At 60.9% G+C, this 56,380-nt stretch carries 52 protein-coding genes, 1 tRNA gene and 1 pseudogene (2 of these 54 cut by a window edge); 28 read left to right on the forward strand and 26 right to left on the reverse strand.

Going from position 1 to position 56,380, the window contains the following annotated elements:
- From betI to NKJ55_RS18840, 5 genes and pseudogenes are all read left to right on the forward strand, one after another.
- Positions 1-415, forward strand: the 3' portion of a protein-coding gene (betI, locus tag NKJ55_RS18820) for a transcriptional regulator BetI (RefSeq protein ID WP_502895733.1). It extends 302 nt beyond the left edge of the window; the window shows 415 of its 717 coding nt (coding positions 303-717); the start codon falls outside the window, past its left edge; the stop codon is at positions 413-415.
- A 76-nt stretch (positions 416-491) separates the two neighbouring features.
- Positions 492-1,790, forward strand: coding sequence for a flavin monoamine oxidase family protein (locus NKJ55_RS18825; RefSeq protein ID WP_352451164.1), 1,299 nt, complete (start codon positions 492-494; stop codon positions 1,788-1,790).
- Positions 1,791-1,802: 12 nt separating this feature from the next.
- Positions 1,803-1,994: pseudogene (locus NKJ55_RS18830) on the forward strand (aspartate aminotransferase family protein); the annotation flags it as partial.
- A gap of 50 nt (positions 1,995-2,044) precedes the next feature.
- Entirely contained in the window at positions 2,045-2,158 is a 114-nt protein-coding gene (locus NKJ55_RS18835; protein WP_502901445.1) for an SDR family oxidoreductase, read from the forward strand.
- 155 nt (positions 2,159-2,313) lie between these two features.
- On the forward strand, positions 2,314-3,108 hold the full coding sequence (locus tag NKJ55_RS18840) for an inositol monophosphatase family protein (protein ID WP_352451165.1): 795 nt from the start codon (positions 2,314-2,316) through the stop codon (positions 3,106-3,108).
- 512 nt (positions 3,109-3,620) lie between these two features.
- Here the strand turns inward: NKJ55_RS18840 and NKJ55_RS18845 are convergent.
- The 5 genes from NKJ55_RS18845 to NKJ55_RS18865 all read right to left on the reverse strand — a co-directional run bounded on the left by NKJ55_RS18845 (position 3,621) and on the right by NKJ55_RS18865 (position 9,629).
- Positions 3,621-6,152, reverse strand: coding sequence for an NAD-dependent epimerase/dehydratase family protein (locus NKJ55_RS18845; RefSeq protein WP_352451166.1), 2,532 nt, complete (start codon positions 6,150-6,152; stop codon positions 3,621-3,623).
- Positions 6,153-6,342: 190 nt separating this feature from the next.
- Positions 6,343-7,230 (reverse strand): arginase family protein, encoded by an 888-nt coding sequence (locus NKJ55_RS18850; protein ID WP_352451167.1) that lies wholly within the window; start codon positions 7,228-7,230, stop codon positions 6,343-6,345.
- A gap of 370 nt (positions 7,231-7,600) precedes the next feature.
- Positions 7,601-8,101, reverse strand: a complete 501-nt coding sequence (locus tag NKJ55_RS18855; protein ID WP_352451168.1) for a DUF6496 domain-containing protein — start codon at positions 8,099-8,101, stop codon at positions 7,601-7,603.
- Positions 8,102-8,223: 122 nt separating this feature from the next.
- Positions 8,224-8,901, reverse strand: a complete 678-nt coding sequence (locus tag NKJ55_RS18860; RefSeq protein ID WP_352451169.1) for a dienelactone hydrolase family protein — start codon at positions 8,899-8,901, stop codon at positions 8,224-8,226.
- 11 nt (positions 8,902-8,912) lie between these two features.
- Entirely contained in the window at positions 8,913-9,629 is a 717-nt protein-coding gene (locus tag NKJ55_RS18865) for a phosphoribosyltransferase (RefSeq protein WP_352451170.1), read from the reverse strand.
- A 296-nt stretch (positions 9,630-9,925) separates the two neighbouring features.
- On the opposite strand from NKJ55_RS18865, the gene NKJ55_RS18870 reads away from it, so the two are divergent.
- On the forward strand, positions 9,926-10,354 hold the full coding sequence (locus tag NKJ55_RS18870) for a CBS domain-containing protein (protein ID WP_023677862.1): 429 nt from the start codon (positions 9,926-9,928) through the stop codon (positions 10,352-10,354).
- Positions 10,355-10,441: 87 nt separating this feature from the next.
- Here NKJ55_RS18870 and NKJ55_RS18875 read toward each other — a convergent pair whose 3' ends face one another.
- On the reverse strand, positions 10,442-10,984 hold the full coding sequence (locus tag NKJ55_RS18875; RefSeq protein ID WP_352451171.1) for an Hsp20/alpha crystallin family protein: 543 nt from the start codon (positions 10,982-10,984) through the stop codon (positions 10,442-10,444).
- Between the two features lie 216 nt (positions 10,985-11,200).
- Between NKJ55_RS18875 and NKJ55_RS18880 the strand changes: the two genes are divergently transcribed.
- On the forward strand, positions 11,201-11,638 hold the full coding sequence (locus NKJ55_RS18880) for a DUF2267 domain-containing protein (RefSeq protein WP_023677864.1): 438 nt from the start codon (positions 11,201-11,203) through the stop codon (positions 11,636-11,638).
- Between the two features lie 49 nt (positions 11,639-11,687).
- A complete protein-coding gene (locus NKJ55_RS18885; protein WP_352451172.1) occupies positions 11,688-12,158 on the forward strand; it encodes a YbhB/YbcL family Raf kinase inhibitor-like protein in 471 nt (156 codons plus the stop codon).
- A 24-nt stretch (positions 12,159-12,182) separates the two neighbouring features.
- Here NKJ55_RS18885 and NKJ55_RS18890 read toward each other — a convergent pair whose 3' ends face one another.
- From NKJ55_RS18890 to NKJ55_RS18920, 7 genes are all read right to left on the reverse strand, one after another.
- Positions 12,183-13,658, reverse strand: a complete 1,476-nt coding sequence (locus tag NKJ55_RS18890) for an FAD-dependent oxidoreductase (RefSeq protein ID WP_352451173.1) — start codon at positions 13,656-13,658, stop codon at positions 12,183-12,185.
- Position 13,659: 1 nt separating this feature from the next.
- Positions 13,660-14,655, reverse strand: a complete 996-nt coding sequence (locus NKJ55_RS18895; protein WP_352451216.1) for a hypothetical protein — start codon at positions 14,653-14,655, stop codon at positions 13,660-13,662.
- Between the two features lie 362 nt (positions 14,656-15,017).
- A complete protein-coding gene (locus NKJ55_RS18900; protein WP_502904492.1) occupies positions 15,018-16,307 on the reverse strand; it encodes a TRAP transporter large permease in 1,290 nt (429 codons plus the stop codon).
- 84 nt (positions 16,308-16,391) lie between these two features.
- Positions 16,392-17,474: a TRAP transporter small permease subunit gene (locus tag NKJ55_RS18905; RefSeq protein ID WP_352451175.1), complete on the reverse strand. Its 1,083-nt coding sequence runs from the start codon at positions 17,472-17,474 to the stop codon at positions 16,392-16,394.
- A gap of 76 nt (positions 17,475-17,550) precedes the next feature.
- Positions 17,551-18,669 carry a TRAP transporter substrate-binding protein DctP gene (gene dctP, locus NKJ55_RS18910; protein ID WP_352451176.1) on the reverse strand — a complete coding sequence of 373 codons (1,119 nt, stop codon included), beginning with the start codon at positions 18,667-18,669 and terminating at the stop codon, positions 17,551-17,553.
- Positions 18,670-19,220: 551 nt separating this feature from the next.
- Positions 19,221-20,060: a D-alanyl-D-alanine carboxypeptidase family protein gene (locus NKJ55_RS18915; protein ID WP_352451177.1), complete on the reverse strand. Its 840-nt coding sequence runs from the start codon at positions 20,058-20,060 to the stop codon at positions 19,221-19,223.
- 534 nt (positions 20,061-20,594) lie between these two features.
- Positions 20,595-21,692, reverse strand: coding sequence for a cupin-like domain-containing protein (locus tag NKJ55_RS18920; protein ID WP_352451178.1), 1,098 nt, complete (start codon positions 21,690-21,692; stop codon positions 20,595-20,597).
- A gap of 144 nt (positions 21,693-21,836) precedes the next feature.
- Here NKJ55_RS18920 and NKJ55_RS18925 point away from each other — a divergent pair, with 144 nt between their 5' ends.
- Positions 21,837-22,004, forward strand: a complete 168-nt coding sequence (locus NKJ55_RS18925) for a hypothetical protein (protein ID WP_352451179.1) — start codon at positions 21,837-21,839, stop codon at positions 22,002-22,004.
- Between the two features lie 38 nt (positions 22,005-22,042).
- On the opposite strand, the gene NKJ55_RS18930 is transcribed toward NKJ55_RS18925, so the two are convergent.
- The 3 genes from NKJ55_RS18930 to NKJ55_RS18940 all read right to left on the reverse strand — a co-directional run bounded on the left by NKJ55_RS18930 (position 22,043) and on the right by NKJ55_RS18940 (position 26,712).
- On the reverse strand, positions 22,043-23,368 hold the full coding sequence (locus NKJ55_RS18930; RefSeq protein ID WP_352451180.1) for an HlyD family type I secretion periplasmic adaptor subunit: 1,326 nt from the start codon (positions 23,366-23,368) through the stop codon (positions 22,043-22,045).
- Entirely contained in the window at positions 23,365-24,972 is a 1,608-nt protein-coding gene (locus tag NKJ55_RS18935) for an ATP-binding cassette domain-containing protein (RefSeq protein ID WP_352451181.1), read from the reverse strand. Before NKJ55_RS18935 ends, NKJ55_RS18930 begins: the two co-directional genes overlap by 4 nt.
- A gap of 96 nt (positions 24,973-25,068) precedes the next feature.
- Entirely contained in the window at positions 25,069-26,712 is a 1,644-nt protein-coding gene (locus NKJ55_RS18940; RefSeq protein ID WP_352451182.1) for a hypothetical protein, read from the reverse strand.
- 564 nt (positions 26,713-27,276) lie between these two features.
- Here NKJ55_RS18940 and NKJ55_RS18945 point away from each other — a divergent pair.
- From NKJ55_RS18945 to NKJ55_RS18965, 5 genes are all read left to right on the forward strand, one after another.
- Positions 27,277-29,427, forward strand: coding sequence for an ATP-grasp domain-containing protein (locus tag NKJ55_RS18945; RefSeq protein ID WP_352451183.1), 2,151 nt, complete (start codon positions 27,277-27,279; stop codon positions 29,425-29,427).
- 46 nt (positions 29,428-29,473) lie between these two features.
- Complete coding sequence (locus tag NKJ55_RS18950) at positions 29,474-29,938, forward strand: hypothetical protein (protein WP_352451184.1); 465 nt, start codon at positions 29,474-29,476, stop codon at positions 29,936-29,938.
- Between the two features lie 311 nt (positions 29,939-30,249).
- Entirely contained in the window at positions 30,250-32,556 is a 2,307-nt protein-coding gene (locus NKJ55_RS18955) for a CapA family protein (protein WP_352451185.1), read from the forward strand.
- A 720-nt stretch (positions 32,557-33,276) separates the two neighbouring features.
- On the forward strand, positions 33,277-33,702 hold the full coding sequence (locus tag NKJ55_RS18960) for a hypothetical protein (RefSeq protein WP_352451186.1): 426 nt from the start codon (positions 33,277-33,279) through the stop codon (positions 33,700-33,702).
- 175 nt (positions 33,703-33,877) lie between these two features.
- Complete coding sequence (locus NKJ55_RS18965; protein ID WP_352451187.1) at positions 33,878-35,083, forward strand: TadE/TadG family type IV pilus assembly protein; 1,206 nt, start codon at positions 33,878-33,880, stop codon at positions 35,081-35,083.
- Positions 35,084-35,457: 374 nt separating this feature from the next.
- On the opposite strand, the gene NKJ55_RS18970 is transcribed toward NKJ55_RS18965, so the two are convergent.
- The 3 genes from NKJ55_RS18970 to NKJ55_RS18980 all read right to left on the reverse strand — a co-directional run bounded on the left by NKJ55_RS18970 (position 35,458) and on the right by NKJ55_RS18980 (position 38,545).
- Complete coding sequence (locus tag NKJ55_RS18970; RefSeq protein WP_352451188.1) at positions 35,458-36,846, reverse strand: UDP-N-acetylmuramoyl-tripeptide--D-alanyl-D-alanine ligase; 1,389 nt, start codon at positions 36,844-36,846, stop codon at positions 35,458-35,460.
- 882 nt (positions 36,847-37,728) lie between these two features.
- Positions 37,729-37,805 (reverse strand) — tRNA-Arg (locus NKJ55_RS18975).
- 47 nt (positions 37,806-37,852) lie between these two features.
- A complete protein-coding gene (locus NKJ55_RS18980) occupies positions 37,853-38,545 on the reverse strand; it encodes a winged helix-turn-helix transcriptional regulator (protein WP_352451189.1) in 693 nt (230 codons plus the stop codon).
- Between the two features lie 339 nt (positions 38,546-38,884).
- Here NKJ55_RS18980 and NKJ55_RS18985 point away from each other — a divergent pair, with 339 nt between their 5' ends.
- The 4 genes from NKJ55_RS18985 (at position 38,885) to NKJ55_RS19000 (ending at position 40,468) form a co-directional block, all read left to right on the forward strand.
- Positions 38,885-39,211, forward strand: coding sequence for a DUF1330 domain-containing protein (locus NKJ55_RS18985; RefSeq protein WP_023677873.1), 327 nt, complete (start codon positions 38,885-38,887; stop codon positions 39,209-39,211).
- Between the two features lie 115 nt (positions 39,212-39,326).
- Positions 39,327-39,857, forward strand: coding sequence for a hypothetical protein (locus tag NKJ55_RS18990; RefSeq protein WP_352451190.1), 531 nt, complete (start codon positions 39,327-39,329; stop codon positions 39,855-39,857).
- A gap of 135 nt (positions 39,858-39,992) precedes the next feature.
- Positions 39,993-40,283 (forward strand): hypothetical protein, encoded by a 291-nt coding sequence (locus NKJ55_RS18995; protein ID WP_352451191.1) that lies wholly within the window; start codon positions 39,993-39,995, stop codon positions 40,281-40,283.
- A gap of 41 nt (positions 40,284-40,324) precedes the next feature.
- Entirely contained in the window at positions 40,325-40,468 is a 144-nt protein-coding gene (locus NKJ55_RS19000; protein WP_198023575.1) for a glycine zipper domain-containing protein, read from the forward strand.
- A gap of 72 nt (positions 40,469-40,540) precedes the next feature.
- On the opposite strand, the gene NKJ55_RS19005 is transcribed toward NKJ55_RS19000, so the two are convergent.
- Complete coding sequence (locus NKJ55_RS19005) at positions 40,541-41,704, reverse strand: M20 aminoacylase family protein (RefSeq protein WP_352451192.1); 1,164 nt, start codon at positions 41,702-41,704, stop codon at positions 40,541-40,543.
- Between the two features lie 270 nt (positions 41,705-41,974).
- On the opposite strand from NKJ55_RS19005, the gene NKJ55_RS19010 reads away from it, so the two are divergent.
- Complete coding sequence (locus NKJ55_RS19010; RefSeq protein ID WP_352451217.1) at positions 41,975-43,153, forward strand: D-alanyl-D-alanine carboxypeptidase family protein; 1,179 nt, start codon at positions 41,975-41,977, stop codon at positions 43,151-43,153.
- Between the two features lie 4 nt (positions 43,154-43,157).
- Entirely contained in the window at positions 43,158-44,285 is a 1,128-nt protein-coding gene (locus NKJ55_RS19015; protein WP_352451193.1) for a CobW family GTP-binding protein, read from the forward strand.
- A gap of 244 nt (positions 44,286-44,529) precedes the next feature.
- On the opposite strand, the gene NKJ55_RS19020 is transcribed toward NKJ55_RS19015, so the two are convergent.
- The 5 genes from NKJ55_RS19020 to NKJ55_RS19040 all read right to left on the reverse strand — a co-directional run bounded on the left by NKJ55_RS19020 (position 44,530) and on the right by NKJ55_RS19040 (position 48,459).
- Entirely contained in the window at positions 44,530-44,802 is a 273-nt protein-coding gene (locus NKJ55_RS19020; protein WP_352451194.1) for a sulfurtransferase TusA family protein, read from the reverse strand.
- Positions 44,803-44,807: 5 nt separating this feature from the next.
- Positions 44,808-46,133 carry a L,D-transpeptidase family protein gene (locus NKJ55_RS19025; protein WP_352451218.1) on the reverse strand — a complete coding sequence of 442 codons (1,326 nt, stop codon included), beginning with the start codon at positions 46,131-46,133 and terminating at the stop codon, positions 44,808-44,810.
- A 212-nt stretch (positions 46,134-46,345) separates the two neighbouring features.
- Positions 46,346-47,296: an acetyl-CoA carboxylase carboxyltransferase subunit alpha gene (locus tag NKJ55_RS19030; RefSeq protein ID WP_352451195.1), complete on the reverse strand. Its 951-nt coding sequence runs from the start codon at positions 47,294-47,296 to the stop codon at positions 46,346-46,348.
- 99 nt (positions 47,297-47,395) lie between these two features.
- Positions 47,396-48,313, reverse strand: a complete 918-nt coding sequence (locus NKJ55_RS19035) for a site-specific tyrosine recombinase XerD (protein WP_352451196.1) — start codon at positions 48,311-48,313, stop codon at positions 47,396-47,398.
- Positions 48,310-48,459, reverse strand: a complete 150-nt coding sequence (locus NKJ55_RS19040) for a hypothetical protein (RefSeq protein WP_023677884.1) — start codon at positions 48,457-48,459, stop codon at positions 48,310-48,312. Before NKJ55_RS19040 ends, NKJ55_RS19035 begins: the two co-directional genes overlap by 4 nt.
- 158 nt (positions 48,460-48,617) lie before the next feature.
- Between NKJ55_RS19040 and NKJ55_RS19045 the strand changes: the two genes are divergently transcribed.
- The 4 genes from NKJ55_RS19045 to NKJ55_RS19060 are packed head-to-tail and all read left to right on the forward strand — an operon-like array spanning position 48,618 to position 52,099.
- Entirely contained in the window at positions 48,618-49,220 is a 603-nt protein-coding gene (locus tag NKJ55_RS19045) for a shikimate kinase (RefSeq protein WP_352451197.1), read from the forward strand.
- A complete protein-coding gene (aroB, locus tag NKJ55_RS19050) occupies positions 49,217-50,359 on the forward strand; it encodes a 3-dehydroquinate synthase (protein ID WP_352451198.1) in 1,143 nt (380 codons plus the stop codon). Before NKJ55_RS19045 ends, aroB begins: the two co-directional genes overlap by 4 nt.
- Positions 50,356-51,252 (forward strand): HlyC/CorC family transporter, encoded by an 897-nt coding sequence (locus tag NKJ55_RS19055; protein ID WP_023677887.1) that lies wholly within the window; start codon positions 50,356-50,358, stop codon positions 51,250-51,252. The genes aroB and NKJ55_RS19055 overlap by 4 nt, the downstream gene beginning before the upstream one ends.
- Positions 51,253-51,292: 40 nt before the next feature.
- Positions 51,293-52,099, forward strand: a complete 807-nt coding sequence (locus NKJ55_RS19060; RefSeq protein ID WP_352451199.1) for an alpha/beta hydrolase — start codon at positions 51,293-51,295, stop codon at positions 52,097-52,099.
- Between the two features lies 1 nt (position 52,100).
- Here NKJ55_RS19060 and NKJ55_RS19065 read toward each other — a convergent pair whose 3' ends face one another.
- Positions 52,101-52,403 carry a BolA family protein gene (locus NKJ55_RS19065; RefSeq protein WP_352451200.1) on the reverse strand — a complete coding sequence of 101 codons (303 nt, stop codon included), beginning with the start codon at positions 52,401-52,403 and terminating at the stop codon, positions 52,101-52,103.
- A 133-nt stretch (positions 52,404-52,536) separates the two neighbouring features.
- Here NKJ55_RS19065 and NKJ55_RS19070 point away from each other — a divergent pair, with 133 nt between their 5' ends.
- The 4 genes from NKJ55_RS19070 to NKJ55_RS19085 form a co-directional block, all read left to right on the forward strand.
- Positions 52,537-53,166 carry a J domain-containing protein gene (locus tag NKJ55_RS19070; RefSeq protein ID WP_036238769.1) on the forward strand — a complete coding sequence of 210 codons (630 nt, stop codon included), beginning with the start codon at positions 52,537-52,539 and terminating at the stop codon, positions 53,164-53,166.
- Positions 53,167-53,289: 123 nt separating this feature from the next.
- The gene (gene cobS, locus NKJ55_RS19075) at positions 53,290-54,276 is read left to right on the forward strand and encodes a cobaltochelatase subunit CobS (protein ID WP_352451201.1); all 987 of its coding nucleotides are present in this window, start codon (positions 53,290-53,292) and stop codon (positions 54,274-54,276) included.
- Between the two features lie 11 nt (positions 54,277-54,287).
- Positions 54,288-56,186, forward strand: a complete 1,899-nt coding sequence (gene cobT, locus NKJ55_RS19080) for a cobaltochelatase subunit CobT (protein WP_352451202.1) — start codon at positions 54,288-54,290, stop codon at positions 56,184-56,186.
- A protein-coding gene (locus NKJ55_RS19085; RefSeq protein WP_352451203.1) for an esterase-like activity of phytase family protein crosses the window boundary here: on the forward strand, positions 56,183-56,380 show its 5' portion. 828 nt of this gene lie beyond the right edge of the window; only the first 198 of its 1,026 coding nucleotides appear in the window; it begins with the start codon at positions 56,183-56,185; the stop codon falls past the right edge of the window. The genes cobT and NKJ55_RS19085 overlap by 4 nt, the downstream gene beginning before the upstream one ends.

Below are 56,380 nucleotides of genomic sequence, written 5' to 3' on the forward strand. Positions count from 1 at the left end.
CAGCGCCTTGCAAAGGGCCGGCGATGATCCCGCCCGCCAGCTGCAGGCATTGGTGGCAGCCGATTTCAACCGCTCGATCTGCAACAAGCGCAAGCTGGCTGCTTGGTGTGCCTTCTGGGGCGAGGCCAAATCGCGACCGAAATATCAGGCGCTGAGCAGCGCACGTGATGCCGTCTACCAGAACATATTCATCGATCTTTGCGCGGCGCTCAAGCAGAGCGGCTTCTATGCCTATGAGCCCCAAGTCATGGCGCTGGCGCTCAGCGCCATGCTGGATGGTCTGTGGCTGCATTTGATGATGGGCACCGAGGACGCCACACGCGAGACGGCGCTGCAGGCCGCGAACGAGTTCCTGTCTGCGGCATTCCCCAAGCACTATCCGAACTCAGCAGCCCGCGGTGCCAGGCCGGCATGAACCATCAAAAAGAGGGTGGACCAGCAATGAAGACAATGATCCGGCCCCTGACATTCGAGAAGATCAAGGCCGGCCAATGAAGTTCAAGATCGAACGAGCCGATGTGGCCATCGTCGGCGCCGGCTTCACCGGCCTGTCGGCCGCGCGTGAATTGAACCACGCCGGCATCGATGTCGTGCTGCTCGAAGCCCGCGACCGTGTCGGCGGCCGCGTCGAAGCCGTGCAGAACGGGCTCGGCGAGCGGATCGACAGCGGCGGCCAGTTCTTGTGCGAAGACATGCCGGAATTAATGGCGCTGGTGCGAGCGCGCGGCAAGACATTGGTCGAGACCCATGTCGCAGGCGAATTCGTCACGCAGCCGCGAATGAGCGAGGCGCAAGCCGGGCGCACTTACGGCACCGCGATGCGAATGCGCGAGCGGATGAACGCGATCGCACCGACCGACCCGGCCATCGCCGGCTTGACAGTCGCGGCATGGCTCGATCGCCAGAACGATCCCGACGATGCCAAGGCCGCCTTTCGGTCGATGATCGAGGGCCTGTGGTGCCTGGCAATGGAAAGGCTGCCGCTGTGGTACTTGATCGACAATGATCGCCGCATCACCAACGAGGTGTCGGAGCTGCAGTATTTCGTGGGCGAAACCATGCATTCGCTGGCAGATGATCTTGCGCGGGATCTCGGCGATCGACTGCGGCTGAATACAGCCGTCGAGGCTATTGAGCACGGCCCGGGAGGGGTTCGCGTCGTTTCGCCTGCCGGCGTGACCGAGGCACGAGCGGTACTGGTCGCGCTACCGCCGATGATGGCCTCGAGAGTCGATTTCGTGCCACCGCTGCCGGCTGCGCTGGAGAGAGCCCTCGGCGTCTGGGAAAGCGGCGCAGTTATCAAAATGCTTGTGCGCTATCCCAAGGCTTTCTGGCGCGACAGGGGCTTGAGCGGCATGCTGATGTGGCGGGAGCCGCACGGACTTTTTGCCTGCGATGCCAGCAAGGACGAGGATCATGCAGCACTTGTCGTCTTCATCGGCGGGCCGCTGGCGCAGCGCTGGCGGGATATGGACAGCGCGGCGCTACGCGCTACGGTGACATCAAAGCTGCAAGATGCGCTCGGTATCGAGGCGGCCGGCGTCACCGCTCTCAGCTATCGCGACTGGACCGAGGATCACTGGAGCGGCGGCGGTTACAGCGATTCGATCGTCGATGCGGCGGCAACGGATGCCGAATGCATTATCCGGGCGGGCGCCCCGCCGGTGCATTTTGCCTCGTCGGAGCTGTCGCCGTCATTTCCGGGCTATGTCGAGGGCGCGATCGTCGCCGGTCGCACTGCTGCGCAAAAAATTATTCAGGTTATCGCCAGCAGAGCCTCAGGGTCATAAGCGAGGCGGATCGAGGTGCCGACTGGCATCGACGCGCATTGCCACGAGCTCGGCCTGTTGGTCCGGCTACTGATCAACATGTGCGTGATGTCGCCGCCATTAATCATCAAGCGCCAGTAGATCGACGATATGGTGTCGATCCTGCGCAAAGGCATTTCGCGCGCGATGGACGATCTGCGCCGCGAAGATGTCTGGCGGGGATAGGCGTTTATCGCCGGCAATCTCAGCCGTGGCATTGGTCGGCCGCTGGCAAGGTGGGCGAGGTCGATGAACTGGGCGGTGCCGCGATCTTCCTGGTTTCCGACGCGTCGAGCTTCATGACCGGCCAGATCATCTATATCGAAGGCGACATGACCGGACCCGTATGAGTGCGACTGTCGCTGTCGGGCGCATGGAAGACCGGTCGGCCTCGGGGCCGCCCCGCAAAAGGCAGGGCTCGTCATTTGCACGCTCTTAGCTTCACCGCTAAGCTTCTTTGGCTGGGGTATTTTCCTCAGATCACATTCGCCATCCCAAGGATCTCATGACACCCGACACAGCAACGCGCGAACAGTTCGCCATCGATCTCGCGCGGCGCGCCGGCGCGCTCGGCCTGAAGTATTTTCGCGACCTCGACAGCCTCGCCATCGAGAGCAAAGGTCATCAGGACATGGTCTCGCAGGCTGACCGCGAGGTCGAGCTGTTCATCCGTGCGGCAATGAAAGCCGCTTACCCGACCGATGGAATTGTCGGCGAGGAGCATGCCTCGGTCACCGGATCGAGCGGGCATGTCTGGGTGATAGATCCGATCGACGGCACCGCGAATTTCGTGCGGGGCATTCCGGCCTGGTGTGTGGTCATCGCCTGCGCCAAGGACGGCGACACTGTCGTGGGTGTCATCCACGAGCCCTCTACCGGCGAAACGTTCCATTGCCGCAAGGGCGGCGGCGCTTTTCTCAACGGCAAGCCGATCAGGGCAAGCGCGGCCACCAGCCTGACCGACGGCTCGTTGGGCACCGGCTTTTCCAACCGCGTCGAAATTCAGAACGTCGCAACGCTCATCGGCTTGCTGTTTTCAAAGGGCGGCGTGTTTTTCCGTAACGCATCCGGCGCGTTGATGCTCGCCTATGCGGCCGCCGGCAGGCTGCTCGGCTATGTCGAAGAGCATATGAACGCCTGGGACTGCCTGGCAGGCATGCTGCTGGTGGAAGAAGCCGGCGGCACTATAGTCAAGCCCGACCCAAAGACGGTGCTGGAAAACGGCGCGCTGGTGATTTGCGCCGGCAACGGCGTGTTCGCCCAGGTCCGCCAGCTCTGCGTGCAATCCTTCAAGCTTTGATCAGAACCGGTCCGCATGAGCAGCGGCGATTTGTATTCCACTGTCAGGCCCTCCTCGGCTGCCCGCAGATGCGGATCGCCGGCTCCGCCCCACCAGATGTCTCCCTTTGGGTTGGCGGCCTCGGCGCGCAATTGCGCACAGATTTCGCCAGCGCTCTTGCGGGTCATATTGACGGTGATGCCGGTCTTCTCCTCGAACGCCCGCGCCGTCTGCTGGCACCAGACCTCGTCAACGCCGCAAGACATGGTCAGGCTTTCGGCGGACGCCGATGACGACGCGGCCCACATACCGGCGGCGAGGATGCCGGCGCAGAGAATTGCCCTTTTATCATGCTGAAATTCCTCCCTAATTTATATGCCGACTTGTGAAATGCAGATACGCGGAAAATTCAAGTTGGAAGGGTACGGCCGCCTTTGCGCCTTTCGCCGACTTCCCGCTCGATGTGTTCGACAGGTTGATGCGGATCAATCTTTGCAGCCACCTGGCCGACCGTCCTGCGCCGCCGAACATTCTCAGACGATGGCCCGGTCCCAGCCGCCATAATGCGCAGCGCTGCGCGTGCCGCGCGGCAGGCTGAGCCCGACCAGCAGCGCTCCGATCGCCAGATTGGCGAGGCTCGCCGCCGCGCCGCCGGCGAGCATGAACGGAGAGAGGGCGATCCAGGCTCCAAGCGCTATGTTCACAAAGCGGACGGCGCGCGCCACCTCGGCCATCGCCGTAACGGCGATCATGATGACCAGGCAGCCGGTGACATGGTCACTGAAGTAGAGCGGCGGGCTGGTGCCGAAGACAAGCGGCGTGATCATCAGCAGGGTGCCGGCGAGTGTGCTGGCGACAAGGGTCCGGGGGAAATTCACACCGCCAGTGACGAAGTCCCGCGCCACTGCCGATAGCGGCCGGTCGAGATCCGGCGTTGGCGTCTGGTCCTCCGAAAGTGCCGGACCTCCGCACCAGAATGTGCGCCAGAACGGCTCTCCCGCTTGTTTCGCATGCCAAAGATACTGGCAGCTCGCCAGCACCTCGTCGACCGAATAAGGGATGAGGACGACGGTGACGGCAGCCTGGACGATGCAGAGCGTGCACAGCGCTCCGATGAGCGGTGGCTGGATGATGATGAAGCCGACGCTGACCACGCCGAGCGGAACGACCAGCAAGCCGAACAAAAGCACCATCCACGGCATGGTGCGCCAGCGGCGGCGATCGCCGATCGCGCCCGCGAGGATATCCAGCGCATAGGCGAAGGCGCCCAGCCCGGCATCGGCGATCGGAAAACCCTTGGAGACCCAGGAGGTGACCACCGCCTCGCTGCCATTGCCGGCCGGCGTTTCGCCCGGGCCGAAGAACGGATCCCAAAGACTGTCGATGTGCCCTAGCTGATAGGCAGCGAGATAGCGCGAGACGAACAGGCCGACAAAGGCGAGGCCGATTATGGGAATGCGCTGGGTGAAGAGGGAGGGCGAATAGCTCCAGCCGAGCGGGCGGTCGTCATCGGCGGCAAGGGCACGCCGGCTGATACCCGGCGTCGGCGGGATCATCACCGCGAACGCGACGATCAGCATGCCGGCCAACGTGTCGGTCGCGTAGGCTCCGGCGCTGGTGGTCCAGAACAGCAGCGGCGCGAACATCACCCAAACCCCGATCGAGGCGGTGATCCATTGCAGCCCGTGCCAGCGCCGGCGCATGCCGACGAGCGCCAGCGACAGGATGGCGAGGCCGGATACAATCTCACTGATGCCGAGCCTGCCGTCGCGCGTCTCCGGCGAGGAGATCTCATGTCCGAGCGCCGGCGGAATCGGTGCTGAAGCGGGATCGAACAGGCCGAGCGTGAAGGGCGACGCCACGAGCAACAGCCCGATCGCAACGTTGGTCAGCGGCGCCCAGAGCGTTGCGGCCCGGTGGCGTTCGGTTTCCGCCTCGACCTCGTCGTCCGAGCGCTCGAGCGGGCGCTGCAGCCGTTCGGCGGCCTGGTCGAGCTCGGGCGCGGAAGCGGCGGCCGCCGACGGTTCAAGCTTGTTCTTCTTGTACCAGTCGGTAGGATCCGCCTTCAGCCGCCGGATCATTTCCGGCAAGGTAGCGGTCAGGCGGTGCCGCGGGTTCCAGCCAAGCAGGCGCCTGGCGCGGGAGATGTCGATCTCGTAGTGATCGTCGGCGTTCTCGATCATCCATGGTTTGATGTCGGTCTCCTGGTCGAGAACCTTCTCCTGCATCCAGGCGCCGAGCTTCGTCACCTCTTTCGGCAGGGACAGGGTCCGCCAGGTCTCGCCGTGCAGGAGCTGCCCGATCTGCTTCTGCATCTCGTCGTAGGACGGCGTCTCTTCTTCGCCGATCAGCAGTACGGTCTCGTCGGGAAGCGGGCTGCGCCGGTCGACGGTGCGCACCACGGCGTCGACGAGATCGTCCAGATGCAGGTAGGGCTGGCCGGTGGTGATGTCGCCGGTGAAAAGATAGGCGGTCGGCATGCGCTCGAAAATGCGGGCGATCTGCTGGGCGATGAAGGCCGCGTGACAATCCTCGTCATAGACACCCGCCAGTCGCAGGATCGCAACCTTGATGTCGCCGTGCTCCTTCTGGATCAGCGTCTCGGTCTCGGCCTTCGATCTCGGATAGGCCCAGGCCGGATCGATCGGCGATCGCTCGTCGATCCTGGCGCCCTTTGCCGGGCTCGGCGCATGCACCAGCAGCGTGCTCGAAAACACGAACTGCTCCGTCTCGAACCCCCTCAGCGCGTTCAGCAGCCGGCGCGTTCCCTCGACGGTCACCGCGCCGTATTTCGGATTATCCTCGCCGGTCGTGTCGTAATAAGCCGCGAGATGGATCACCGAGGCAACGCGGCCGCCGCTCCGCTCGCGCACCTCGGCCAGTGCCTTCGCCACGCTCGCGTCCGAGGTAAGGTCGATCTCGATCGTCTCGACGCTGGGCAAGGATCGTCTGGCAACATCAAGGCCGATGATGTCGTAGCGCTCCATCAAGCCGCGAGCGATGGCCTGGCCCAGAAACCCGCTGCTGCCTGTGATCAGGACGGTGGGACGGGTTTTGCCGGTCATGGCGAATCTCCTTGGCGATAGCCGGGTAGAAGAAGCCGAATGCTTCGGTCGCACACTCCGAACCATGTTCGTTGAGAACGGTTCCCGATGAGGTAGCACCACAGAATGGGTGCGCGCGGCGATCCGTCAGACCGACGGCCATTCGTGCCGGCGGATTGCATTTGTGCACAAGTGCAGGACTCCCATTGGTCTACCGGCCGCGAAGGGAAGCGACCAGAATGTCGATCAGCAGCTCGCCGCAGCGACGATCCGGATCGCGGTCGGGATCATAGATCGTCACCTCCATCCCAATCACGCGTGGATCGTTGCACCATGTGCGAAGGGCTTCGACAGCTTCGTCGGGCAAGACACCGCCGGCCTCCGGCGTATCGACAGCCGACATGATCTCGCTGTCCAGCACGTCGACATCGAAGTGAACGAATACACCCTCGATGTCCTGCCCTGCGACCGCGTCAAGCGCTATGCGTGCCGCATCGGCGAAGCCGCGCCGCCGCACTTCAGCCAAATCCATCCGGTGAACATCGGTGTCGAAGACGGCCTTGCACGTGTAAGTCGCGGGGTCCTGCACATCGCGATAGCCAAACGCGACTACGTCGGCCTCACGGACCAAAGGAGTGTGCTCGCCGAAATCGGTCAGGAGCGTCGGGCCATGGCCGGTCACGAAGGCCAAATCCATGCCCGCGGCTCCCTTTGACGGCGAGGTATCCGGCAATTTGAAATCGGTGTGCCCATCGAAGAAGATAAGGCCGTAGCGGCCACGACGCCGTAGCGCGAGCGCAGGGCCAAGCAACACACGGCAATCGCCGCCGAGCATGAGCAGGAACCCTCCCGAGTTCAGCTCCTCGTCGACCGCTTCGGCAAGCGTCTTGGAATACTGGCGCAGGGCCTGGGCATTGCGCACGCCCGTCGCAGGATCCACCTCAGGCCGATAAGACGGAGCCCGAACCGAGCGCAACGGACCGGCGCCTAAACGGTCGGCGAGACCAAGCGATTGAAGTGTCTCCGGCGCCTTCCACACGCCGGGCTCCGGCTCACCCTCCTGCGGCATCAGCCCAAGATTAGAGGGCGCGCCGAGCAAAGCGATATGTCTCGTCTGAGTGGTGTCTCGCGGCATTGTCGTGCTGGCAGCTGAGGTCATGATCAGAGTTCTCCGCGTTATGGGCGATACGCATCATGCTCAAGAAACAGGCTGCGCTTTCCTGATCGGTCTCCCGCTGCCCTTGCCGCCGTGTACCTCCGGTTGGTGTCACGCGTCGGGCAGCGTCGCGAGTGACGCGTATTGCTCGTTCAGCGCCACCGTTTCGTCAGCGGTGATTTCGAAGTCGATGTTGTCCCGCGGATGCAGGTTCGCCTTGGGCAGCGGCGTTGTCCCGCGCTGCCGGGGCAGATCTCGATACCGGTCGCTTGGGCCATATCGGATTTCCAGGAGGCGAACTGCCGTCTTTGAACTATGCGTGGTGCGCGCGCGTTCTGGCGGCCTTCTGCGCCGCCGCCTTCCTTCCGCTGGCGCCTTTCGTCTCGGCGGCCTTCTTGGCGGCGGCCGAGCGCTCCTCAGCCGTCCGGCGCGAGGCCGCACGCTTGGCTTGCTGCGCCAGCGCCTCGTGCGACGCCGTACTCCTCGGCTCGTGCTCGAGCACCTTGGAGACGGCTTTCGAGACCCGCGGGCGGCGTTTCGGCGTGCGTTCACCCTGGCCGGCCTCATAGGCGTATTCGGCGCTTTTGCGCGTGCTCTCCTTCACCTTGCCCTTTTTGGGCGGGGGCAGGTCTACGCCTGCGCGTCTTGCCTCGGAAAGCCCGATGGCGATGGCCTGCTGGGTCGAGCGCGCGCCGTGCTCGCCGCGGCGGATTTTATCGATCTCCTCGTGCACGAACTCGCCGGCCTGTGTGCTCGGCGATTTGCCCTCGCGCTTGTCCTTTCGGGCCTTCTCGATGGTTTTCTTGTCCGGCATTGTCTTTCTCCCTCATACGGGTTGCGACAGCCATTCGGGTTGCAGCTGCGCGCGGTCTTATGAGGATCATAACGCGTTGAGGACGCAAATGATCCCGGGACTGGTGATCCAAGCCCCAGCTGTCAGGACGTCGACGCCGATCTGTCCGAAATCAGATGGCGCAAGAACCATCGGCTCGCCAGGCCCGCGACTTCGTCCAGGGCGCCGGGCTCCTCGAACAGGTGCGTCGCGCCAGGGACGATGGCGAGCTCCTTCTCGCAGTGGAGCGCCGCCAGCGCCGAGCGGTTGAGCGCGATCACCTGCTTGTCCGCGCCTCCGACGACGAGCAAGGTCGGCGCCCGGACGCGCGGCAGGGCGTGCGCTGCAAGATCGGGCCGGCCACCACGCGAAACCACGGCCGCGGCCTGGTCGGGCCGCTCGGCCGCCGCCACCAGGGCGGCACCGGCGCCCGTGCTCGCGCCGAAATAGCCAAGACGCAACCCAGATGTTTCCGGCGAGGCGCCGAGCCAATCCGTGACGCCGACCAGCCGCTCGGCGAGCAGTCCGATATTGAAGCGCAACTCGGCCGTGACCTGGTCGATCCGCTCCTCTTCGGCCGTTAACAGGTCGATGAGGAAGGCGGCGAGGTTCGCCTCGTTCAGCCTTCCTGCCACGTAGCGGTTGCGCGGGCTGTGGCGGCTGCTTCCGCTGCCGTGGGCAAAGAGCACAAGGCCGCGAGCATCCGAGGGCAACGAAAGATTGCCCTCAAGCGTGACAGGTCCCGCGGGAACATGCACGACGTGCTCGCTATCCCGGTCCATATCCATCTCCGCTATGTCGATCTGGTGCCAGGCGCCGGACCCGCGCTCGCGCGCCCAGCCAATTCCTCTTCGGAAGCGGCGGGCTTGGGCCCGGACCTGGCGAGGAGCGCGCGCACCTCTTCATCGCTCGTCTGCGAGAAATCCACGTACCAGCGCCCGACACCCAGCAACGGCTCTGGTGTCGTCGCGCAAACGACCTCGTCGGCGTCCGCCCGCATCGCGTCGCAAGTGTCGGGGCTACCGACGGGAACGGCCGCGACAATATGGGCGGCGTGGTTTTTTCGCAGCGCCTTGATCCCGGCCCGCATGGTCGATCCGGTCGCAAGCCCGTCATCCACGAGGATAATGGTTCGTCCATTCAACTGCGGTGGGGGTCGCCCGTCCCTATAGAGGTGCTCGCGGCGCAGAAGCTCTTTTTCCTCCCTTGCAGCGACCGCGTCGATGACATGTGGCGGGATCGCGAGACCGTTGACGATTTCGTCGTTCAGGACACGTACGCCTGAGGGCGCGATCGCCCCCATGGCCAGTTCCTCGTGGCCGGGGACGCCGAGCTTGCGCACGACGAAGACGTCGAGCGGTGCCTTGAGTGCCTGCGCGACCTCGTAGCCGACCGGCACGCCGCCTCGGGGCAGCGCCAATACGATCACATCGTCGCGGCCGGCAAAGCGAACGAGTTCCCCGGCGAGTTGCCGCCCGGCCTCGCGGCGATCTGAAAAGATGATAGCCATGACCTTCAATCCGCGTGCATCTGTTTTCCCGGCGGATGTTTTTTCACCAGCCTGCGTCCACATTCCGTGGGATGGCTGCGGCACCGGTACCATTTTGGAACTCGCTCGCTGCCTGGACGTTCCAAGAATAGTTTCGATCGCGAGGTGCCGGCACCGGCACGCGCCTCAGCGCGGATCGGGAAGATCGAAGTAGTGATCCGTACATGCCTCGTCCGGCCAGCTGGCAATCTAGCGATGCGTCGCAACACGTCCGTCTGGCGACTTGTTGCCTCAGCAATCAGGGAAAGGAAGATCCCATGCAAGTTCAGGAGATCATGAGCCGTCGGACCGAACTGGTCGGCCCGAACACGACAATCAGGGATGCCGCCCGGAAAATGCGGGCCGACAATCTCGGCGCCCTTCCGGTCGGCGAGAATGACAGGCTGGTCGGTATGGTGACAGACCGCGACATCGTGATGCGCGGCGTCGCCGAGGAGCGCTCAGCCGGCAACACGACCGTTCGCGAGGTCATGTCCGAGCATGTCTATTGGTGCTTCGATGACGCCGATATCACCGATGCGGCGAAGATCATGGCCAAGCATCAGGTGCGTCGTCTTCCGGTGATCAATCACGACAAGCGCCTCGTCGGCGTCATCGCCCTGGCCGACCTCGGGCGGACCGATGAGGAAGCCGCCAAAATCGCTCTCGAAGGCGTTTCCGAGGCAACGGACGATCCCCGGCGCTAGACGCTCGCTGGGCGGTTGCCGCCGTGCTCGCCGTTCTTCTCCATCTGGGCTGAACGCCGCCTGCTCAGGCAGCCTTCAGTTTGGCAACTATCGCGCTTTCACTTCTATGCGGCGTGTCTTGTCCTTTGCAGCGGGGTTCTTCGGAAGCTCGACAGCCAAAATGCCGTTTCTGAAAGTGGCCTGCACCTTGTCGGCATCGATCTCCGCTTCCAGCGGGATGGTCCGCTGAAACCGGCCATAACTGCGTTCGCTGTAGGTGCGGCCGCCTTCGCCTTCCTTGTGCTCCGAACGCTTCTCGCCCGTTATAAAGAGGGTGTTTTCGCGCAGCTTGAGCTCAACGTCCTTCTGCTCGAGCCCCGGCAATTCGGCGGTGACCTTATAGGCTTGGTCTGTTTCATGTACGTCGACGCTCGGCCAAAGATCGCCGGCCGTAGTCGCTTCGGCCATCGGCGCGAAGAAGTCGTCGAACAGGCGGTCGATCTGCCGGTGGAATGACGTGAGCGGGTCGCGCGCGGATGGGTAGAGGCTGCGCGATGGCGTCCGGGGCGCCAAATCGTGATGTGCCATGGTTCTTCTCCTGTTTTTTGTGTCTGCATCACTCGTCGCCATGTGATCGGCGACGGCAAACAAAACTCGTCCACCCATGAGGATGTTCCGGTGCCGGCCAAGAAAGGTGGTCGAAAAACAGCGGCAAAAAAGCCGGCCCGAATCCCCTCATGACGGGCCGACAACAGACGGGACCTCCGACAATAAATGCGCATCAGGACATGCGCATGGGGGAACAACGGGCAGGTACGGCTGTTTGGTCACATCACCTAGTCGGATTTGAACGGAAGGAGGATCTCGATGAACGCCACCGGACTCGACGTATTCGACAAGACACTGCAGACCACGAACATCTGGCTCGACGAGATCATGGACGAGATTGGACCGGATCGGCAGGTCGCCTGGCACGTTCTCGGAGCGGTGCTGCACGCCCTGCGCGACCGTATGCAGCCGGATCTTGCAGCCCACCTCGGCTCGCAGCTGCCGATCCTGGTGCGCGGCGCCTTCTATGACCAATATCAGCCTTCCAAAGCTCCCGAGAAGATGCGGTCGCTCGACGAGTTTCTGGCCAAGATCAAGGCGGAGCTGGAATTTACCCGCCCGGTCGATTCCAAGGATGCATTCAGGGTCGTGTCCAAGGTACTCGCCCATCACGTCGGAGAAGGACAGATGCACAAGGTCTGGGAATCCCTGCCGGGCGAGATAAGACGCGTCGCCGAAGCTCAGCAAGCGGCGTGAACGGCGCAGGCGCGGGCTTCTCGGTCGCAACCTCCTTGGGGAAATAGCAATGCCACTCACCCTTATCAGCCCGGCGTTCCGGGCAGGCGGAAGAATTCCCGAAAAATATGCGCGTGACGGCCAGAACGTCTCGCCGCCGCTGAAGTGGTCCGGTGTCCCGGATGGTACCAAGAGCCTTGTTCTTGTCGTGCGGGATCCCGATGCACCAAGCGGGATTTTCGGGCACTGGGCGGTGTTCAACATCCCGCCGGATACCGGGGGACTAGCCGAGGCCGAAGACGGCAAGCCCGGCCCGTCGGCACTCAGGCAAGGCACCAACGATTTCGGCAATGCGTATTACGATGGTCCGCAGCCGCCTGCAGGGCACGGCGTCCACCATTACCACTTCCTGCTGGCCGCGCTCGATGTGCCGAGCCTCAGCGTACCAGGACAGGCGGGCGTGCATCAGGTCTGGAAGCAAGCCCAGAAACACGCATTGGAGGAGACGGAGCTGGTCGGAACCTACGAACGGCCGGCGTGACGCGGGCCGTGTCGGTCGCCGCCTTCACAATGTAATCTGGGCAAGCGGTTTTCGGGCAGGGCCGTGGATGACCGAACCGTCGGCGGCGAAGATCGAGCCGTGGCAGGGACAATCCCAGGTGTGGTCCGCATTGTTCCAGGTTACGGTGCAGCCCTTGTGGGTGCAAATCGCCGAAACCGCCTGGAGTGCGCCTTCGGTGTCTCTCCACGCCGCAATCTTTTCGTCTCCCCTGACGATCACGCCACCCGTGCCAGGCGCAATGTCGTGGGTGCTCGAGACGATCGATTGACTGCGGCCGTTCTTGTGGAAGGCCTCGGGATAGGGCCGGGCCGGATCGTAGAGTTGTTGCCATGGGCTCGGGCGGCCGCAGATCAGGTCGGCGATCATCGCGCCCACGGCCGTCCCGTTGGTGATGCCCCAGGCGTTGAAGCCCGTGGCAATGTGGAAGCCGGCGGCCTTGGCGGGATCGGGTTCGCCGGCATATGGGATCCTGTCGGCCGTATCATAGTCCTCATTGCACCAGCGCCACGCGACGTCGCCGACCGGAAGGTTCTTTCTTGCCCAGTTTTCCAGTTCGACAAACCGCTTGGCCACGTCGCCGTCCCAGCCGGTGTTGAACTTGGGGCCGAGCGTGACCAGCAGTGGCCCTTCGGCATCACGGCCCGTGCGGATGGAATGCGTCGGGTCGTCGATGCCGATGAACATGCCGTCGACAGGGAGGGGATCGTCGATCCGAAAGGCCATGGCGGTGTGGCAGCGCGGTTGCGTCCGGTTCGCCATGCCGACGGGGCTCTTCACCGTCATGTTGGTGGCGACGACGACGTGCCCGGCATCAACGGCGCCGCCATCGGTGACGACGCGCCAGCGGCTTGCCTCGTCGATCGAGGTGGCGCGGCTGTTTTCGAAGATCCGACCGCCACGGGCCGTCACCGCTTCCGCCAGGCCAACCAGATACATCGCCGGATTGAACTGCGCCTGGTCGGGGAACCGTAGCGCGGCGGCCGTTACGAAAGGCAGCGGCGCGCGGTCGAGGATCTCGGCCTCCAGCCCGACCTGGCGCGCGGCCTCCGCCTCGGCCGCAATCTCCGCGCGCCGGCTTTCACTGCAGGTGTAGCTATAGGCGTCCTTGCTCTCGAGATCGCAGGCGATGGCGTACTCGCGAACCCAATCGCGGATCTGTTTGGCGCCGGCGGAATTCGCATCGGCATAGGTCCGCGCCAGGTCCCGGCCTACGCTGTCAATGAGATGACGATAGATCAGCGCATGCTGCGTGGTGATCTTGGCCGTCGAGCGGCCGGTCACCTGGCCACCTGTCCGCAAGCCTTCCAAGACGATCACCGACCGGCCCGTCTCGCAAAGCCGAAGCGCCGTCGTCAGCCCGACGATTCCAGCCCCCACGACAACGGCGTCCGCACGGACCAAACCTTCGAGCTGGGGATAGTTCGTGGAGGTGGCCGTCGCCACCCAACAGCTCCCCGGTTTTCCCAAGAGAGTGGCCATTTCAACCGCGTTCCTTGCTCTTGCTTTTCGATGCACTTTCATCGACAACCGCGCCGGCAGAGGAACGTTCCCGAGGTTCGTCGCTTTCAATCGTTCTCTCGCCACCCCGGGTCAGAAAAGCACCGGGAAGATGCGAGGTGCAGGCCATCACCCAGGTGATCGCCTCGCGGTCGTATTCGTCGCCGGAGCGCCAGTCCTCGAAGAAGGCGTTCAGCCTATCGACACGCCCCGGCCAGATACCGGCGGCCTGCAGGCCGAGCGAAACGCCGTAATTGGTGAAGGCGAACTTGGTATCGCGCAGCCATGGCGCGCGGCTGAAATAACCGGGCGGGTCGACCCACATCGTTTCCAGGGTTCGCAGCGAACGCCTCGTCTGGGCCTCGGCCCACGGCTCGTCGGGAAAGAAATGGGCGAGCCACAGCATCATGCCGAGGCCGAGGTCCTGGTCGATGTCGAGGCTGCGCCAATCGCGCACCATCAGGTCACGCATCTGCGCGATCTCGGGCGCCAGTTCCTCGTCGTCGAGCATTCGGTAAGAGACGTAGCCGTCATAGGCATCCATGCTGCCGAGGCCGTAGCCGGGGTAAGGACCGCTCAAATCCTCCTGCATCTTCCAGATCACGCCGCGGCCGGGGACCACAAACGCCGGGTGAATGTCCCGCGCCAGCGTAATGCCGCGCTTGCGGTATTCCGGCTTCAGATCGCCGAGACGCGCCAGGGCAAACAGCCACATCGCCAGATAGTGGAAATACTGGCCGTCGCGATCGGCCGCTTCGCCGATCCTCAGTCCGCGCCGGCGGCCGAGCACACGCTCGACATCGGCCACCAGCCGCTCGGCTTCGCCCAGCCAGCGCTCTTCGCCAGTTTCCGCATAAAGCGAGACGTAGAGCACGACCCCGAATGCATCGGTCCACAGATATCGCAAGCCGTTGGGCCAGATGCCTTCGGCGCGCATCCAGTCGAGTTTTTGCAGGACATAATCGACGTCACGCAGCATCGTCACGCAGCATCGCGCCAAGCCCCGAACTGGCAGAGCCGGCCCGTGTTCGGTGTCCCGCGATTGTGAGCATGCAGAATTTCGAGCATGTCTCTCCTCGTCCGATTGATCTATCGCGAAACGATCTGATCGGCGGCGGGTTCCTTGGCCATCTCGGCAAGGACAGATGGGGCGGCATTCCCGGGGCGGCGTAGGCGAGATAACCAAGACTGGTCGAGTGCGATAAACCCGCACTCGCAGCCAGGATTGTTTCAAGAAGCGATCTCATGACGACGCGCAAAGGAAGGCAAAAAGGTGACGCCGTTCAAGCGAAAAGCTATCAAATTCGACTGATCCTCGGTGTCGGCAAGCCGCAAATGTGGTCAATTGGCTCCGTACATGACCTTCGGGAGCCAGACGACGATTGAGGGGAACACGATGCATAGTCCCACTCCGATCGCCTGCAGGCACAAGAAGGGGACTGCGGATCGAAAGATCGTCGCCATCGAGATCTCCGGCGGCGCAACGCTCTTCAGATAGAACAGCGAATAGCCGAAAGGCGGGCTAAGGAACGCCATCTGCATGTTGACCATGAAAATGACACCATACCACAGTGGCACGTCTTCAGGAGCCACACCGGCTAGCCCAAACGTGCCGCCGAATTCGAGTGGCTTTAGGATGGGCAGAAATATCGGTACGGTGAGAAGGAGAATGCCCACCCAGTCCAGAAACATGCCCAGGACGAACAGAATGATCATCATCAGAACAAGAACGCCGTAAGGCGCCAAGCCTGTTCCGAGTATCGATTCGGCTACGAAGTTCTGCCCACCTTTCAGGATGAAGAAACCGACGAACATGGTGGCGCCGAAGAATATCCACATGACCATCGCCGTGGCCTTGAGCGTCGCGACACAGGCCTCCCGGATCGTGTCCCAGGTCAGGCGCCGATGTGCGGCGCAGACGATGAAAGCCCCGAACGTACCGATGCCGGCGGCTTCGACCGGCGTGGCAATGCCCATGAAGATGACCCCGAGCACAAGCAGGATCAGCAGTATCGGCATGAACGTCCGGCGCAAAAGCTTGAGTTTTTGGGCGAAGTCAATGCGCTCGTTCGGCGGCAACGCCGGGCCGAGTTTGGGGTCGATGTAACAGCGCGCCGTCACGTAGGCGACGTACATCCCGGACAGCAGCAGCCCGGGAAATACCGACCCGATCAAAAGCTCGCCCAGCGACTGCTGCGCCACGACGGCATAGACGATCGCCATGACGGAAGGGGGTATGAGAATGCCTAGGGTCCCGCCAGCAAGAAGCGAGCCGCAGGCGAGCTTGGCGTCGTAGTTGCGGCGCAGCATGGCCGGGAGCGCGATCATGCCCATCGTCACTTCCGTCGCCCCGACGACACCGACCATCGCGGCCAGCAGCGTGCAGGAGATCACCGTGGCCGATGCGAGCCCGCCTTTGAGTCCGCCCAGCCATTTGTAGACGACATCGAACAGCTCCTCGATGATGCCCGCCTTCTCGAGAATCGCGGCCATGAAGATGAAAAGCGGCACCGCCGAGAGCTGATAATCCGTCATGAACGGGAAGACCCGAGACGGCAGCATGTTCAGCATGGCCGAATTGCCGAATAGAAAGAGGAAAAGCACGGCAAGGCTGCCGGTGCAAAAGGCCATCGGTAATCCGAGCAGCAAAAGTACGCCCAGACCCCCGAACATCAATATGCTGAGCCACAGGATCGGAAGCTCGAGGCCCATCGCTCAGCCGACCCTTCCAAATGCAGTGGCGATGTCTCGCATCAGCCGGGATAGACCCTGAAGCAACAGGAGCGCTGCCCCGACGGGGATCGCGAGCTTTACCGGCCAGTATTGGATGCCCCATTCGGTGAATGAGCGTTCGCCAACCGCCGTGGCATCGCTCGCAAATCGCCATCCTGTGACCAGCATGGTGCCGGTGAACAAGAAGAAGAAGGCCGAGGTGATGATGTCGCAGACAGCACGACCGCGTTCGGAGAGATGGCTGTAGACGATGTCTACCCTGACATGCGTTTCGTCACGGTAGGCATAGGCGCCTGCCAGCATGTACTGGATGCCGAACATAAGAAACATGCTTTCATGTACCCAGTTGGTCGGTGAGTTGAAAACAAAACGGGCCACCACTTCGTAGTAGTACGCCACCACTGCGAGAACCGACCAATACGCGACGAACTCGCCCGTCACGCGTACCAGCCAGTCGACCGGCTGGAACAACGCGAGCGGTTGCTTGACGGGCGTGGCTGGCACATCGACTACGAGCGGATGGTCGGCCGCGGCGCGCTCGATCTCACGGGTGCGGGCGCGCCGCACAAGACCGGGTATTAGAAGGGCGTCGCCTGCGAGAGCGAGACCAAGCAGAAGTCCGGCAATTCGGCCGATGCTGTTGGCGCGCTCGAGCCCATGGGCGGCGGCGCTCAGATTATCGCGCGCCACCGTGGCGTCTGCCTCAGCTTTCGCCAGGCGATCGGCAGCGCCTTCTTTGCTGGCTGCGACATCTGCCTTGGCACGCGGCAACAGCCTTTCGGCGTGTTCGCTCTGGGATCGCGCGAGCGACACTGCCTCACGTCCGTCGCGTACCTGGGCGCTCGTCCAAAGCACTGCAATGAACAGCGGGATAAAAATGAATCCCCACCTGCTCTTCAGATAAAACCGGTGCATGCCGAGGAAGCCTGCAGTGACCAGGAACAGGTAAGCAAGAAAGAGATTTGGACGGCCGGCATCGCGCTGTGCCCGCTCGCGATGGACAAGGAAGACCGCAACGAGCGGGAAAAGCACGAGGCTTGACCAGTATAGCCAGTGCGGCAGCACAAATGTGAGTGAGGGCATCGGCGACTGCCTCTTGCAGGAGAGTGCGCCCGCCCGGACAGGACGGGCGCGGAGAGCCTCAGAGGTTGATCGACAATCCCTGATACATGTCCGGCGTCACGTAACCGACGGTCGGGTTCTCCATCACCTCAAGCTGCAGTTTGAAGATGCGCGCCGCGTCCTTATCCTTGTTGGCCCACTCGAACCAGATTGGCACCGCGATTTCCTGGAACTTCTGGAGGTCCTCCGGTCCAAGCCGATTGATTTCAATGCCGGCATCCAGGAATTTCTGCCAGGCCTCCATGTCGGCCTTCTGGATGGCCCCGAAATGGACATTGGAATAGACTTGGATTTCGTCTTCCACGAACTTCTTGAGGTTGTCCGGGAGTTGGTTCCAGACATTCATGTTGACGGCAAAGTCCATCAGATCGACGGGCTGGTATACGGACATCAGACCGGCTGGGCCCATGGAAATGTACTTGGTCACCTGCTGGAACCCGAGCGCCCAGTTGACCGCCGGCCCAGTGTAGTCGGCCGCATCGATCGTGCCTTTCTCCAGTGCGGAGAATACCTCGCCCCCCGGCAGCAGCGTCGTCTTGGCGCCCGCTTTCGCGAATGTCTCGGCGATCATGCCGCCCGGTACGCGCAGCTTCAGATCCCTGAAATCCTCGATCGAGCGGATCGGTGTCTTTGAGTGGATGATGTTCGGGCCGTGGTGAATGCGGTTGACGTAGTAAAGACCTTGTTTCGCATAAAGGTCGCGCGCGGCCTGCAGACCACCTTTCGAATAGAAAAAGATGTCCCATTCGTGCGGATAGCGTAGCCCCATCGTGTAAGAGGAGAGGAACGCCGCAGCGGGAAGCTTACCGGCCCAGTAAAGTGAAAACGAGTTCATCGCTTCCAGAACGCCGTTCTTCACCCCGTCGAGGAGTTCGAAGTCACCGACGATGTCCTTTGCCTTGAACGGCTGAAATTCGAGTTGGCCTCCGGTCTTTTCCTTGATGGTCCCACACCAGCTCTGGAAAGTTTCAAGTCCGACACCCGCCGGCCACGAGGTTTGAATCTTCCAGATGATCGTGTCAGCGGCTCCGGCCTTTCGAACCCAGGGAGCGGTAAGCGCCGTCGCCGTTAGCCCAGTGACAAGTCCACTCGTCTTCAGAAATCTTCGCCTTGATTGGGAATGCGATTCTCCGTCCATTGTCTTCCTCCCTGTTCGGCAAGCGGACCTGGGCCCGCCGCCGGTCTCAAAACGTAAAATTCAATGACACAACGGATGCCCCTTTCTTGCGGGACCAGAGCTGCCCCTTTCCGCATCGGTTGTGGCTGAATTGCCAAGGCCGCTAACGAGAGCGAAAGGAACTGGCGCGCAGCTTGCAAATAACATAGCGCGGCGCGATGATTTTCAATCACTGCGCGCCCGACCCGCAATATGCTCGTGCGGTTTCAATAAATCCACGGTTTTAGTGGGTTATCGGCTAGTCAACGCGGCGTTCCTTCGGCTTATACGAAGCTCGGTGCGGCTTCCGTCCCTGCTTCTCAAGCCGAAACATTGGCCAGGTTGACCTTGCCCCTCTGATCTAATGCGGTTTGAAGTTCGTTCTGGCCCATCGAGAGGACCAGGACATGAATGCGAGACGTTCAGGGAACGAAACAGATTTTCAACAACCTGCTAGTAGTTTCGTCATGACGGTCACTCGCCGCAGCTCGGGTGGGCTGAGCATCCCCTATCATGCTCGATTTCTCGTCACATCACACCTCATCCAAAGCGCTCAAGAGAAGCCGCATATCCGCATAGCGGGCATCATCCGAAGGAGAGCAGAGTATGACCGAGGCTAATTTCGCCCCCGAGGTCGTCTGCGAATAGATGGTAAGGTTATAGGTCTTGGGCCGGAGCGTTCCAGTCTTGCCACCCAGAACATCGTCGCCTTCAATCATTTTTACAGACGACGTGATTTGTTGGGTTCTAGCATTCGGCCCTATGATCGTCATGTTGTAGGTGGCGCGGCCCCACACACTCGAAATCGCTGGGCGCTCGATCGCATCCACCAGGAGCTTCGCTATGTCCGCACAGGTTGTGATCTGTGCCGGGGCATAGAGCCCATGCGGATTAACGAAAGTCGAATTGGTCATTCCGAGACTGGCGGCCGTCGCGTTCATCTCCTGAACGAAACGAGGAACAGAGCTTGCCTCGTTTTCCTCGATATCAATCAGAAGCTGGCCGAAAGTCCGTGCCACTACGTTGGCCGTGACGTTGGAGGACGGCAGCATCATGTTTGCGATCGCATCCTGAAAGGAAAAGCGATCACCCACGTTAATGTTTTTGCCCGACCCCTTTGCTTTGTCCTCTACGATCATCTCCATCATGGTGTTCAAGGAACGTTCGCACCGAGATGCCACATTGAGCGCTGTGATGGTGGTCACTAGCTTTGTGAGGGAGGCAGGGGGGAAAGAGCCCTGCGGGTTCTTTTCAAACACCGCTTGAGGAGCTCCTGCGGATGGGATCTTCAGGACCATCGCAGCTTGAGCTGAGAGCGCGATGGAGTTCAGCACTTCGTGGCGGGTCCGGTCAACATGGTAGCACTTGAGCATGGTAGCATGCCTCCCGCAGCTGCAATGACCCGAGCTCAGTCGACGCAAACAGGACGTTGGTGATGTCTACGCGTCTCCAGAGGCTAGTCTTGATTTGCCCATCCGGTGGTGTTTCGTGTGGTGCCGCGTCCTCCGCCGCGTCCTCTGGTCATTCACGAAGAGCACGCCCCATGGCGGCAGAGACCGGCGCGCTGAGATACTCCCATGCTGACCTCGCTCCAGTTTCGATCATGACCTGTGTGCTCATCCAGCTTGCAATGCTACAGGCGCTGCTTTCAAAGACTCCGGTCTCAGAACAATTCGAACTGAATAGAAGCTTGACCGGCCCGAGGGTCATTAGTCGGTCAGCTGAAAGAGTGCGAATGTCACCGCTCATCGGTTGCTGGTAACGTTTGCTCACAGCGCTCAGCCAAACCATCGCGTAACCGCCGTCCCCTCCTCAGCTTGTCGCAGGATGAAGGCGATCTGCACCTCCGAAAACTTCAACTCAGTGGAAAATTCCAGCTCAGAACGGTCAGAAATCCGGGATGCAGGTCAATGCCGAACAGGTAGTCCAGCCGCGGGATGCGAGAGCGCCTCAAACTCTGCCTTCGTTAGGTCTTGCTCGGTCTGAAAACACCGCGCCATGAGGACTCCGAGATCTTCGGGGATCCGCAACGCCTTTGCTTGGTCCCGCCCCAACTGCGCCAGGAATGCGCACCATTGATCGTATTCCGTTTTGCCGGTGTCGCTCTTCCACTCAACATAGGCATGCTTGGCCAGAGTCTTAATTTCGTGGCTGGGAATCGGTTCGATGCCGTAACGGTATGCGCCTTGCAGGACCTGATAGCCGAATACAAGCAGAGCGCCGGCCCAGTCCAGCGCACTCCGTCTCAAACGCCGGTTGATGCTGACGGAGAATCCCTCGGTTTCAACCTCATGCCACCAATCGACCGGCATATACAAAACGTCACCTGCATTCAGTACGGCAATCTCTCCATGCAGTTGATTCAACAACGGGAACTGGTCAAAATCGGGATTATTCAAATCCACAAGCGCCCGCCTGGGCTTGTCGGCCGTCTTTTCATGCTGCGGATAGATGAAACTATAATCCCAAGGGGGGAACATTTTTACGGCTTTTGTCCCGTGTAGCTGCACCAGGAATGCGTACCAATGATCATAATGCGCCTTGGCGGCAACCCCTTCGGAAGCAACATAGGGAGACGAGCCAACGAACTCCAGGTCGCTTGGCCAAGGCAATGCCTCCAGAAGACTGCTCGGGACTTTCCCGCCAAACATGTAGTAGCGCTCGTTTGCATCGATCAGTGGTTGCCATTCCCCCTGGCCTAGGATCCGCTCGAACAACTCACGGAAGGTCATTTCGTGTGTCATCCCGCTCTTGCGTAAGACATAGGATGCAGTGGAAACCGTGGTCTCGTCCCCTGGAACCACCGTAACCTGCCCGGTATGCCGCGCCCATTTGGGGTCATCCAATCCCCAACCGTCGGAGGCTGCAACCCAGCCTCGAACAACAAACGGCCGATTTTGTCGGATTGCCGTGGAGATTTGCTTGCTGTCAATCTCCTCGATCGGTTTCATGTTAAGCTTCGGCGTTTCGCCAGCTGATTCAGCGAGTTTGGCGTTGCTGGCCATGGTTTCCACTCTTATTTCAGTTGGATGATATGTGGCTGTCGGGGGCGATGTCGTCGTGCATTCGAACGGCAGCGATCCAGACACTATGGTGTTCAATGGCCGTGCTGATCGACGAAAGCCGTCACCTGGCAGCGGGACACGCCGATGGCCTGGCAGAGCTTGGCGCTGTTTCCATTCCTCACCGTGCGCGAGAATGTCGAGTTCGGCCTGCGCATGCGCGGCGTCGACAGGGCCGAGCGGCGGCGACGCGTCGACTGGTGGCCGCGACTGGAAGAAGACATAATACTCGATACTCGCCCAAATTATACTTGAACGGGAGCGTAAAAGTCTTTGTCTATTGCTCGTTCTCTTTATTCACGAAGAGCACGTCCCATAGCGGCATAGACCGGCGCGCTGAGATACTCCCATGCTGACCTCGCTCCAGTTTCGATCATGACCTGTGTGCCCATTCCAGCTTGCAATGCTCCAGGCTTCAAAGACTCCGGCCTCAGAACAATTCGGACTGAATAAAAAGCCTGACCGGTCCGAGGGTCAATTAGCCGGTCAGCTGAAAGAGTGCGAACGTCACCGGTCATCGGTTGCTGGTAACGTCTGTTCACAGCGCTAAGCCACACCGTCGCGTGCAGCCCCACTTTCACCTGATCGACGTCGAGGGGGTCAACGTTTGCCACAACAACGAAGCTATCCTCCTGAGGGACGATGTCCATCAGCGGCTCTCCCGCCGTTACGACCCCTCCATTCGTGTGGACCTTAAGTCCCACTATGGTGCCTCCGATAGGAGCACGTATCTCGGTACGCGTCGCCACGTCATCAGCAGCGGCCATTCGCTGCTCGTATTCGTATATTTTGGCGCGGGTTTCTCCTAGTGTCTCGACGATATCGGCCGTCGTCGAGGCGCTAAGTTCGGCAATCTTGAATTTCGTCTCCTCCATCTTTTGCTGGGTCGCGCCGATCGACGCTACATACCCGCTTAGGGCACCTCCCACGTCCGCCTTTTCTCTTTCCAAATCTACAAGGCGCGTCCTGACTACCAACTTCCTTTCGTACAGGCTGCGCACATCACCTAATTGCTCCTCGATCAGCTCGAGCTTCCGGGTAGCCGCTACCACTTGCCCTTCAAAACCCTCTATCTCCTTCGCCATGCTTCCGGTTGCTTGCTGCAGCAGGGAGAGCTGCTCTCTGAAGAGGTTTTGACGTGTCCGAAAGACACTCTCCTGCCCGGAAACAGCATCCGCTGCCAATTTGCCGGACGCTTTCAATTCAGGCGGAATTTCGATCGAGTCCTTTCCATCTCTTTCCGCGACCAAGCGCGCTTCCGTAGCCTTCGCCTCGTACCACTGCGCCTTGATTTCATTTGCAGCAGCCGCCGAAGCGGTGTTTTGCAATCGTATCAACACCTGGCCTGGCGACACGCGATCTCCTTCTTGAGCCAATATCTCTGATATGATGCCGCCTTCGAGGTGCTGAACTGTCTTTACGTTTGACGCGACATTCACCACCCCGGTGGCCAAGACCGCACCCTGGATAGGTGCCGCGACAAGCCACATGCCGGTCAGGGTCGAGAAGGCAGCGACAATCGCGAAACCAGAGATCACTAAACGCCTACCAAACGGCGGCGGATCCTCGGCTTGCTGGGTGCCGGAGCGTTCGGTGTCACGGGCGAGCGAAGCTATCATTTAACGCTCCGCAATTCAGTTTTCCCGAAGCGAACGGGAGGAACCGAACCTTCGGTGAGCTCAGGCGATCGACTTCCTAGGATCAGCGACCTATCAACTAATCCGGCAAGACGGTTGGTCTGTCCGGATATGGTGACAATTACCGAGCTTCCCGCATCCTTCATAAGCCTAACCGCCGACTCGAGGGTCTTCTTCGAGGCAGCGTCCAAATTGGCGAATGGCTCGTCCAAGACAATAAGTCTCGGCGCGCGAAAGAGCGCGCGGGCAAGGGCTACTCGCTTCCGTTCACTCCCGGACAGGCCGACCGAGTCGTTAAGCAAAGTGTCATAACCCTGGCCCAGACGAATGATAACTTCGTGTATCCCAGCTATTTTTGCTGCGGAAACCACGTCGTCGATAGAACTTTGTTGAAACCGCGCGATATTTTCCGCGACGGTTCCCTCGAAAAGTTCAACGTGCTGAGGTAAATAGCCGATGCCTCCAACTCTAACATTATCCGGAAGCCTGGTTATGTCCATGTCTCCCAAGCGGATCTGGCCGGTGCGGGGCTTGAGCAAACCAATGAGAAGACGAGAAAGCGTCGTCTTGCCGGTGGCTGCACGTCCTATGACCAGCAGCAATTCCCCAGGAGCCAGAGAAAGCGACAGTTTCCTAAATACGTCTGCTCGCGATCCAGCATGCCTGAATGTAACTTGATCGAGAACTAACGAGCCTTGCGGCGTTCCAGGAAGCAGAGACGGCTCTACGTCCAACGGTTTGGCAAGCTCCGCCTTGATCTTGGAGTATCCCTCCCGCGCTTCCCTGAGGCTTCTGAGCTCCCGAACTGCCTTTTCCACCATTCTGTAAGCAAATCTGGCAATGAGCCGGGCTGCAAATACGCCTCCGAGGGACGCCGAATCGTTCAGGAACAGCCAGATGCCCGATGCCAATAGAACTATGTAAACGCAACGGTTCAGCGCCCGGATCGCTGCATCAAGGCTCGATCCTCTGGCATTAAGCCGCTCCCGCTGCAAAAAGCCATCTACTCTGTTCCTACCCCAGCGACCGGCGATCGCGTCGGCCATTGCGAAGGCGCCGACTACGTCTTTGTGCCTTTCCGCTGAGATCAATACCTCTTTCGCCTGCTTGGCAGCTTCACGTTCAGCTTGGCGGGGCTCTTGTGTGATCTTTTCTTTGAGCAGGCCCATGCCTGTCAGCAAAGCCATGCCTGCCAACGCGATCAGGCCGAGAACAGGATGGATCAAGTATACACATAACAGGAAAACGGGAGCCCAGACCACGTCCAGCCAAGCAGCTAGCCCTCGCTCAACAAAGCTGGAGACTTTCTCGATGCTGGTCAGAAGCGGCGGATTGGGGACGCCTGCCGTCAATCCGGCTTTCACGGACTGGCTGGTCAAGTGGTGCTCGATCCAAACGCTCCAGCGGGAAAGCATACGATGACGAATGGCTTCCAGCACGACGCCAGTTACCAGAGCGAGCAAGGCGGCCAAGGTCAGAATAACGAGGGTTTCCACGCTCCGGCTGGAAATGACCCGGTCGAATATTTGTATAAAATAAAGCGGCCCAGCAAATCGGAGCGCATTGATACAGACACCAAAACCCACAACCGCAGCAAGGCCAGGTATCGACCTTCGCCACATTTCGCTGAGGGGGGCGCTGTACCGCCGCCTACCTCGTGTTCTCAGCAAGGACACCGTCTTTCACGCCCGTCCAAGCGGGGCATGCTGGTCGGGGTCCTCGTTGAAAATTCCCGAGAAATTCATGATCATCCCATCCAAATCGTCATGAGGGCTCAAAGCAGGTCCCGCAAGAACATTTGGCTGAAGCCGATTTGCTGCCCAAAGGCGTTCATCGTGATCAACTGCCTCGAACATCGACCAAGCTCCGCTCACGAGGTTGTACATTTGGGTGGCGGACAGGGGAGGGCAGCCGAGGGCTTGGACCAGGCTGCCCAGAGATGACTTGAGGGCTCCACGGGTTTTTGCCAGCACTGCCGCTTCAATCAACTCAGCGGGCGCCTGGATCGACATAAATGCGGGGTTCGAGCTTTGCGATAGCAACTCGGGCAACGTGACCGAGACGCTCCCAAAGGGACTCGGCCATGTCGCCCTGCTGTCACTGGCAGGCCTTCCGGGGCCAGGTGTTTCTCCCAACTCTGCCAGAATCAGTTCGTGCGCGAGCTTCCCTAAAAAATCAATTCGCAGCTGGGAAGAGTAGGCTCGACCCTGGTCGAGTGCCGTCATTGGATTTGGGGAATCAGCAATACGCCGTAGATATGGATTATTGGCCTGTCCGTTAGCCAGTTTTTCAGAAGCGCGAGCCTTTAGAACGGGGCTGAGTGCCCCATCCTGGAGCTCCCATGGGGAATAGACATGCAGGCCAGTGGCTTCCTCAGCCTCCCTCACACCGAGCGGCGATCGGCCGATCCTGCCGCTAATTGCAAGTACCTTGTGGCCAGCAGCGCGGAGGGTATCAACCCCATACTTTGCTCCCATCGCGTCATAGGAAGCGAAAATCGCGCCAAGAGCCATGCTCCGAAAAGATTCAGCCAGAATTAGCTCGGAAGTTTCCTTCTGCTGCAACCCATCGGCAATCTCAATAACAGCGACGTCACATCCATTTTCAGCGGCATGGTTCAGTAGGCGGAAAGCACCCTTCTCAATCAACTCTACCGGGGCTAAATACGTCGTTGCAAATCCTGCATCTGTGAAATCAAGAACGATGTCGGCTCCGGCATCCCGCACAATCCAGGTGTCGCCACCCGAGCCAGTTCCGGTAATTTTCAGTGCCGCGACCTTCAGTCCCGCCTTTTTGAACCCTCGGACCAATGACGTTGCCGTCAATGTCTTGCCGGCGTTCATTGACGTCCCAAGCGACAGAACAATCGGCAGGGAAGGGGGCAAATCGTCGGAGCTGACCTTGTAATCCCACACGTTTAGCCGGCGACCGAATTTGTCGCCAATCAGGCCGAGAGGGGTGATCTTGGTTGGCGCCAGCATGCGAGCATGCCTGGAAAGCTCACATGCCGCGATGCCGCCCCCCGCTACCAAGTCGCACGGCCCCAGATCAGGGCCTATGACAGCCTCGAACTGGTCAGGAGCGTACCTGTTTCCATAACAGAGGATTATCTCATCTCCGCGAAACATGATCGCCTTTCGCCCGCAGATGAGCTCCAGTCTGCTGTGATTGCCGAGTTCATCAACACGCGCCAAAACAAGATCGCCAGCGACGGGCTGTATAGGTCCGGTGACGAGTGTGCGCATGTGAGATGCGGCGACCCGGCGGGTGGCGAATGCTCGTTTAGCTCTCTTCAGGCGCCCGCGCTTGATTCTTGAAACGGACATGAACCCCCCAACTTACATTTGGATGGCATTTAGAAGTCTTTTCTGTTCGATGGTATAAGATTAAGCTCTCTTCTATACTCCTCTCCGTTTGCAATCGATTATCCAATAACCAATATGATTAGATAAATAGCATTAGATGCCTAAAATACATACCCAAGCTGACGACTTTTAACGGCTATTAACACTATAATGTCTGGATCTCTGCCATTCGAATGCATGACGACATCTCTCCGCGAGGCCACATACTTGTCCGGATCAGGCCGGCGGGAAATCCACTGGTCTTTCAAGAGAATAAGAACGCGACTTCCGGATGCTGCGGCCGTAGCGTTTAGGCCGACTGAACGCGGGGGATCAGATATAAAGCGTGCTTAAATGTGGTGGAATGCGCCACATCTTCGCCCCTTCACATCGGGTCTTGCCGAAGCCGCTCATACCCATCGATGCGGTGCCCGTTTCGAGATGCATTTGAAGTGGCTGCAGCGGAAGCGTGGTCAGGAAGTCTGTATTGTGGGAGACGGTCGAAAAGCAGGCGGAGCGTGAACATCCGGGGTCAAAAGTGGGGTTATGGTCAGCCTATCTGAAGAGTTGGGACAAATTGAGATTGTCAGTTTTAAGGTGCTATCGGGACTTAATGTGCATAGCACGAACACGGTGGTCAAATTAACCCTGAATATCGGGCGGCTAGCGGTTTCTTGCATCTCCGATTTTACTGCGCTGGCTCGCTCAGCGCTGTCCGAAATGTTTCCCGGTTGTGCACAAAACGCTTTGGTCCCTCGCTACATTGCCGACGCAATCCTGTCCGCTGATCTTGAGCTTCGCCGCGCGATGAATTTCTATTCGTTTTCGCCGACGGCGTCGCTAATAGGCGATCCGTCCGAAAGCCATCTTGCAATTGTTTGGGAGTCGGATGACCCGCAGATGTCGCGCGCGGCTGCTTCGGCTGTCGTTGAAGCGATAGGTGAGGCGGCGCGAGGCGAGGACGGGGCAGCGAAATACGCTCAGACTCGGGAGCTAAACCTGGAAAGGGCGAAGAGACGACGTCTTTCAAATTCGACCGCTGTGCTTGTAGCTGCAGCTAAGAGAAATCACATCCCATTCGAATTCATTGCCCGTAACCACCTTCGCCTTGGCCAAGGCAAGCACCAGAAGCAGCTGTTCTCGACGATATCGGGCTCTACATCGTTTGCGTCGGCGAAGGTGGCCTTGGACAAAAGGCTGGGCAACAGACTTTTGGCGCAAGCGGGGATCCCAGTACCCCGTCAGATTACCGTTCGCACCAAACCTGAGGCCGTCGCTGCCGCCAAACAGCTGGGTAAGACCGTCGTGGTCAAACCGGTTCAGGGAAATCAGGGGCGGGGAGTCTCGGTTAAACTGCGGGGACGCCGTGCAGTTGAGGCTGCATTCGATATAGCGCACGACGTCACTCAGTCAGAGCGCTTTGGCGTCTTGGTTGAGCAGTTCATCGCCGGCCCGGAATTTCGAGCGACAGTCGTTGACTATCATCTCGTGGCGGCGGTCATGTGTTGCCCCCCCCAAGTCGTTGGCGACGGTGAAAAAACGATAGTTGACCTGATTCATGATTTGAACCGAGAACCCGACAGAGACGGGAGACGTCTTTCTCCTGTAGAGATTGACGATGAGCTGCTACGGCACCTAGCCTTGCGTCGTCTTACGCTGGAGTCCGTCCCAATTTCCGGGCAGCCTTTGGTTCTCCGACCTACCGGCCACCTCGCCCGTGGAGGCGTCCCGGTCGATGTTACAAACTCCGTTCATCCAGATAACAGGCAACTGTGCGAGCGCATCGTGAGAGTCATCGGCCTTAACATTGCCGGGATAGATCTCATCATGCCCGATATTGCAAGATCATACAAAGAGGTCGGGTGTACTGTCATCGAGGTAAATGCACGGCCGGGGATCGAGTTTCATCTTTGGCCGCGAGCGGGAACCTCGAGAGATGTGAGTGAGATAATCCTGGCCAATATGTACAATGAGCCGGGCTCTTCGGAAATTGCCACCGTACTCGTCATCGGCGATCGACACACTGGTGCGGTGGCGACAGCAATCGATCATCGGTTCCAGGCGGAAGGGCGAAGAGTTGGTCTCTTGTCGAAAAGAGGCGCTTACATCAACACTGTACCCCAGGAATTTGGGCGGCGGACAACCCCGCAAATGCTGGCCAGAGACCCGTTCCTGGAAGCCCTGGTTTATGCAGCTTCTCCGGACAGACTTTGGGCGAGCGGTCTTTGTCTGGGTGCTTGCCGTGCGGTCTCGATGACTCGAACGGATGCAGACAATGGTACAGTTCTCGAAGATCTCGCTCAGCGAGTGTTGCAGTGCGGAAACCAGGGCTATTTCATTGTCAACAGCGAAGATGAATGGCCCCGCCGTGCGCTGTCGACCTTGCCGACCACACGACTAATATTGGTCAGTTCCGAGCCTGATACTGATACCGACCTACGTCGGCACCTACAGAGTGGTGGTTTGGTTCTAACTTTGAGATGGAGCACTGACGGATCGGGTGCCAAAATGGCGCTTTTGTCGAGATCTGGTGAGCTAGCCGCGGAACCCCTCGCATCTATGTCTCAGTCGCGGCCACAGCAAATAAGGTCTGCCATGCACGCAATGGCAATGTCGTATTTGGCAAAAAAGGATGGCTGGTTCGATGAAGTGGCCCCGTTTCCTTCAGTTCGGCCCGAGACGAACGACGTTCGATAGCAGTGATGAGTTTATCGATTCTGCTCAAGCTAAGGAGAGTAAGGTTATGAACACTGTTTCGCCGACTGCAACACCGAGTGTTTCGCTAAGTGATGCGGCGACACTCGTTGCTTTGACTTTGAAACGCACCACAAACAAAGCGGGACAGCCGCGAACCCGTGCAAGAATGTCGTACAAGACATTCAGGCGCCTGACTGGACGGCGTGTCGGCGGGGCGGCGTTCGTGAGAGGCTTCACGGAGGAATTGTTGAAACTAGGCTGGCTGATGGTCCGTATGCCATCGGCTTACGGCTTCGTGCGCGCCGCCTCCCTCGACAAGTGGCGTCTCATAAAATCAAATATGGTCGCGGAAGAACTTAAGGTGATTAAGGAGGGATCTGCGGCGACGGCATTGGAGAGTGCTCGGCAAGAGCTCGCTGGATCGGGTGAGAATAACGGTTCAGCAGGCGGCCTCAGTAAGGCAGCTCGAATAAGCGGAGAGAAGAAAAAGCCGGTCGCAAGCATCGGATAGATGTGCCTCGTCAGGAGATTGATTTGTGCAGCCCCCATCAGGGGCAGGCGAATTGAGGCCAAAACGCTGCCGGAAGCTGGGCTGCAGACTCGGATCCAGCTTCCCACCATGGAGCGAAAATGCGGCCTCAGAGCATGTTGAAGGACAATCTCCACGCCCTGTAGAGAGTTGGCCTCAGGGCAACCGACGGCATGTCCTTTCGATCAATTCCAGCACCCGCCGGCGAAAGGTTCGCAGGATTGCGGAGCGCAAGACTTGTGAATTCTTGCGTCTCAGCGTTCGCAGAAGAAGCAGTAGCTTTGGGGAAAAAGATGGCGACTGGATCTGTTTACGTCTGGGAGCGTTGCGATTCAGATTTTACTGGCGGCCGGGTGCATTCAACCGAGGTCGAACTGCCTTATCTTTGCCAAAACACGGGGAGGCAAGGGCTGCGTGGGCGGTACGTGGACGTAATCGGTCATTCAGCCACGGATGTTCACTGGCCCACGGGTGAGATGGGCGAAGCACTGCCCGACAAGCAAGGTAACTATGTTTTCAAGCCTTTCGGCGGCGGAATTCTTGGTGAACAGGAAGGTTGTGAGGCCGCGGCACGCTTCGGCCAAGTCAACGTCTACTACCACGTCTCCTTGATAGCTCATCGAGTGAACGAAGTGCTGCGTTCACTCGGCGAGGGCCCGTTGCCGAAGGTCAGAGCGATCGTTAATGCGCACCAGCCGAAACAAGGGGGAGTTAACGGGGATCTACTTAGGTTGGTGCCGGTCAAAGGGACCAAATACCGATATCCAGCAAGAATCGAAAATCTCGATGATTTTTCGATCCCCCTCTGTGGGGAATTGCTGTTCGGCCCGGGGCGTGCAGTCACAGCGGAAGGGTGGCTTCCACGAATTTCAGGCGGTGCTTATCTGTGCGACCCCTCGCACAATGCCAGTTTCATATATCAGGCATTCGGGTTTCACGTGGTGCGCCATACCGCTGACATCCAAGCTGACAGGCTGCATGCACCGCGCGCCAGTTTCAGCAGGCCTGGTCCCCTTGAGTACGCCTTGAGCGCATACTTTGCGGCCGCGATGCTGTCGACTCCCTACGTATGGTGTTGGCACCTCCGTCATGATGCCGAGTTCGTACCATCGGATACTCTTGCCAATGATTCGCGTATGGACGACGCCGAGATGCCACCGCCGGAGGCGCTGGTCGCGCAAGTCATAGCGGCGACAATGTGGGACCTACACAAGGCTTTTCCGGGAGACGAACTTACTTGCATTTCGTTAGTTGTAGCTGCCCTTTTGGCGCTGGGACGACTTTCTGATAGCCCGTATGCTCCTTCCGGAATTCGAACGCGCGCCCTCAGGTCACTTCCGAAGAGCTTTGCCTCGTGTTTGCTTCATGCAGACCGAATGAGATTCAGCAGCCGTTACGAAACACTGATCCGAAGCGTTTTTGAGAAGCGTGGGATCGGCTTTAGTTCTTCAGCGGTTGAGACATTGTTGGCACCCTCCGTTCAGCCACCCCTCTACCGCCTCAGTGAATCGGAAGAAGTCCGGCGCCATGTTGTAAAAATTCGCGAGAAGTTTTCAGAGGTCATAATTCCGGATGACATCGATCTCATCGACCCGGACCAACTTGAACAGTTCCTCTCTTCGTCCGCCAGCGCTCCGTACCATTTGGCGGCGGTCGGAGATGTGATGACCGGGATGCGGATGCGTCATCGTATCCGCAGGTTTGGCCCAGACTATGCCTTCGCCTGGGTCAGGCCGATCTTTAAACGCTGCGCTTTGATAACGGGAAACCTTGAGGGGCCGTTCTCCACCATTTCTGAGAAAGCAGGTACCACTCGGAACTACTCATACAAAGTCGACCCCAAGTCAGCCTCTGTCTTACGTCGTGCAGGCTTCGCTGCCATGACTGTCGCGAATAACCACATTCAAGACTGCGGTCGGGGTGGCGTGGTTGAGACGCTAGCCACGTTAGAGCGACAGTATATTCAACCGTACGGTGGTGGTAGGAACCAGAGCTCTGCTTACCACCCCGCGATTTTTGATGGCGCAGATATCCGCATCGGACTTCTCGGATATTACTGGAACCGTCGAACAGCGGCTCGTGGCGAACTTCCAGGCTCCGCACAAGATGTGCCCGAATTCATCGAGCGTGATCTGGCCCAACTTCGTCCACTGGTCGATCGGATCGCCGTGATGGTACATTGGGGTTTGCCATACCAGCGCCAACCTACCGAGCAAGACCGCATGAAAGCACGGCTATTTATCGACCTGGGTGCGGACGCAGTCATCGGCCATCATCCCCACATCCTTCAGCCGATCGAGATTTATAATGGTCGGCCGATATTATACAGTGTCGGCAATTTTGCATTTGGGTCCGGAAACAGCAAAGGGGAGTCCATTCTGCCTTGCTTCCACTTTGGTGCGAAGCAGATCCGTTTAGATATTTATCCAGTTTACGTTCAAAACAGAGATCCGCGCCTCGACTACCAACCAAAGATAATGGGAGGAGCAGCCGGTCGCGCGACAATCGATCGGTTGCTGGCGTTGTCGCCTGGACTCGCCGATGTTGTCGTAGCCGTTCAAGACAGATGCCTTAGATTGGCCATCCCTGCACTGGCGTGAGGCTCCGAAGCTCATGCGTATGCCGTACGCGGATTTGCACTGGGTTCCTCGATCGCAATGGCGGCGCGAGCGATACGTGCCGACAAAACAAGGAGCCGATACCCTGTCACGCAGGACGCTGAGGTGCCGCGGAGGCGTCGCTTGCGAACATTGCGAGGACCAGACGTGGAGAAACGAACTCTTTACTGCTCAGCCGGTTTTGATTTGTTTAGCTGCCGCTAATGGGGTATGTCATCCCTGCGGGATCGTCCATGGGAGCGACAGGTGCGATTTCTAATCCGTCTGTTAGGGGCAGTCGTCTTAAGCTGTAGTCTGACGTATTCAGGCCAAGTACTTGCCTGGAAGGTCGGCAACGGTACGACCTCAGCAACTATTAACGGCATAAAGTTGACAGTATACACCTATCATCCGAAGAACTGTGCCAATCCATCGATCCTGTTCGTGTTCCATGGACTAAGCCGAACGGCCGAATCCTACCGAGACTACGCGCAGCCTCTTGCGGATCGAAATTGCCTGATCGTTATGGCGCCGCTTTTCGACCTGGAAAGGTTCCCAGGCTGGAGCTATCAGCGGGGAGGCATTGTCAACTCGGGCACAATTCAACCTCGGGACAGGTGGACTGTCTGGTACGTGAAGGGCTTGGTAAACTGGGCGAGGGCCCGAGAGGGGCTGCCGACTGCGCAGTATTACCTTTTTGGGCACTCGGCGGGAGGTCAATTCATGTCGCGTGTTGCAGCATTTGCCTTGTCGGATGCCAAGAGAGTGGTCGTAGCCAATCCGTCGACCTACGTATTGCCCTCCCTAGCAGAGGCGGCAGCCTACGGGCTGGGATGTCTCTCCTCGGGTTGCGTCTATACGCCGGATCAAGCCTCTCAGGAGTTGAAGGCCTATCTGGCTTTGCCTCTAACGATCTATCTTGGAGAAGACGACACTGGCGATGTCGATCTAAACGAAAGCGCAGCTGCTATGCGCCAAGGAGAGACGCGTTTGGATCGGGGACAGTTCACTTTTGAGCTGGCGCAAGCTGTCGCGACCGCTAACGGGTGGCCTTTCAATTGGCGTCTCGTGATTTTGCCGGGTGTCGGACATTCGGCACGCGATTTGTTGCAGTCTGACCAGGCTCAGCAAGTCTTCGGCCTTAAGTAAAGAATTAGCACATCGCTGACTTCAAGGTCTGCCGCGTTTCACTCAGCTCAATGAGCAGCGAGACAGCTTGCATCGCCTTTTTGCCGAGCGTGAATTGCCGCTGCATTTTGTTGTTCTAATTTAGTAAATTCTAAACCATCTTCGGTCTAAGGTGCTCTTAAGAGAGGGCTTCTGGATGCGGAGACTGAAAGATCTGCCGCCCGAAAAACGGGGGAACTTTGCCGTCGCGATGGCCTTAATGGTGGTGCCACTGGGCTTGGCCCTCGGCCTTAGCATTGACTTTACCAACGCCGCTTCCTGGAGATCCAAGCTGCAGGAGATAGCCGATTCGGCGGCTCTTGTTGCTGTCGAGAGCGATGGAGGAAACGAAGCAGCCGTCCAGGCCGCGAAGAATTGGGCGCTGGCCAATGGCTCCTTCGTGACCGGCGCTGTCGTTGGGGTGAGCATCACCACTCCTACTGCTGGGACGCGAGAGGCGGCGGTTGAAATCTCAGCTGGAATGCCAACCGCTTTCATGAGTCTTGCTGGAATTCGGAGCATTAACCTTCACGCGGCGGCAACGGCCCGAAAAGCCGCGCCGGATTATTGCTTCTATGTCCTCGATCCTGCCTCAAATGGAGCGCTGACGGTAATGGGTTCCGGGGGGCTTTCGGTGCCAAACTGCGGTATCCAAGTGAATTCCTCCAGTCCAAGGGCACTGAGGCACGTTGGAACCGGAAAGATTGTCGCCAGAAAAATCTCTATAGTGGGCAATTACCAAGGCGGCGGTTACACCATCATCCCGAAAACCAACCAACCCGAACTTGCAGACCCCCTTGTCGATCTACCGCAGCCCGTTCCACCGAACGGCTGCGACTACAGTGATCAGATGCTGACCGATGTTACCATTCCGGCCGGCCGGGTGTTCTGTGGAAACATCGATCTCGATGGAAATGTCGTTCTTTCTCCCGGAGTTCACTATTTTCAGAACGCAACAGTGAGCATCGGCAGCCATGTGAATCTCTCGGGCGACGAAGTCACGATATTCGTTGACTCCGAGTCAAGCATTATTCAGTCAGCAGGCAAAGGTGGCGTAAGGATTTCGGCTCCCACGAGCGGCATTTACGCTGGCATCGCTATCTTCGGGTCACGCACAGTTACGCCCTCTGTGCCGACGGTCTCATTGTCCGGAAACAAAAACTACTTAATTGAAGGGGCTATCTACCTGCCCCATCATCGTTTTCGGATGAGAGGGACAACAGACCTGAAGTCGACTGCCAACTCAGGTTGGATTGTTGCGTGGCAATTGTTCTATAGTGGCAACTCGAGTGTGGCCCTGGACTGGTATGGTGCGACTCCGCCGAAAGGCCTTGGAGACTTAGGAATAGTGCTCCTTCGCTGAAGCTATACTGATGTCAGTGCTCGGCACAGGGCTATATCTTTGTTGTTGCTGCATTGGGCTCGGACCAACCAACCATTCCCGGCGGCTGCCGTTATATGCATGGCCGAAATGACCGAGCGGGCATGACTGTGCGCAGCACTTCGGTTGGCGGCGTCCAGCCGGCGCTACCCTGGTCACCCGGGGGCAGCACAGATCGAATCAGGCGGCAAACAATTTTCCGCCAAGTGCCTGAGACTGTTTGGTAGTGGAACCAGTCATGGGCGGAGCTGATCTCCGGTCAATTTTTCTGCTTTGGTCCAAAAAAAGCGAAATTCGACGAATCTCAACGTTTCGGGCACTCTCGATCTCAAACACCGATGCTATATCGCGGCGGACTAGCGTCCAAATTGCCGGCGCAAGCGAGTTACAACTTCATGCAGACCCATGGCATTCGAAGCTTTCACAAGAAGGCGGTCCTTCGCGCGCAGGATAGTGGCGAGCTCGGGCAACACATCGTCTGCTGTCGCGAAGTGTGGGCCGAGGAGGTACTCCGGCAGGGCACGACGGAGATATGTCATCTGCGTCCCAACCGTCATCACCATATCCAGATCGGCCGCGAGAACGGGTTCCGCCAGACCGGCGTGAAATTCGGCCGATCGTGGCCCGAGTTCCCGCATGTCGCCAAGAAGGGCAAGCTTTCGGCCCCCACTTGCGCGCTTCCCCTCAGCGAGTGCCGCCAGCACGGCGGCCACCGATGTCGGATTCGCGTTGTAGGCCTCATCGACGACATGGACCTCGCCGGACGCGAGGACGATGCGTATGACTTCGCCACGTCCGTGGATGGCCTGCACCTCCCCGAGCGCGTTGGTCGCAGCTCCCAGATCAAGGCCGAGCGAATCGACAGCCGCCAGCGCGCTGAGGCTGTTGACTGCCATGTGCCGCCCTGGATTACCTAGCTTGTAGGCGAAATCCCGGCCCTTCAGGACCGCACGCACCAGTTGATCTTCGTGCGAATAGTCCACGAGCCGGTAGTCGGCCTTAGCATGTTCACCGAAGGACACGACCTTCGCCCCGAACGACAGCGCGCGGGCTCGGAGATATTCGAAATGCTCGGAATCCCGGGGGACGATCGATGTGCCGCCCTCAGCGACATCGTACAGGCGGGCTTTCAACTTGGCGATGGCCTCACGCGAGCCGTACTCTTCGAGATGGGCGTCGCCGATCGTCGTGATAAGAGCGACATGCGGCTTGAGCGCAGATACCTCAAGGAGCCGCCGAAAAAAGCCAATCGACACCTCGATAGCGTGGATGCCATCAGGAAGGTTGGCGATCAGGCCGAGCACGCCGGAGACGGTATTGAAGTTTTCGCCCGGAAAAGGTGGATAACCAGCTGCGGTGAGAATGACGTTGATCATCGCCGTGGTGCTCGTCTTGCCGACGCTGCCGCCAACCGCGATCAGGCGTCCGCCGTAAGCAGACCGCGCTCGCTCGGCGAGATACTTCATGGCGACGCGGACCGAAGCCACCCGGAGCAACGGCAAGTCTTCGAAGTTGGGCCGGTACTCTCGGTCCGCGAGGAGCGCGAGCCCCTGTCGCCTGAAGCGCCTGATCTTCCTGGGGTGTACGCCGTAACGGTAGGTGCCAACGCGCGGGATGACGAGCGCGCCGGGGCCGATCAGTGCGTCGTAGAAGGCTATGCAGTCGGTCGTCCAGCCTTCCGGCAGGTCGCCTTCCCATATGCCTCCAGTGATCTCCGCAAGCTCAGCCTTCGTCCAAGGGTGCATTTCTCCCCCTGTTTCCGCCGATCGATCCGCGCCTCGGCCGCCTGGATGCGTGGCCGTCCGACACCCCCGTCCTGTGGTTCGATCACTTTCAGCCAATTCCGCCCAATGTGCAATGGTTCCGGGTACCACCGGAGACCTTTGCCGGGTTCAAAGCGGCCTTCGCCAAGCCCGCTACTTTAACGACCACATCCGCAATCACTTTTGAGATCGTCTGGTTGGGACCGATCACGATCTTGGATGAGCGAAACCATCTGTTCGAACGCTGGTCACCTATTCATCGAGTTCAACGGCTCATGGTCGGGGAGACAGTGATGCAGCACCTCGCCAAGGTTTCGCTTGTCGAACGTCTGGCCACAAACGGGGCAGAACTCGAAATATCCTGCTTCGTCGTTGGCCGGCGGCCCGTGGCCCTTGCCCTTGATGCCGGTTGCGGGGTTGTTGGTTCGATCTCGTCTCACGTTGGTCGCCACCGCACGTAACTTTCATGGGGACAAGCCGACAGCCGATCGGGGGTTCCAGCGGCCGCCGGGCCTACCGGCTGCCAGTGGCGCTGCCGGGTAAAGTCAATTGTAGGCCATTTCATGCGTCATTACTAATACAATAAAATGATAGCGTTCCGTTCCTCTAGCCGCCAGACCGGGCGCGTCCATTCCCCCTATGATGCGGAGACGTCGACGCTGAAAAACGGGCAAGTTGATTGGGAACAACGACTACCTACTTCGATTTAGGCATCGTAGCGCCGCGCTTCGCAGCGGTTTTGGGCCGCTTCGCCCTTGGAATATGTGTGCCCAAAGTCTGAAGGTCTGCGAAATTCGCCGTACTTATTTCGCAAAAATCCTGCAAAAAAAGTACGGCGGCGGTTCGCTAAGTACTTGAAAAACATGGTGATCCCGACAGGAATCGAACCTGTGACCTACAGATTAGGAATCTGCCGCTCTATCCTACTGAGCTACGGGACCATCGCGCCCGACACATAACCGCTTCGGATCGTTTCGCCAAGAGGCAGCTAGGCCGCTCGTTTGGGTTCGACCGCGAACGGGCTCAGGCCCAGCCAGGTCTGCATTTTACGGGCGATATCCTGGTCTCCCGTCAAGATGACTTTCGCCCCTGCCTTCTCGACGGTGATCAGCCCCATCCAGATTTCGGTCATGGTGTGCAGGTCGGTCGAGACGTAGAGATCGACATCGAAGCCCGGGTCGTACCAGCAGAGGTCGACCTCGCCGTGCTTCTCGACGATCAGCCACCATGACCGTTTGGAGGCGGGGAGCTCCTGATACAGAAATTGTATCACCGTGCGCCCGTCGGGCAGCGGCGACGCGTTGAGATTGCGCCGCATGTCCCACATCAGCAGCGACGGATCGAGGTTCTTCAGCGACAGCCGCGACTCGACCCATTTCTGCCCCCAAAAGCCCATCGCCTCGACGACGGACCGCAAATCCCTGCCTGCCTCGGTCATCCGGTATTCGAAGATGCCTTTCTCGCCGCGCACCTCCTTGCGCTCGACGATCCCGGCCAGTTCGAGCTCCTTGAGCCTTTGCGACAGAAGGGTCGGCGACATTTTGGGGACGCCGCGGCGCAGATCGTTGAAACGGGTCGAGCCCGCCACCAATTCGCGAAGCAGAACCATGGTCCAGCGGGTGCACAGCACCTCGGCAGCCATCGATAACGGGCAGAACTGTTTGTATCCGGATTGGGTCATGATGTTGCCTTCCCCTCAAACTCAGCCGGGATCATAGGCCTTCTCCGGCGGCACGGCGAGTACAGAAACTGTACCGGCCCAGTGCGGTGGAATCGAAGTTCCTGCTTTCTGGGTGGCATCAGCGTTAGGAACTTCAAATCCAAAACCACACTGGAAATCCAAGCACTTGCTGGTGTGGCTTTTGAATCCGAAATTCGCTCGCTGCGTAGCTCCAAAGTGAATGCGAATTTCGGATTCGCCACACCAGTACAGATCGGGGACTGGCTGGCGCGACCCTTGCCATGCGACCCCTCTGCCGCTGCACGGGATACCCCTGTGCACGACCAGGAGACATGACCCATGACCGCTTACGTTATCGCAGACATCAAGGTGAGGGACCCGAAGTGGATGCCGGCCTATGCCGCGTCGGTCCACGACCTCGTTCACAAGCACGGCGGCAGATATCTGTCGCGCAGCGGCAATGTGAAGACGCTCGAAGGCAAGCCGCTCGACACGACGCTGATCGCCTTGATGGCGTTCCCGACCGAGGCAGCGGCGCGCGCCTTCACCGACGATCCTGCCTACGCACCCTTCGTTTCGGCCCGTCAGGGCGGCAGCGACAGCCGTTTCCAGCTGATCGACAATTCCGATCTGGCCGGAACCATCCCGTATCTGCCGAAGGGATGATCGGCATTCGTCGCATCGGGACAGGGATCTCCCAGCAACAACAGCCACAGCGCCCACCTGCCGGACCTCCTTACCTCCGGCGGCCGGCCGGGCTGTGCTTTTCAAGAAGAATGGAATGACTATGACAATCAACTTTCGCAATAGAGTTCTCGCTGCCGCGGCGCTGCTGTCGGCCTGCACTGCGTTGGCGCAGGCGCATCAGGCAGCGCCCGCGTCCGGTCCCAATCCACTGGCCGACAAGGTACGCGCCGCCAACAGCCGCTTCGAGAATGTGGCGGCGGCGACCGCCGAGGGCTATGCGCCGATCCCCTGCGCCAGCGGCATCACCGGCGGCGCCATGGGCATCCATTACGTCAATCCCGGCTACCTCAAGGACGACGCTGTCGATGTCGCCAAGCCCGAAGCCGTCATGTACGAGCCGATGGCCGACGGCACGCTAAAACTGATCGCGGTCGAATACATCACCTCGAAAGGCCCGGCCTCGCTCGATGGACATCTGTTCAACTTCAACAGCGCGCCCAATCGCTATGGCCTCGGTCCGTTCTACGAGCTGCATGTCTGGGCCTGGAAGGGCAACCCGACCGGCGCGTTCGCCGATATGAACCCGAACGTGTCGTGCGAACCGACGACTGCTGTCAGCCAGTAAGCAGCCGAGCCAGGCGGCGCCGACGCCGCCTGGCCGCGCTGAATTGCGGGGCAGCCGGCAACGGGCGCAAAGACGGCTCAGATAGCGGAACTTTCGGGATGCCGGCGCGCTTTAGTGTCCCGAAGGAGACACCGCATGAGCGCCACCAAAGAGTTCTTTGAAACCTGGCTGCAGGAGAATGTCGGCAATCTGCCGGCCGAGAGCGAGGTGAGCGTCGCCGTCCTGGCGCAGCAATTCGAGCAGGATGCCGATGCTGCCGGCTATGGCCACGAGGTTCGCGAAGACGAACTCGGCAATATCCAGGAGGCGATCGAGGCAGCCCTGACGAAGGCGAGGACAGGCGAAGAGCCGCAGGCTGCCGACGACAATGAGCTGGCGCCGGTCATGGAGGCGCTGGAGGTCGAGGATCCGAAGAGCGGACCGTAGCGGTTGCGGCTCTTCCCTTCCACGCTACATGACCGGGCATAATGGATGCCAAACACCTCACACTCGGCGTCGTGATCGGCGTGGCTATCGGCGTCGTGTTGGACAACATTGTTGCGGGCATCGGTATAGGTATTGCTCTGGGCATTGCCTTCGGCCTTGCCCGGAAGTCGTCCGGCCGGAAGTGACCAGCAGAACATGTCCTGCCCGGTTTTGCCGCCCAGAGGTGCGGCGGTTGCCGCACCGCCGATGCCGAATGGCTACGCCGCCAGCGCTGTTTCCGCCAGCTTCACCCAATAGCTCATGCCGTGCGGGATGACCTCGTCGTTGAAGTCGTAGGCCGGGTTGTGCAGGCCGGCGGTATCGCCATTGCCGATGAAGATGAAGGCGCCCGGCCGCGCTTCAAGCATGTAGGAGAAATCCTCGCCGCCCATCACCGGCTGGATCGCGCGGTGCACATGGCTGTCGCCGGCGACGTCGGCCGCGATGTCGCTGGCAAAGACCGTCTCTTCTGGATGGTTGAAGGTGACGGGGTAATTGGCATTGTAATCAACCTCGATTGTCGCGCCGAAGGCAGCGCCCAGGCCTTGGCAAAGTGCGCGGATGCGCTCTTCGGCCTTCTTGGCGACTTCCTTCTTCAGCGTGCGTACGGTGCCGGCGATCTCGGCGGTCTCGGGAATGACGTTATAGGCGTCGCCGGCGTGGAATTTCGTCACCGAGACGACCACCGCCTCGACCGGATCGGTGCTGCGCGAGGCGATCGTCTGCAATGCGCCGACGAGTTGGCTGGTGATGACGATCGGATCGATGGTGCCGTGCGGCATCGCCGCGTGGCCGCCCCGGCCCTTGACGGTGATGGTGAATTCGGCAGTCGCCGCCATGATCGGACCCGGCCTGATGGCGAACTGGCCGACCGGCAGGCCCGGCATGTTATGCATGCCGAACACCTTGGAGATGCCGAAGCGCTCCATCATGCCGTCCTTGACCATCTCGTTGCCGCCGCCGCCGCCCTCTTCGGCCGGCTGGAAGATGACCGCGACGGAACCGGCGAAATTGCGTGTTTCGGCGAGGTATTTGGCGGCACCCAACAGCATCGCGGTGTGGCCGTCATGGCCGCAGGCGTGCATCTTGCCGGGGACGGTCGAGGCATAGGATTTGCCGGTGATCTCGTTGAGCGGCAGCGCGTCCATGTCGGCGCGCAGGCCGATGGTCGAGCCTTCGCCGTGGCGGCCGCGGATGATGCCGACGACGCCGGTCTTGCCCAAACCCGTCACGATATCGTCGCAGCCGAAAGCCTTCAGCTTCTCGGTGACGAAAGCGGCGGTCTTGAAGACGTCGAAATTCAGCTCCGGCGTCTGGTGCAAATGGCGGCGCCAGCCGGCCACCTCGTCCTGCATTTCGGCGGCTCGGTTCAGGATCGGCATGATGGTTCCATTTCGCTGTTGGAGCAGGCGGTCTTGGCCTGCTGCTTTGCAATTGTGCCTGCTGCCTTGCAACCATGCACGCTGCTTTGCATTGTGCTGCTGCTTCCACATTGTGATCGGCAGCACTTTGCCATGTTGACGTCACATAGAGTAAATAGCACCGCGACTGTGGTCCGGGAACAGAGGGCCGGACCATTATCCTGGCGATCGTGTAACGAAATCTTACGGAGCCAGGTGGGACTGCGGCAAGAGGCTATTTCGGTTTTCATGATGCGCTACAGGCATTTCCTCAAACTGTTGGTGGCGGGCACGGTGGTGCTTGCGTCGCTGGCCGGGCCTGCCTTGGCCAATCCGACAATCCTGTTCGACCTGAACAGCGGCAAGATCCTGCAGCACCAGGAGGCGTTCAGGCGCTGGTACCCGGCTTCGCTGACCAAGCTGATGACCGCCTATGTGGCGTTTCGTGCGATTGCCGCGGGCGAGGTCCAGCTCGATTCGCCGATCAAGGTAACGAAACATTCTGCCGGCGAGCCGCCGAGCAAGATGGGCTTCAAGCCGGGCTCGGTGATGCGGTTGGATAATGCGCTGAAGATGATGCTGGTCAAATCGGCCAACGATATCGCCATGGCGGTCGGCGAGAATATCGGCGGTTCGCAAGCGGCTTTCGCCGAACGCATGAACGCCGAAGCGCAGAGGCTCGGCATGAGCGGGTCCCATTTCGTCAATCCGAACGGGCTCTATTCGCCGGACCAGTATACGACAGCGCGCGATCTCGCTTTGCTGGTGATGGCGATTCGCAAGGAATTTCCGCAATATGCCCCCTGGTTCTCGATCGAAGGCCTTGCCGTCGGCAAGAAGGCGATCTCCAACTACAACCTGCTGATCGGCCGCTATCAGGGTGCCGACGGCATGAAGACGGGTTTCGTCTGCTCGTCCGGTTTCAACATGATCGGCTCGGCGACCCGCAACGGCCGCACCCTGGTCGCCGTGGTGCTCGGCGAACGATCGGCAGTCACCCGCGCCGAGGCGGCGGCAAAATTGCTCGACCAGGGTTTTGCAACCCCGGCGCCGAGCTGGCTGACGGTCGCGGCGCTGCCCGCCTATGGCGACACCATGTCGGCCAACGACATGAACGACGAAATCTGCAAGAAGAAACCGGTCGAGGAGCAGTCGGAAGCCGCCCCCGCGGTCGGCGACAAGGGCAAGGACGTGCCGAAATCGCCCTATCAGGAAAAGCTCGACCATGTACCGACGCTGATCGCCGTAGGCCTCGGCGGCGCCACGGGGCCGAAGCCGAAGGCGATGCTCGACGCCTCCGGGCAGGAATATGCCGACGTGCCGCTGCCGACATGGCGGCCGGACCGGGCGCCGCCGGCCGGCGCCGAGCCAGTTGTGGCCGGATCCGCCACCGCCGCGCAGGTCCAGCAGCCGGCCAAGGCGCTGAACTAGCCGCATGGCCGGCTTCCCGATCCCCGTTTCGGTGCTCACCGGCTTTCTCGGTGCCGGCAAGACGACGCTGCTCAACCGGCTGCTCCGGGATCCGGCGCTCGCCGACACCGCCGTCATCATCAACGAGTTCGGCGAGGTGGCGATCGACCATCTCCTGGTCGAGCAGGCCTCCGACGGCATCATCCAGCTCTCCGACGGCTGTCTCTGCTGCACGGTGCGGGGCGAGCTGGTCGACACGCTGGCCGACCTCGTCGACCGTCTGCAGACCGGCCGCATCGACCGGCTTGCTCGCGTCATCGTCGAGACCACCGGGCTCGCCGATCCCGCCCCCGTACTGCAGTCGATCATGGCACACCCGGCCCTGGTCCAGGCCTTCCGGCTCGACGGCGTCATCACCCTGGTCGATGCCGTCAACGGCAATGCGACGCTCGATGCCCATGTCGAGGCGGTGAAGCAGGTGGCCGTCGCCGATCGCATCGTGCTCAGCAAGGCCGACCTGACCACGGATGCAGGCGATGTCGAGGCGTTGCGGGCGCGGCTCAGGCAGCTCAACCCGGGCGCCGTGGTGCTTGACGCGGGCGAGGCAAGCACCGCGACCCTGTTCGATAGCGGCCTCTACAATCCGGCCACCAAATCCGTCGATGTGCAGCGTTGGCTCGGCGAAGAAGCCGGCCACGACCATGACCACGACGGCCATGACCACGGCGGGCATGATCACGACGGGCATGACCATGCCGACCATGATCACCATGATCACAGGCACGATTCCCGCGTGCGTTCGTATTCGCTGGTTCATGACGGGCCGGTGCCGTTTTCGGCAATCGAGATGTTCCTCGATCTGTTGCGCTCGGCGCATGGCGAGCGCCTTTTGCGGATGAAAGGCGTCATCGAGCTTGCCGAAGACCCGTCGTGGCCGCTGGTTATCCATGGCGTGCAGAAGATCCTGCATCCGCCGGTGCAACTGCCGGCCTGGCCGGACAGCCAGCGCGGCACCAGACTGGTGCTGATCACGCTCGACATGCCCGAAGACTATGTCCGGCGGCTGTTCGCCGCCTTCACCAACCGGCCGTCGATCGACACGCCGGATCGCGCAGCACTGGAAAGCAACCCGCTGGCTATTGCCGGGCGGTAGAGGCTTTCATAGGCTTCAGTTCGGAGCGCCGCGCTATCTCGGCATCGAAAACGTTCGGGAGCTGGCGGCGTCGGCGAAGCTGCCGATCTCCCCCCTTGAGGGGGAGATGTCGCCGAAGGCGACAGAGGGGATCGCCTCGGCTGGCGCGACGCCCTGTGGGACGAAAGAAAAGGTTGGCGCTTCACGCGCGGCAACCCCCTCTGGCCTGCCGGCCATCTCCCCCTCAAGGGGGGAGATTACGCGTTCAGCCGCCGCGCTCGACCAGGAAGCGGTGGCCGCCTGCCGCCGCCGCCGTTTCGACCAGTCGATGGCCGCTCTCGGCGCAGAAGGCGGGAATGTCGATGACGGCGAGCGGGTCGGTGGTTTCGAGCCACAGCCGGCTGCCCGGCTGCATTGCGGCCAGGCGCTTTTTTGCCTTGAGCACGGGCAACGGGCAGTTCAGGCCTTTGAGGTCGTAGACGGCGGCGGGGCTGGTTGAGGGCCTGTCTTCTTGGCCCCCATCTTCTTGCTCAAGCATGAAGTTCAGCCGCCAAACATGCCGAGCAGCTTTTTCTTCAACCTTGTCGCCGTGCTTTCGGCGTCCGCAGCCTGCGTTTCGACTGCCGGGGCGGCGTCCGATGGCGCTACGGTGGCGGTGGCGACAGGCATCTCTGCGGCGGTCTTGGCAGCTTCCTTTTCGGCGAGCGCCTGGGCTTTGGCAGCTTCCTTCTCGGCCAGGGCCTGTGCCTTGGCTGCCGCTTTCGCTGCCTTCGCCGCTTCTATCGCGGCAAGCCGCTGTTCCTCGGCCTTCTGCTTGGCGGCCTTTTCGGCGTCGAGCGCCGCCATCTTGCGGCCCGCCGGCGAATCGATGCGGCCCATGCGCGCCGTTTCGGCCACCGTGCCGTCCGGGTTGAGCGAGGGCGGCTCGATCGGAACGCGTTCGCCGCGGGCACGCCGCTTCGACCAGTCGGAAACGATGCTGGCTTCCTTGATCCCGGCGATGGTCGGCTTGGGTGCCGGCACGCTGGCCTTGACGGCGCCGTTGAAGGCCGCCTCATAGGTGCTTTGATAGGCGTTGATGGCGCTCTTCAGCGAATCGGGCTGGGTGGTCACAGGGCAAGCGCCGGTCGGATTGAAGGGCGAGCCGTCGGCCGCTACCTGGTTGAAGACGTAGCGCTTCTCGCAGACGTCGACTTTCGGCGGCACCTTGGTGACCTCGAAATTGTCGTAGCCGACCTTCAGCATCTTCCAGAATTCGTAGTTCGGGTCGTTGCGATAGCGCGCCATGTTGGCTGCGGTCATGCGGAACGGAAAAGCCTGGATCTGGAACTCGGTCTGGCCGCCCTGGAAGGCGTCGCGGCCGAAGGCGTAGATCTGCTCGATCTGCGCGTCGGTCATCGAATAGCAGCCGGACGACGAGCAGGCGCCATGGACCATCAGGTTGGAACCGGTGCGGCGATTGGCGCGGTCATAGGCGTTCGGGTAGCCGATGTTGAAGGACAGGTGGTAATTCGACCGCGGATTCATCTGTGCCGGGCGGACCGTGTAAAAGCCTTCCGGCGCCTGGCGGTCGCCTTCGGTGAACTTCGGCCCGAGCTTGCCCGACCATTTGCAGATGTCGTAGCTGGCGACCAGGTCGTAGCGGCCGTTGGTCTTGGCCTTCCAGATTTCGAGCTTGCCTTCTTCCTTGAAGATGCGGGCCATCACCGAGGAGGTGCGGACCATGCCCTTGGCTTTCATCTCGGCCAGGATCTTGTCCGGCAGCGGCTTGTTGGCTTGCGGCGCAAAATCCTTCATCGAAGCGTCATTGCAGCCGGCGACGCCGATCGCAGCGATCAGAACTCCGGTGCGGGCAAGCTTGGCAAACATGGATATGGCTATCGTCTTCATCTCTGCGCCGCGGATGCTGCGGCTGCTAAACTGACCACTGACGGACCCTAAGCCCGTTAACCTTGAAAATTCCTTACCGCAATCATGCTGGCGCGTCCCCTTACGGCAACCCCACTGAGCCGAATGCGGCGGCATTTTTGTGGCAAAACTGGTTCACGCCGCCACATTTCGGGCCGCGTGCCTGCCGGACGTTACAGATTGCGGCCCATCGCCAGGTATTTCTCGCGGCGATGCTCGCGGAAGTCGGTGTTGGCGCCGGAGAATTCCTTCATCGTCCTGGCGATGAGGTCGCCGGTGGCGGCAATCACCGTTTCGGGGGCGCGATGGGCACCGCCGAGCGGCTCGGCGACGATGGCGTCGATGATCTTCAGCTCCAACAGATCCTGCGCCGTGATCTTCATGTTGGTCGCAGCGTCCTTGGACCGCGTGGTGTCGCGCCACAGGATCGAGGCGGCGCCTTCCGGCGAGATCACCGAATAGATGGCGTGTTCGAGCATGTAGACGCGGTTGGCGGTGGCGATCGCTATGGCGCCGCCCGAGCCGCCTTCGCCGATCACCACCGAGATCGACGGCACCTTCAGGCCAAGGCAGGCCGAGGTCGAGCGGGCGATGGCTTCCGCCTGGCCGCGCTCTTCGGCGTTGACGCCCGGATAGGCGCCGGCCGTGTCGACCAGCGTCAGCAGCGGGATTTGGAAGCGGTCGGCGAGTTCCATCAACCGCACCGCCTTGCGGTAGCCCTCCGGCCGCACCGAGCCGAAATTATGCTTCAGCCGGCTTGTCGTATCGGAACCCTTCTCCTGGCCGATGATTGCCACCGGCTCGCCACGGAAGCGGGCGAAGCCGCCGACGATCGCCTGGTCCTCGCCGAAATTGCGGTCGCCGGCGAGCGGCGTGAAATCGGTAAGCAGACCCTTGATGTAGTCGATGCAATGCGGCCTGTCCGGATGGCGCGCCACCTGCACCTTCTGCCATGGCGTCAGCGCCTTGTAGGCGTCGCGCAGCGCATCGCGCGAGCGCTTTTCGAGACGGGCGATCTCATCGCCGACATCGACCGCCTCGCCGTTCTCGGCAAGCTTCTTCAGCTCAAGGATCTTGCCTTCGAGATCCTGCACAGGCTTTTCGAAATCGAGGTAATTGTACATTCTTGGGCGGACCGGCAAGTCGGAAGGCAATGACTGACGCAAGCCTGAAAATGCAGGCTGGGCGCGGTGGAACGTCGTTCTCACATAGCGACATGACGCCTAGTCGGCAAGCGGATGATGATCGTTGACCAGACGCACCAGCCGCTCCTCCAGCACATGCGTGTATATCTGCGTCGTTGAAATATCGGCATGGCCGAGCAGCTGCTGCACGGCCCTGAGATCGGCGCCGTTCTGCAGCAGATGGCTGGCGAAAGCATGGCGCAGCACATGCGGCGATATCTTCGCCGTGGCAATGCCGGCCCGCGCGGCAAGCCCTTTCAGCTCGCGGGCAAAGACCTGTCTCGAGAGATAGCCGCTGTCGGCGGCGGCCGGAAACAGGAACGGGCTGTCGGCAAAAGCCGGCACCGTTGCCCGTGCGGCAAGCCATGTCCGCATCGCCGCGCGCGCCTTGGCCGACAGCGGCACCATGCGCTCCTTGTTGCCCTTGCCGCGCACCATGAAGAAGCGGTCGTCGCGCTGTGCCACCGTCACGGGAAGGCCGACCAGCTCCGAAACGCGCAAGCCGGTGGCGTAGAGCACCTCGACCAGTGCGTGCAGGCGCAGCGCCGCCAGCCTGTCGCCGTCATGCATGGAGGGGTCCATCGCCTCCTGCGCCGCGCGGTCGAGCAGCCGGCCGGTATCGGCCTCGCTCATCGTCTTAGGCAGCGGCCGGCCCTTCTTCGGACTGTCCAGCGTGCCGGTCGGATCGTCACCCCGCAGGCCTTCGGCGTAGAGGAACTTGAAGAACTGCCGGATCGCCGACAATTTGCGCGCCTGCGAGGTGGCGGCAAAGCCGCGCGCGGCGATGTCGTCGAGATAGGCACGGATGTCGGCGCTGGTGGCAGCGGCAAGCCCACCGCCGATCCCGGCGGAAGCGTCTTCGAGGTCGCGGCGATAGGAGGAAAGCGTGTTTTCGGCCGCGCCGCGCTCGGCGCTCATCATCTCCAGGAAGGCTTCGATGCGGGCGGCGCTGTTCATTTTTTGGGATTGAGCTTTTCTGGAGGGATACGCACGCTCATTTCCGCCTTCCTCGGCTCGACGAACATGACCAAGGCGAACATCGCGCCATAGACAATGCCGGCCAGAATCGCGAGCGTCACGACAAAGCGAAACAGTGTTGGCATTAATTTTCGCCCGTCGTCTTATTCTGCATTTCCAACCCTGTGCCCTTATGAGACGCCAATCCGGCCAATTCAAGGGTGAAGCCCATAGTCCCGGTTGCGCCGCGCTTGACGCAAACAGGCTTTTGATGTCGATACGCCGCCAAAGAGGCCCTAGAAGCATGAACGCGCTACCAGCAAATCCTCCGGGCGAGAGCCATGCCGCGCTGCTCGGCCGGCTGGGCGGCCGTTCCATCGTCTTTGTCGGGCTGATGGGCGCCGGCAAGACGGCGATCGGCCGCAAGGTGGCGGCGATGCTGGCACTGCCCTTCATCGACAGCGACCAGGAGATCGAAACTGTTTCGCGCATGAGCGTCCCGGACCTGTTCGAGCGCTATGGCGAGGCGGAGTTCCGGGCACTGGAGCAGCGCGTCATCCTGCGTGTGCTGGAGCACGGGCCGCAGGTGCTGTCGACCGGCGGCGGCGCCTTCATGAACGCGCAGACGCGCGAGGCGATCGCCAGCCATGGCGTTTCGGTTTGGCTGAAAGCCGAGATCGACCTGTTGATGGAGCGCGTTTCCAAGAAACAGAACCGGCCGCTGCTGAAAAGCGCCGATCCGCGCGCCGTGCTGGAACGGCTGATGGCGGAACGCTACCCGGTTTATGCCGCGGCCGATGTCATCGTGCCGACCCGCGACGACCGCAAGGAGATCATTGCCGCCGAAGTGGTGGACGCGCTGCGCGGCCATCTCGGCGTTGCCGATATTGACGAGGTGCGGTCGTGAGCGCTGATGCAACGGTCTCTGTCGAAGTCGGGCTTGGCGAGCGTGCCTACGATATTTTGATCGGTCCCGGCCTGCTGTCACGCGCCGGCGCCGAGATTTCGCGCTGTCTGCCGGGGACGCGGGCGGCGGTCGTCACCGACGAAAACGTTGCGGCCGCGCATCTCGCGACGCTTGCGGCCGGCCTGGCAAGCGGTGGCATCCAACATGCCGTCATCACGTTGCCGCCAGGCGAAAAGACCAAGAGCTTTGCGCATCTCGAAGAGGTGGTCGACGGCGTGCTGGCCGCCAAGCTGGAGCGCGGCGACGTCGTCATCGCGCTCGGCGGCGGCGTCGTCGGCGACCTCGCCGGCTTTGCCGCCGGCATCGCGCGGCGCGGCATGAACTTCGTACAGGTTCCGACCTCGCTGCTGGCGCAGGTCGATTCCTCCGTCGGCGGCAAGACCGGCATCAACAGCAAGCGCGGCAAGAACCTGGTCGGGGTATTCCACCAGCCGAGGCTGGTGCTGGCCGACACCGAAGTGCTCGACACGCTGCCGATCCGCGAGTTTCGCGCCGGCTATGCCGAACTGGCCAAATACGGGCTGATCGACCGGCCCGAGTTTTTCTCCTGGCTGGAAGAAAACTGGCGTCAAGTGTTTGTCGGCGGGCCGGAGCGGGCTGCGGCCATCGCCGAGGCCTGTCGTGCCAAGGCCGACGTCGTTGCCCGCGACGAGTTCGAGACCGGCGACCGCGCGTTGCTCAATCTCGGCCACACCTTCGGTCATGCGCTGGAGGCGGCGACCGGCTATGACGGCGCAAGGCTCGTGCATGGCGAGGGCGTCGCCATCGGCATGGCGCTGGCGCACCGCTTTTCGTCAAGGCTCAATTTGGCGAGCCCCGACGACGCGGCGCGTGTCGAGGCGCATCTTCGCGCCGTCGGTCTGCCCTGGCGCATGGCCGACATTCCAGGCGAACTGCCCGACGCCGAGACGCTGTTCTCCTTCATCACCCAGGACAAGAAGGTGTCGCGCGGCGAGCTGACCTTCATCCTGACGCGCGGCATCGGCCAGGCCTTTATCGCCCGGGATGTGCCGGCCTCGGAAGTGCTGGCGTTCCTCCGGGAGAACCATCCGGGTCGGCAGGAAAGCCGCCCGGGATGAGCCAGGCCGGCTGGATCGCGGCTGCCGTGCTCGCCGGCCTCGGCCTGCTGGGCTTCGTCTTGCGCCGGCGCCTGCTCGCCGCCTTCGGCTACGAGCTGCAACGCATCGAGCCGCAGCGCTCGGCGCGCGAGGAACTGCGCGGCGCCGTCGACGATTTCCGCCGCGACGGCCAGGTGGTGCGCGAGGACCGCGCCCGCATCGGCGGCCTGTTCGACCTCGAGGAGCTCGAAGTGTCGGACGTCATGGTCCACCGCACGAATATGCGCTCCGTCAACGCCGACGACCCGCCCGAAGCGGTGGTTCGCGAGATCCTGCAGAGCCCGCACACCCGCATGCCGTTGTGGAAGGGTTCGCTCGACAACATTGTCGGCGTGCTGCACGCGAAGGATCTGCTGCGCGCGCTGAACGAGGTCGGCAACGATTTTTCCAGGATCGACGTGATGAAGATCGCGTCGAAACCGTGGTTCGTGCCCGACACCACGACGCTTCAGGAGCAGCTCAATGCCTTCCTGCGCCGCAAGGCGCATTTCGCCATCGTCGTCGACGAATATGGCGAGGTCGAAGGGCTGGTGACGCTGGAAGACATCATCGAGGAGATCGTCGGCGAGATCGCCGACGAGCACGACATCGACATCCAGGGCGTCAAGCAGGAGGCCGACGGCTCCGTCGTCGTCGACGGCACGGTGCCGATCCGCGACCTTAACCGGGCGCTCGACTGGAACCTGCCGGACGAGGAAGCCACCACCATCGCCGGCCTTGTCATCCACGAGGCGCAGTCGATCCCGGACGAAAAGCAGGCCTTTACGTTTCACGGCAAGCGCTTCGTCGTCATGAAGCGCGACAAGAACCGTATCGCGCGGCTGAGGATCAAGCCGGCGATGCTTGGAGAATGACAGTGCGCACCTTGTGGCAGCCGTGGGCAGTCAGGAGTTGATGACGATCGATCGGCGAAACCTGCTTCTGGCGTCGATGGCGGCGCTGCTGCCGGGACAGGCGGCGGCATTGCGGCTGCGTTCGCCGTCGCCCGAAACCTTCGATTATGGGCCGGCCAAGCTCGATATCTATTCCCGCGATGGCGCAAGCGGCCTGCCGGTCGTCTTCTTCGTCCATGGCGGCGCCTGGCGGGTCGGCAACCGCAACAATATCAACTCCAAGCCTGGTTTCCTGCTCGACAATGGCTTCTGCTTCGTCTCGATCGACTACCGGATGCTGCCTGAAGCCGACGTCGCCACCCAGGCGGCGGATGTCGAACTGGCCTATCGTTACGTCCGCGCCAACATGGCCAGCCATGGCGGCGATCCGGACCGGATCGTCGCCATGGGCCATTCGGCCGGCTGCCATCTCGTCGCATTGACCGGGCTGCGCGGCGGCCTGCCCGGCGTCGCGGCGCTGGTTCTCGACGACACCAGGGCCTACGATCTGGAGGCGCTGGCCAGAAGCGGCGGCATGGCAGGGGTCTATGCCCGCGCCTTTCCCGATCCGGCGCAGTGGCGCGCGCTGTCGCCTGTCACCTATGTGGAAGGCCGCAAGCACCCGCCGACCTTCATCGCCCATTCGCGCGCGAAAGCCCGCGCGGCGGACGCGCAGGCCTTCGCCGGGCGTCTGCGCGCCACCGGAACCAGGGTCACGCTGTTCGACGGCAGCGCCTATTCGCACATGTCGATCAATCGCGACTTCGGCACCGAAGGCGATGCATTGACAGCTGCGGTGATGGCTTTTCTGAGGGCGAGCCTCGGCTGAGTCACCAGCGCGTCGTTTCACCGGGCGCTGCCGGCTCGATCGCCAGGGCGTGGACGCCGGATTTCAACTCTTCGGCCAGGAGATCGTTGACTGCACGGTGACGCTCGACGCGGCTCATGCCGGCAAAGGCTGGCGCGACGATGCGGACGCGGAAATGCGTCTCGCCGGCGCCGTCGAAGGTGGCGTGATGGCCAGAATCCACATGATGATGCCCGGCATGGAGATGGCTTTCGTTGATGACGGCCAGCCGTTCCGGCGAAAACGCCTTTTTCAGCTTATCTTCCATCGTTGCCTGTATGGACATCGCCGCTTCCCTTCACCACATCTATGTCATCGCACAAAATTCGCAATTCGCCGGTTTTATGCCGCGATTCAGCGGTTAGGGCGATCATCGCGAAAATGTCAATTCTTGTTTCGCATCCGCGAACAGCCCATAAATGGGTGAGATGAAGCCGTACCCAAAATATTTCGAGAAGATTCGCATCCGCCCGGAGAAGGACGCGGAGCTGAAGTCGCGTTCGCCGATCTGCCAGTGGGATGGCTGCAAGGAGGCCGGTACCCACCGTGCCCCGGTCGGACGGATGAAGGAAGGCGAGTATTTCCAGTTCTGCTTCGATCACGTGCGCGAGTACAACAAGGGCTTCAATTATTTCTCGGGCGTTCCCGATACCGAGATCGCCCGCTTCCAGAAGGAAGCCATGACCGGCCACCGGCCGACCTGGAAAATGGGCGTCAACGGCGCCTCGACACGCTCCTCGCCAGACTTCGCCCAGGCGCGCTCCGGCCGCGCCGGCTACTACAATCGCATGCGCGATCCGTTCGACCTGTTCAAAGGCCCGAAAGACCCGCGCGAAGCACGCGAGCGCAAGGCCAAGCCGCTTGAGGCCAAGGCACTGGAAACGCTTGGCCTTGATACAAAGGCAACTGGCAAGGATATCAAGGCGCGCTATAAGGAACTTGTGAAACGCCACCACCCGGATGCGAATGGCGGCGACAGAGGTTCGGAAGACCGGTTCCGCGATGTGCTCCAGGCGTATCGCGTGCTCAAGCAGGCAGGTTTGTGCTGAGCGACCATACGGTTCGTGTCGCTTTCCAACTTTCATAAGGTTGGAAAAGGCTCTAAGACCGCCCCCGAACAAAATCGATTGCCGGCGAAACGCGGCGTTTCGCTTGTGGAGACGTTGATAGAGATGAACAAGGTCGATCGCGACATCGCCAACCTGCCCGACACCACGGTGTCGGTGAAGGAGACATTCGGCTTCGACTCCAAGATGGTGGTGCCGGCCTATGCGGTGACGAGCGAGCATGTCCCCGACATCGACCCGGACTACCTGTTCGACAAGAACACGACCATGGCGATCCTCGCCGGCTTTGCCTACAATCGCCGGGTCATGGTGTCGGGCTATCACGGCACCGGCAAGTCGACGCATATCGAGCAGGTCGCCGCCCGGCTCAACTGGCCTTGCGTGCGCGTCAACCTCGACAGCCATGTCAGCCGTATCGACCTCGTCGGCAAGGACGCCATCGTGGTCAAGGACGGGCTGCAGATCACCGAATTCCGCGACGGCATCCTGCCCTGGGCCTATCAGCACAATGTCGCGCTGTGCTTCGACGAGTACGATGCCGGCCGCCCGGACGTGATGTTCGTCATCCAGCGCGTGCTGGAATCGTCGGGCCGGCTGACGCTGCTCGACCAGAGCCGGGTCATCCGCCCGCACCCGGCCTTCCGGCTGTTTTCGACCGCCAACACGGTTGGGCTGGGCGACACCACCGGCCTCTACCACGGCACCCAGCAGATCAACCAGGCGCAGATGGACCGCTGGTCGATCGTCACCACGCTGAATTACCTGCCGCACGACAATGAAGTGAACATCGTGCTGGCCAAGGCCAAGCACTACCGCGACGGCAAGGGCAAGGAGATCGTCAACAAGATGGTCCGCGTCGCCGACATGACGCGCTCGGCCTTCATCAACGGCGATTTGTCGACGGTTATGAGCCCGCGCACGGTTATCACCTGGGCCGAGAATGCCGAAATCTTCGGCAATATCGGCATGGCGTTCCGGCTGACCTTCCTCAACAAATGCGACGAGCTGGAACGCTCGCTGGTCGCCGAGTTCTACCAGCGCGCCTTCGGCGAAGATCTGCCGGAATCGGCTGCCAATGTGGTGCTGGGCTAAGCAGAGTCTCGATGGCGGGTCCGGGCGACAACACGCGAAACAAATCCAAGACCGGCGCTGAGAACGACAGCTTCAAGCGCGCCGTCACCGTCTGCATGCGCGCCATTGCCGGCGACAAGGATCTCGAGGTCGGCTTCGCCAAGGATCGGCCGGCGCTGGCCGGCAGCCGCGCCCGGCTGCCGGAATTGCCGAAGAAGGCATCGAAGGCGGACATCGCCATCACCCGCGGGCTCGGCGATTCCATGGCGCTGAAGCGCGCCTGCCACGATGCGCGCATCCACACCAGGCTGGCGCCGGAAGGCAAGCAGGCCCGCGCTATCTATGACGCGGTCGAGCAGGCCCGGGTCGAGGCGATCGGCAGCCGCGCCATGCAGGGCGTTGCCGACAATATCGGCTCGATGCTGGAGGACAAATACGCCAGGGCCAACCTCGTCGACGTCAAGGACAAGGCCGACGCGCCGATCGAGGAAGCGCTGGCGCTGATGGTGCGCGAAAAGCTGACCGGCCGCACTGTGCCGAAGAGCGGCGAACGGCTGGTCGATCTCTGGCGCCCTTGGGTCGAGGAAAAAGCCAGTGCCGATCTCGACGGGCTGTCGGCAAAGCTCGACGACCAGCAGGCATTCGCCCGCGTGGTGCGCGAGATGCTCGCCTCCATGGAAATGGCCGAGGAGCTCGGCGACGACCAGGAGACGGAAGACTCCGAGGACAACGACGAAAACCAACCGCAAGGCGAGGAGCAGAGCGAGGAGGGCGGCGAAGACGATTCCGGCTCCGAGCAGTCGCAGTCCGAGGATACCGAGGCATCGTCGGACGACGAGCAATCGGCCGAGACGGAAGCCTCCGACGCTACCGCCGAGGATCTCTCCGACGATGACGATGCCGATGCGGAGACGCCCGGCGAGGCGCGCCGCAACGACAACCCCTTCACCAATCTGCCGAAAGAGATCGATTACAAGGTCTTCACCACGGCCTTCGACGAGACCGTTGGTGCGGAGGAACTGTGCGAGGAGGAGGAGCTCGACCGGCTGCGCGCCTTTCTCGACAAGCAGCTCGCCAATCTTTCCGGCGTCGTCGGGCGGCTGGCCAACCGGCTTCAGCGCCGTCTGATGGCGCAGCAGAACCGCTCCTGGGATTTCGATCTCGAAGAGGGCTATCTCGATCCGGCACGGCTGGTGCGCGTCGTCATCGACCCGATGCAGCCTTTGTCCTTCAAGCAGGAGCGCGATACCAAATTCCGCGACACGGTGGTGTCGCTGGTGCTCGACAATTCGGGCTCGATGCGCGGCCGGCCGATCACCGTCGCCGCCACCTGCGCCGACATCCTGGCGCGCACGCTGGAACGCTGCGGCGTCTCGGTCGAAATCCTCGGCTTCACCACCCGCGCCTGGAAGGGCGGACAGGCGCGCGAGAAATGGCTGAAGGAAGGCAAGCCGCCGAACCCCGGCCGGCTCAACGATCTGCGCCACATCATATACAAATCCGCCGACCATCCGTGGCGTCGGGCGCGCCGCAACCTCGGCCTGATGATGCGCGAGGGCCTGCTCAAGGAAAACATCGACGGCGAGGCGCTGCTGTGGGCGCACAACCGGCTGATCGCGCGGCCGGAGCAGCGCAAGATCCTGATGATGATCTCGGACGGCGCGCCGGTCGATGATTCGACGCTGTCGGTCAATCCGGGCAATTATCTCGAGCGGCATCTGCGCGCCATCATCGAGCTCATCGAGACGCGCTCGCCGGTCGAGCTTTTGGCCATCGGCATTGGCCACGACGTCACCCGCTACTATCGCCGCGCCGTCACCATCGTCGATGCCGAAGAACTGGCCGGCGCCATGACCGAGCAGCTGGCCTCGCTGTTCGCCGAGGAAACCGTGCGCGACACGCGGCGCGGCGGCATGCGGCGCGCCGGATGATTTTTTCCCGCGGCGGCTTTTGGCAGAAGCTTTTGGCCGCCATTGCGTTGTTCGGCATCACTTTGGCCCCGGTTGTCGCTGCCGGCCCGGCCTCGGTCGAGCCGGCCGAAATCTCGGCCCGGCCCATAACCCAGTTTCGCATCGGCAATGACGAAAAACAGTTCGGGCCGCTCGAATTCGTCGGCGGGCTCGAA

Source organism: Mesorhizobium sp. M0106, from assembly GCF_040322715.1.
Taxonomy (GTDB): domain Bacteria; phylum Pseudomonadota; class Alphaproteobacteria; order Rhizobiales; family Rhizobiaceae; genus Mesorhizobium.

Coding starts and splice junctions, on each gene's coding strand:
- NKJ55_RS18825 (WP_352451164.1), top strand. CDS start 492: ATGAAGTTCAAGATCGAACGAGCCGATGTGGCCATCGTCGGCGCCGGC.
- NKJ55_RS18840 (WP_352451165.1), top strand. CDS start 2,314: ATGACACCCGACACAGCAACGCGCGAACAGTTCGCCATCGATCTCGCG.
- NKJ55_RS18845 (WP_352451166.1), bottom strand. CDS start 6,152: ATGACCGGCAAAACCCGTCCCACCGTCCTGATCACAGGCAGCAGCGGG.
- NKJ55_RS18855 (WP_352451168.1), bottom strand. CDS start 8,101: ATGCCGGACAAGAAAACCATCGAGAAGGCCCGAAAGGACAAGCGCGAG.
- NKJ55_RS18860 (WP_352451169.1), bottom strand. CDS start 8,901: ATGGACCGGGATAGCGAGCACGTCGTGCATGTTCCCGCGGGACCTGTC.
- NKJ55_RS18865 (WP_352451170.1), bottom strand. CDS start 9,629: ATGGCTATCATCTTTTCAGATCGCCGCGAGGCCGGGCGGCAACTCGCC.
- NKJ55_RS18870 (WP_023677862.1), top strand. CDS start 9,926: ATGCAAGTTCAGGAGATCATGAGCCGTCGGACCGAACTGGTCGGCCCG.
- NKJ55_RS18880 (WP_023677864.1), top strand. CDS start 11,201: ATGAACGCCACCGGACTCGACGTATTCGACAAGACACTGCAGACCACG.
- NKJ55_RS18885 (WP_352451172.1), top strand. CDS start 11,688: ATGCCACTCACCCTTATCAGCCCGGCGTTCCGGGCAGGCGGAAGAATT.
- NKJ55_RS18890 (WP_352451173.1), bottom strand. CDS start 13,658: ATGGCCACTCTCTTGGGAAAACCGGGGAGCTGTTGGGTGGCGACGGCC.
- NKJ55_RS18895 (WP_352451216.1), bottom strand. CDS start 14,655: ATGCTGCGTGACGTCGATTATGTCCTGCAAAAACTCGACTGGATGCGC.
- NKJ55_RS18900 (WP_502904492.1), bottom strand. CDS start 16,307: ATGGCCTTTTGCACCGGCAGCCTTGCCGTGCTTTTCCTCTTTCTATTC.
- dctP (WP_352451176.1), bottom strand. CDS start 18,669: ATGGACGGAGAATCGCATTCCCAATCAAGGCGAAGATTTCTGAAGACG.
- NKJ55_RS18915 (WP_352451177.1), bottom strand. CDS start 20,060: ATGCTCAAGTGCTACCATGTTGACCGGACCCGCCACGAAGTGCTGAAC.
- NKJ55_RS18920 (WP_352451178.1), bottom strand. CDS start 21,692: ATGGCCAGCAACGCCAAACTCGCTGAATCAGCTGGCGAAACGCCGAAG.
- NKJ55_RS18925 (WP_352451179.1), top strand. CDS start 21,837: ATGGCCTGGCAGAGCTTGGCGCTGTTTCCATTCCTCACCGTGCGCGAG.
- NKJ55_RS18930 (WP_352451180.1), bottom strand. CDS start 23,368: ATGATAGCTTCGCTCGCCCGTGACACCGAACGCTCCGGCACCCAGCAA.
- NKJ55_RS18940 (WP_352451182.1), bottom strand. CDS start 26,712: ATGTCCGTTTCAAGAATCAAGCGCGGGCGCCTGAAGAGAGCTAAACGA.
- NKJ55_RS18945 (WP_352451183.1), top strand. CDS start 27,277: ATGGTCAGCCTATCTGAAGAGTTGGGACAAATTGAGATTGTCAGTTTT.
- NKJ55_RS18950 (WP_352451184.1), top strand. CDS start 29,474: ATGAACACTGTTTCGCCGACTGCAACACCGAGTGTTTCGCTAAGTGAT.
- NKJ55_RS18955 (WP_352451185.1), top strand. CDS start 30,250: ATGGCGACTGGATCTGTTTACGTCTGGGAGCGTTGCGATTCAGATTTT.
- NKJ55_RS18960 (WP_352451186.1), top strand. CDS start 33,277: ATGTCGCGTGTTGCAGCATTTGCCTTGTCGGATGCCAAGAGAGTGGTC.
- NKJ55_RS18965 (WP_352451187.1), top strand. CDS start 33,878: ATGCGGAGACTGAAAGATCTGCCGCCCGAAAAACGGGGGAACTTTGCC.
- NKJ55_RS18970 (WP_352451188.1), bottom strand. CDS start 36,846: ATGCACCCTTGGACGAAGGCTGAGCTTGCGGAGATCACTGGAGGCATA.
- NKJ55_RS18980 (WP_352451189.1), bottom strand. CDS start 38,545: ATGACCCAATCCGGATACAAACAGTTCTGCCCGTTATCGATGGCTGCC.
- NKJ55_RS18985 (WP_023677873.1), top strand. CDS start 38,885: ATGACCGCTTACGTTATCGCAGACATCAAGGTGAGGGACCCGAAGTGG.
- NKJ55_RS18990 (WP_352451190.1), top strand. CDS start 39,327: ATGACTATGACAATCAACTTTCGCAATAGAGTTCTCGCTGCCGCGGCG.
- NKJ55_RS18995 (WP_352451191.1), top strand. CDS start 39,993: ATGAGCGCCACCAAAGAGTTCTTTGAAACCTGGCTGCAGGAGAATGTC.
- NKJ55_RS19000 (WP_198023575.1), top strand. CDS start 40,325: ATGGATGCCAAACACCTCACACTCGGCGTCGTGATCGGCGTGGCTATC.
- NKJ55_RS19005 (WP_352451192.1), bottom strand. CDS start 41,704: ATGCCGATCCTGAACCGAGCCGCCGAAATGCAGGACGAGGTGGCCGGC.
- NKJ55_RS19010 (WP_352451217.1), top strand. CDS start 41,975: ATGCGCTACAGGCATTTCCTCAAACTGTTGGTGGCGGGCACGGTGGTG.
- NKJ55_RS19015 (WP_352451193.1), top strand. CDS start 43,158: ATGGCCGGCTTCCCGATCCCCGTTTCGGTGCTCACCGGCTTTCTCGGT.
- NKJ55_RS19020 (WP_352451194.1), bottom strand. CDS start 44,802: ATGCTTGAGCAAGAAGATGGGGGCCAAGAAGACAGGCCCTCAACCAGC.
- NKJ55_RS19025 (WP_352451218.1), bottom strand. CDS start 46,133: ATGTTTGCCAAGCTTGCCCGCACCGGAGTTCTGATCGCTGCGATCGGC.
- NKJ55_RS19030 (WP_352451195.1), bottom strand. CDS start 47,296: ATGTACAATTACCTCGATTTCGAAAAGCCTGTGCAGGATCTCGAAGGC.
- NKJ55_RS19035 (WP_352451196.1), bottom strand. CDS start 48,313: ATGAACAGCGCCGCCCGCATCGAAGCCTTCCTGGAGATGATGAGCGCC.
- NKJ55_RS19040 (WP_023677884.1), bottom strand. CDS start 48,459: ATGCCAACACTGTTTCGCTTTGTCGTGACGCTCGCGATTCTGGCCGGC.
- NKJ55_RS19045 (WP_352451197.1), top strand. CDS start 48,618: ATGAACGCGCTACCAGCAAATCCTCCGGGCGAGAGCCATGCCGCGCTG.
- NKJ55_RS19055 (WP_023677887.1), top strand. CDS start 50,356: ATGAGCCAGGCCGGCTGGATCGCGGCTGCCGTGCTCGCCGGCCTCGGC.
- NKJ55_RS19060 (WP_352451199.1), top strand. CDS start 51,293: ATGACGATCGATCGGCGAAACCTGCTTCTGGCGTCGATGGCGGCGCTG.
- NKJ55_RS19065 (WP_352451200.1), bottom strand. CDS start 52,403: ATGTCCATACAGGCAACGATGGAAGATAAGCTGAAAAAGGCGTTTTCG.
- NKJ55_RS19070 (WP_036238769.1), top strand. CDS start 52,537: ATGGGTGAGATGAAGCCGTACCCAAAATATTTCGAGAAGATTCGCATC.
- cobS (WP_352451201.1), top strand. CDS start 53,290: ATGAACAAGGTCGATCGCGACATCGCCAACCTGCCCGACACCACGGTG.
- cobT (WP_352451202.1), top strand. CDS start 54,288: ATGGCGGGTCCGGGCGACAACACGCGAAACAAATCCAAGACCGGCGCT.